This is a genomic window from uncultured Kriegella sp., from assembly GCF_963975415.1.
Lineage (GTDB): Bacteria > Bacteroidota > Bacteroidia > Flavobacteriales > Flavobacteriaceae > Kriegella.
The window spans coordinates 57,672-115,342 of sequence record NZ_CAXBGN010000013.1 but is presented as its reverse complement, the minus strand read 5'-3'; the positions used below and the strand labels follow the sequence as shown (position 1 = coordinate 115,342).

Genomic DNA, 57,671 nt, shown 5'->3' with positions numbered 1-57,671 from the left:
AACGGCGGAGCCGTAGTAAACGTCAATTATTAGAACATACATACAATAGCTTTTGAACATGTCGTTCGGTCCCCCACTTTTTACGAGTGGAACGATAGATTCAATAAACTTTTAAATGGTCGGGTTTAATATTTTACAAATCGAGTGCTTATGGGGATAGGAAATTTAAACATACTAGGGTATCCTGTTTTTAATGGAAACTTGGAAGAAGTAGATTGGTCTACCGATAAATTGATTGTAAATACCATAAATCAATACTCTTACTGTATTGCCCATGAAGATCTCACCTTTGAAAAATCTCTCAAGGCCTCCGATATTTTGCTCCCTGATGGGGTGGCTATCGTATGGGCGGCCAAATGGCTAAAAGGTGATCGCATTCAAAAGATTGCCGGGGCCGACATTCATGAATTTCTTCTCAAGTACTTGGAACGTACCGGGGGGCGCTGTTTTTATATGGGCTCTTCCAATGACGTTTTAGAAAAGATTAAGCATCGCGCCGCGAGAGAATACCCCAATGTGGTTTTAAAAACCTATTCCCCGCCCTATAAAAAGGTATTTACCCCTGAGGACAATACAGCGATCATCAATGCTATAAATGCCTTTGCACCTGATGTGGTGTTTGTGGGGATGACCGCCCCCAAGCAAGAAAAATGGGTATACCAGAACGAGCAATTTTTAGACAAAGGTATCATATGTTCCATTGGGGCCGTATTCGACTTTTATGCCGGTACAGTACAACGACCAAATAAAGTATGGCAAAACTTGGGCTTGGAATGGCTGGGCAGATTGCTAAAAGAACCCAGACGTATGTAGAAACGTTATATCTATTATGGGGGCATTTTCGCCTATCGTTTGGTAGCCCATCGCAGCTCAAAACAAATTAGGGTATCGACCAAAAAGTAAAAAGTGTTCGAAGAAAAGATATTTATAATAATGGGCTTCTCCTATGGGAAATTGAAATGAAAAAAAAGAAATCTATTTATTTTTATTTCAAATGGAACCTGGAACAACTATAAACTATGTCTACAGCCCATAGGGTAATAAAAAATACCGGCTTTCTATATGCCAAGATGGGGATTACCGTGTTTATCTCCCTCTATACCACCCGCTTGGTATTAAATGCTCTGGGAGCCTCTGATTTTGGAATTTTTAACCTAGTGGGCGGGGCCATCGCCATGCTCGGTTTTATGCATGCTGCCATGTCAAGCGCCACCCAACGCTTTATGTCGTATTACGAGGGCAGGGGCGACATGGAAAAGCAGAAGTATATTTTTAATGTCAGTTCGGTATTGCATTTTGGCATTGCCATTGCGCTAATATTGATTTTGTTGCTTGCCGGCTATTTCTTTTTTAACGGTGTTTTAAACATCCCTGCCGATCGGGTATTTGCCGCCAAGGTCATTTACGGTTCTTTGATTTTAAGCACGGCCTTTACCGTAATGAGCGTACCTTATGAGGCAGTGTTAAATGCGCATGAAAATATGCTTTATTATTCCATAGTGGGCATTTTGGAATCGATGTTAAAATTAGCGGTAGCATTGTTTATCGTTTCCTATGCAGGCGACAAACTAGTGCTCTACGGTATTCTCATGGCGGTAATCCCCTTCATAACCCGTACCATAATGCAAGTCTATTGCCACAAAAAATATCCCGAATGCATAATTGCACCCAAGCGTTATTTTGAAAAAGGACTTATGAAGGAAATGACTTCATTTGCCGGGTGGAGTTTTTTGGGTACTGCCGTCGCTATGCTAACAAGTTATGGGCAAGGCATTTTATTAAATATGTTTTTTGGAACAAAAATCAATGCTGCGCATGGCATAGCCGTACAGGCAAATGGGCAAATAAATGTTTTTTCATATAATATGATGAAAGCTTTAACCCCTGTCATCGTAAAGAGTGAGGGTAAGGGTAATCGAAATAAAATGCTGCAAGCCTCCTTTATGGGTAGTAAGCTTGCATACTATTTGTTGGCTTTCTTTGCCATCCCCATTATTATAGAGATGCCCTATATTTTTGAGTTATGGCTAAAAAATGTACCTGAATATGCTATTGTCTTTACCAGATTGATTCTTATGAGTTCTATGATTACTCAATTAATGTCAACAATTGCTGTAAGTATAGATGCTACGGGGAAGATAAAAGAGTTACAAATTGTTAAATCGTTGGTAGAGGCCATGCCGTTGTTTGTGGCTTATATATTATTTAAACTTGGGTACACGCCTACTTACCTGTATATTGTTATGCTTATTATGACTTTTGTTAGATCTTTTGGCGTACTTCTTTACTATGCCAAAAAAGAAGTAGGACTGAATGTTGCAGAATTTCTGAAGCAAGTAATGTTACCCGTTGGTATTGTTACGTTAATCGCTCTTGGTTTTGCCGTGTTGCCACATTTTTATATGAATTATGGAGCATACCGCTTGTTTAGCGTTTTTCTTGTATATTTTCCTGTTTTTTTATTGGCGCTATGGTTTATTGGCTTTAATAAGCATGAGAAAGGTATAGTTGCAGGCCTTCTGAAAAGAATTTTGAAACAAAAATAATTATGAACAATCTCTAAGTTTATTTATGATTTCAGTAGTCATTCCATTGTATAACAAAGCCCATACCATTGTCAATACCTTACAAACGGTTATTGACCAAAGTTTTGTAGATTTTGAAGTCTTGATCATTAATGATGGTTCAACAGATAATGGGGTTAAAGTAATAAATCAATTTACGAATGATTCTCGAATTAAAATAATCAACCAGGAAAATCAGGGGGTGAGTGCTGCTCGAAACAGAGGAGTCGAAGAAAGTAAGTTTGAATACGTTGCCTTCTTAGATGGGGATGACGAATGGCAACCCAATTATCTAGAGAAAGTACGCTTTGCGATTACTCAACAGCCAGAGGCAGGTATGTTCTGCTCGGCAGGAATTGTAAGGAACAACACCCTAATTGAACCAAGATTATCAAAAAAACACAAAGATACCATTCAGTTAATCGATTATTTTGAAAATCCTCATGTGTTTACACACACTAGTGCTGTTGTAGTTAGAAAATCGGAATTTCTTAAATCCGGTGGTTTTCCAGCTGGGATGGTTAGAAGTGAAGATTATGCCTGCTTCTTTTCATTGGCGTTAATTACTCCTGTCGTCTATATTGGCTATACGTTGACCGCCTATGTCGGAATGATTCCCGGGCAAGCTACGCAAACTCCAGCGAATAAAGTCATTCAACATATCATAAACCGTTACAATCATGTACATGCCAACTGGGAAAAGAGTTCGACTGGGAAAAAGACCTATTTGATTTTTCTGTTATACGAATTAAGAAATGAGCTATTAATTCTTATCAAGAAGGAAGAATTTGATATAATCGCCTTGATGATCAAGAACCTAGATAAAGACATTTTGAATAGATTCCATTCTTTTGAACTACAGTGGTATGCAAACAAAAAACTAAAGCCGCTAAGTGTCTTGTACATATACCTCACTAAAGTGCGTTGGCGGTTAAGGGGTTACCCTTACGTAGGGCAATGATTACAAATCGATTGCTATTAGATAGACTATATGCTGCTTAGATTTTTTATTTTTATCAGTTTAGCCATATTCTTGTTCTTTCCCATTATGGGGATATTGACCTTTATAATGGTAAAAATAGTTTATAACAAACGAGAAAAGTTTACAGATAATCTTCTGTTTGGCACGATTACTTTATATGCCTGTTTGGTGCAAGCTACAAGAATTTGGAAACCGGGTCAACCCTCTGATTGGTATAACGAAGGATATTGGGGCCTTTTTCAGGATGCAGGTATCACCCCCTTTTTTACCTATATCTTTGGTTTTAAAGAGCCCGTTTGGAATCTCCTAAATTATTTCGGCTACCATTTGACCTCTGGAAACTATTATATTTTTATCAATGGCATTACGATAATCACCATTTTCATTACTTGTTATTCCATTTTTTTATTTTGGAGAGCTACCAATGCGGATACCCTGACTTTAGTAGCCTCATTAGCATTGATTGTTTTTTTTTCGGAGTATATCAGCAATTTAAACAACATCACGAGACAGTCGTTTGCACTAAGTATAGTAATGTATGTTTTTACCATTCGAATAACCAAACAGAAAACACTCTGGTTCTTGCTTTTAAGTGCTTGTTTTATTCATACGTTTGCTTTTATTTATTTTATCCTTTTTCTTATCAAGCCGTTGCACCAAAAGCTGGATGGCAAAAACCTAAAGCGTTTTATGTATGCTGTGCTTGGATTGGCGGTTTTCTTTATGGTACTGCCTTTTATAGGAAGGCTAGTAAGCGGTATCGGATTTTTAGCGTATGGTTTTAGCAGATTGGAAGAAAATACAACAGGAGCCCTTGATGACACTGTGTTTAACATGACGCCTTTATATGTTACATCTAGCTTAATGATTATCATTTGTATCTATATGATCGGGAAGACCAAAGAAAAGATTTTTAATTTCTATACCAACCTATTATTGGTGCTGATGACAGCATGTTTAATTTTGGCAAACACCTCTGAAGGCCTGGTTTCCCGCTTATACATTTCCAGGATGTATATTCTTCCTTTTGTTTTGCCCTATCTGCTGTTGGATAAGAAAATACTGCATACGTTCTATACCTGGGCCATCGTGCTTTTTTTTGGCAGTCATTTTTTAATGGGTTTTGACTCACTCCGAGGAGGGGGATTTTTCCCAGCCCTCAACAGCCTGTTAAGTTATTCAATTATTGATTTTATCTTATAAAAAAAAGTTATGAAAAAGGAGTTGATTTTTCTTCTTAAAGTCCTTAGGAAAGCCTATATCAAACTATTGGGCACAAAACCTTTGCCCAAACTGGATTGCGAACAAGACCCGGAGAAAGCTTCGCAAATCATTTATAATCAATTGATAGGAGAACAACCCTCCATGATCGCCCGTTTTGGAGCTACAGAGATGAATGTAATGATAAATCACCTAGGTGTAAAAGAATCCAATAAAAATTGGGTGAAATTTATTCAGAACAGAGCCTTGCCTTGGTGGTGGGAAGAAAAGCGTATGGCGCAAATGCAACGTTGGAGTGGATTTTTCCCGCCCACCCAAGAAAAAATTCAACAGTTTTGCGAATTGATGCTGCAAGATATGCAAGAGATCGATGTGGTGGGAAGCTGGCTGTCTGAGGAGGCTTACTATAAAGATAAAATTAGTAAAGCACAAAAAGTAAAACTGGTATTACTTGAACCCTATACTTCCCGCACCCCTTGGAGCAGGGCTTTAAGGGGTAAAAAAGTACTGGTGGTACATCCTTTTGCAGAATTGATCGAGGAACAATATAAAAACCGTGAATTTTTATTTGATGATCCAGAGGTATTGCCCGACTTTGAATTACAGACTATTCAGGCGGTTCAAAGTTTGGGCGGGGAGAGCAATGGCTTTGCAGATTGGTTTGATGCATTAAATTGGATGAAAGACGAAATTGACAAATGTGATTATGACATTTGTTTGATTGGGGCAGGCGCCTATGGTTTCCCCTTGGCCGCCCATGTCAAACGCCAAGGTAAAAAAGCAATGCATTTGGGTGGCGCATTACAACTGTTATTTGGTATCAAGGGCAATCGTTGGGAAGCACCGGATTATGCCACTAAGTGGGGGCTACCTGCCAATTTATATTTGAATTTTTTTAAGAATAAAAATTGGGTCAAACCTACCGATAAGCATAAACCTGCTAATGCCAAGCAGGTTGAAGATGCCTGTTATTGGTAAAAATTAACACAAAATTCATATAACTCTTTATAAGGCGAATGAAGAACTTTAATAGAATTGACTATCTAGATTATGTAAGAGGAGGAGCAACCTTTCTCGTGCTACTTCATCATAGCGGAGTGTTACAAGCTCATATATTGGCATTTCATATGCCTATATTCTTTGTTCTTTCGGGATACCTTCTAAATCTGAAGGAAGGTAAGTTGGAGAAGTTTAGTGTTTATTTTAAAAAACGATTTAATCGATTAATTGTTCCTTATCTTCTTTTTGAGTTTTTAAACCTATTTGTTGCAGTAGTATTTCATAATGTTTTTAAAACGATGGGATTAGAGAATGTATATCATGTCGAAATTGGATATGCCATTCGCGATATTTTATTATGTATTGAATCTTCTCATTATATCGGCGTGACAAATCTATTTTGGTTTTTACCATGTCTATTTGTTGCAGATTTATTTATTTGGTTTATTGATTATTTCTTTTATAAATTATTTCGTGACAGAACCATTTACGGATTGCTTTATTTTATAGTTTTTATACTGTTTGTTACTTTATCTTATTTGGAGAATAAGTATATAGACATTCGGATGCCCTTCACACTAGACACTTCATTGATGGCAACTGCTTTTATAGCTTTAGGGTATTCGAGCAGAAAATTGGTCGATAAGTTTTACTTTCAAAATGCGTATTATCAAATCTGCTATATTGTAGTTGGCTTAGTTGGAGTATTATTTTCTGTAAAAATGAATAGTGGTCTTTTTCTAATGTTCATCAATGAGTATGGAAACTATTTTTATGCGCTATTGGGTGCTACCAGTGGAATTCTATTCTTCATTAATCTTATATTCTTATCTGAAAAAATACTGCCAAAACAGGCCTTAATATTTTTAAGTATTAACTCGCTCATATTTTATCCCATTCATTTGGACATACTGGCATTTATATCTAAAGTTTTTTCATATATAAATTTATCCGGAATAGATTGGAGCTTACCATATTTAAAAGTTGCAATAACTATGTTACTTATTATTCCCTGCATATATATATTCAATATGTATCTACCTGTTTTCTCAGGCAAAAAGAAAGTTTTAAACTATTAAGATAAAGTGAAAACTACAGCAGTACTGCTTACGGTATTTAACCGTAAAGAAAAAACGCTTGAGGCCTTACAAAACTTGTTTGCGCAACAATTACCTAATAAGTGTGCTCTAGAGGTATACTTGGTTGATGATGGCTGTACGGATGGCACATCCGAAGCCGTTACCAAAACTTATCCGCAAGTACATATTATTACGGGTTCAGGAAATCTGTATTGGAACCGCGGTATGCTTCTTGCATGGGAGACAGCAGCTAAAGCTAAGGCCTACGATTATTATTTATGGCTAAATGATGATACCGTTTTACATCCTTTTGCGTTATCCGTTCTATTAATGACCGCCAAGGAGTTCCACAACGAAGTTGTGGTGGTTGGGTCTACCTCGGCCTTAAACGACGAGTATTCGATTACTTACGGTGGCCGTACCCTTGGTGGTCGATTGATACAACCAAATAACTCAGCCCAGCCCTGTGCATTTTTTAACGGGAACATTGTACTAATTCCCAAATATGTATTCGAGAAAGTCGGAACTAATGACCCTGTATTTCGCCATGCCCTAGGTGATTTTGACTATGGTAAAAGAGCAAACAAGTTGGGCATACAGAATATGGTTGCCCCGGGAGTATTGGGCCAATGCGATGTACATGAGGATTTACCCGTATGGTGTAATCCTCGAAAACCTTTTAAAAAGCGTTGGAAAGCCTTTCATTCCCCTTTAGGCAATAATCCCGAAGAATTCTTTGTCTATGAAAAGCGCCATAATGGTTTACCTATGGCATGTTTTCATTATATCACCAACCATATTAGAGTGGTTTGCCCCATACTATGGAAATATAAAATATAATTATGTTAGCACCAATATGTTTATTTACATACAATCGTTTAGCTGAAACAAAGCAAACCGTTGAAGCTTTACAGAAGAATTTTCTGGCAACCCAAAGCCATTTAATAATTTTTTCCGATGGAGCCAAAAATGAACGCTCAAACTCAAAAATTACAGCAGTAAGACAGTATTTAAAAACTATTGATGGGTTTAAGTCTATTAAAATTTATGAATCCCAAAAGAATAAAGGTCTAGCAGGCTCTATTATTGAAGGGGTTACTAAAACTATTGAAGAATATGGAAAAGTGATTGTCTTAGAAGATGATTTAATCACTTCACAAAACTTTCTAAATTTCATGAATAAAGCCTTGGATCATTATGCAACAAAAGAAATTATTAAATCAATAAATGGGTTTTCCCCAGAAATCAAGAAGCTCAAAACAGGTACTCCTGATGTATATTTTCAAACAAGAACGTTCCCTTGGGGATGGGCGACTTGGAAAAATCGCTGGAGTTCAGAAATTTTTTCAAAAGAAAAAATTAAAAAGGAAATAAATGATGATAAAAATATTTTGAGAGTATTTAAAAAAGATTGCGGAAATGACATTGCAAAGATGCTTCTCGACTCTATAAGCGGTAAAAATGACTCGTGGTATGTAAGGTGGGTTTTTGAACATTATAGAACTCAAGCATTAGCATTGTATCCTAAATATACTTTGGTTGGCAACAGTGGATTTAACGAGAATGGGACGCATTGCAAAACAATCAATCCGTACAAGTCTATAATTGACTCCGATTTCAGAGAAAAAACCTGTTTCGATTTTGATACTCAAATTGAGATCGACCCAATAATTAAACGCCAGTTCTTACGGTACTTTTCCATAAAATATAGAATAATACTTCGAGTAAAATTATTATTCGACGAAGGAGGAGTCGGTGTACTTTGGAACGATATAAAATCTAGATTATAGTGAAAAATCAGATACTTCAACTTGAATATTAAAAATTTTAAAAGATGCTAATACGAAATGACAAAAAGAGAATATAGACTTGTTATCAACACTCTATCCTAAAGAAATCAGGCATAGATTTTTAACAAACTCAAAACGAGGAATCCATTGAAGATATTCACATAAACGATAATTATATAGCGAACTTTTAACTGGGAAAAAAGTATGGCTTTTAAGATTTAAAAGAATGTCCTGAAGTAGATTAAACCCAAAAAGAAAAGTAAAAATGAAGTGCCGTTTTATTGACCAATTTTAGAATAAAAAATGCTAAAAATACAATTTAGTAATATGCCTGTAGGAAGTAGCAAATTAATGTTTGTGTTACGTTACCTATTTAATATTATGCGTACTTGGTATTTATTTCAAATTAAATATCCGTGGGTAAAATACAATGGTTTTGTACGAGTGTTGAATGGAGCTTCTTTTGCTCGTTTTCCCATTGAAATTGGCAACAATGTTCAGTTTGGCAGTTACAGCAATGTTGAGTTCCCAGTTATTTTTGGAAATCAAATTTTAATGGCCGGAAGGGTTTCCTTTATAGGTAGAACTGATCACGACTTTTCTGTACCTACCCAATATATGTGGGACGGAAAAAGAGGTGACGATGGAATTTGCGTCGTAGAAGACGATGTTTGGATTGGGTATGGCTCAATCATAATTGGGGGTTTAAAGATTGGAAAAGGATCCATTATAGCCGCAGGTTCTGTCGTTACAAAAGATATTCCGCCTTGTGAAATCTGGGGAGGAATACCTGCAAAAAAGATTAGGAATAGATTTAAACATGAAAAAGATAAAAAACAACACTTATTTTTTTTAGCCCATCAATAGATTCCAAGTTTTGTTAAACGATCTTATGTTCGCCCCAAAAGGAATAGAGAGTCAGATTTAACCCAGAATTGGCACATTAATTTGACTGTACATTTTGAATTATTATTAGGAATGGAAGTTTTTAACGTCACAAAGAATAAGAGGTGTTCAAATTCACTCAAGAGAACATTTATTCTTTCTATAAACAAATTCTAATACTGCAGTTAATTTTGATAGAATTAAAGCGGTCGAAGTTTTAGTATGAAGAATAATTAAAAGAGTATATATTCCTTATACTTTTGCAGTTGATGGGAGAATAAAGAACCCAATTGATTAAATCTTACACCATGTACGATATGGTGAATTACTTTACTCGTTATGAAAAAGAATACCTTACATCATAATATGGCCAGCGAAAATTTTATTCCTGAAAAAAAACCTTTTGAAGTCAAGGAGCTTATAGAAGAATATCTTCGTTTTTGGAAATGGTTTGTATTGGGGGTGGTATTGGCCTTAGTATTAGCCGTTGTCTACCTAAAAGTCACTAAGCCCATATACAAAGCGGTAGCTTCCGTTATTCTTGAAGACGAAAAAAGTCAAGCGTCCAATAGTGACGCTAGAGGTTATATTGATTTGGATATCGTAAGGGGCCTTGCCACCAACAGTATTGAAAATGAATTGGGGCTGATTCGATCTAAACGGTTAATGGCCAATGCCGTTAAGGCCTTGGGTTTAAATCTACAATATTTCAATAACGAAGGACTTACCTTAAAGGAACTGTATACTGAAAGCCCCTATAGGGTGATTATAGTTCGTATGGATGAGCTGGCCTTGCAAGAAGCGATAAAAGACGAACTACATCAATTCAACATCAAAGAGATAGACAAAAATACAGTGACAATTGAACAAGTTGAGGGTGATTATAAGGCTACTCATACCTTGGGCGATATTGTGGAAATGGGCTTTATCGATTTTATTGTGGAACGAAATACCGAGTTTAATCCCCTGGCCGCGACAGATTTTGGTTCTGACGTAAGTGTACAGGTGCACTTTTTGACGGTAGATCAAGTAGCTACTGCGCAGAGATTACAACTGGAGGTGGCCTTGATTGATGAAAATTCGACCTTAATCGAACTAAGTATAGAGGGTACCGTTCGTCAAAAGGCAGAGGATGTTCTAAATCAGTTAATCTTTGAATACAACCAAGAGGCGATTGAAGATAAAAACCTGATTGCACGGAATACGGCATTCTTTATCGATGAACGATTAAGCATTATCAATTCTGAATTGGATTCGGTAGAGACCGGGAAGGAGCGATTCAAGTCAGTGAATAAGTTGACGGACATAGAAACCGAATCATCGGTCATAATTCAAAATGTAAGTGATTACAACAAAAAACAGCAGGAAGTAGCAACGAAGCTAGACGTAATCGAAGCGATGATTGGCCATTTAAGTAAAAACAACTCTAATCTATTACCTACTAATATGGGCATTGATGAATCGGGTACAAATGTATTAATTGAGGAATTCAATAGTATGGTATTGGAACGAAATCGATTGCTCGCAGGGGCTACTGAAATGAATCCTTCCGTAGTGCTTTTGACCAATCAAATACAGCAAATAAAAAATAATATAAGAACAAGTTTTGAGCGTCAGCGTTCGAACTTAAGAATAGAAAGTGACAATTTAGATCGGCAAGCCGGTATTTTAGGGTCTCATATCTCTGACGTCCCCGCCCAAGAACGGCAGTTTCGCGGTATTGAACGCCAACAAAATATCAAGGAAGCCCTCTACCTATTTTTATTGGAAAAAAGGGAGGAAAATGCGTTGTCTTTGGCAGCAAAAGCCCCCAAAGCCAAAATAGTGGATGAAGCCTACAGTTTAAACGCTCCCGTATCACCAAATAAGAAAATGGTATTGGGCCTGGCTTTACTGGCGGGGCTGTTTGTACCCTTTCTGAGTATACACGCACAAAAACTGATCAATACTAAAATAAATACTCGAAACGAGCTTAAGGAACTTACCAAAGGCATTCCGATTGTAGGGGAAATACCCCATGTATTGGCCGGGGAACCTGCCTTAGTCTCCATTGCAGAACGATCTTTGCTCTCCGAATCGTTTAATGTATTAAGTGCTAACCTCCAATATGAGGTTAGAAAAACTAGCCCCATATCTGGTGGAACCTGTATTTTTATCACCTCGTCCATTCAAGGGGAAGGCAAAACATTTTCAGTAGCCAACTTGGGTTTAACCTTGGCGCTCGCGGGCAAAAGTGTGCTCATTTTGGGTGCTGATTTAAGAAACCCACAGCTGCAACGTTATGAGGATGGGGGACTAAGCACAAAGGGGCTAAGCAGTTACTTGGCAGAATCTCATTTAGCCGTTGTTGATTTTATAGAAGACTCTAAACTACATAAAAACCTTAAGGTATTGCCCTCTGGCCCGATACCTGCCAACCCGACCCAATTGCTCCGCAATGATAAAATAGGGCCCATGTTCGAAGAACTTAAAAACAGTTTTGACTACATCATTGTCGATACGGCCCCGGCCCTATTATTGGCCGATACGTTTTTAATCAGCAACTACGCCGACCTAACACTTTATCTGATCCGGGCAGGGCAAACCAAAAAGAAAGTGCTTGAATTTGCCCTAGAAGCCCAAGCCGATGGTAAGTTAAAAAATATGGGCTTTTTGCTTAATGATGTTAAAATGTCAGATACCAGCTATGGATATAATTATGGCTACACTTATGGCAATGGCAACGCTAAGAAATCAGGTAGCCGTTTTTTTTAATATTTTAAAGCAATTGCTACGATTCGAAAAAATACAGCAAAGTATCTTTTTGGGCATCTGTACATACCAAAGGCATTCTTAAGATTTTATTTCCTAAGCCATTTTCAAACTGATCGGCCTTTCATTTTTCACTAATCAAAAATGAAACAAAATATCAAGATGGATAAGGAAATTGCTTGGCAATGTTCGCTTCTGGAACTCTATGCACATTAGGGCGCACTATATTTCAAACACTTCACCTATATCATCACTTTGACTATCCGATCGAAAGCAGCGCCAAACTTTCTGGGGAGGCTTGCACATCGAAAATAAACAGTATTTTTAGCAAACTTCTGTGGGAAAAATTCCCGTTATCGTAACCTGATGAAAAAAGTAGTACTAGCTGCTTACGCCTGTTCCCCACATATGGGATCAGAGGAAAACCTGGGCTGGAATTGGGCAACCGGGCTAGCCCAAAAGGGGTATGAGGTATGGTGTGTGACCAGTACCATGGGGCAACACAATATCGAAGCCCTAGGTTCTAATTTAGATATTGAAAACCTGCATTTTAACTATGTTGCGTTGCCTTTCGGTCTAAATCGACTATTACTTAACCCTAGATCAAAACGAATTTATTTGCATTATTTGATTTGGCGATGGATGGCCGCCAAAGTGGTGCAACGTATGCATAAAAAGCACCTATTCGAAGTGGCACATCATGTTACCTATGGCAGTATGCAACAAGGGAGCTGCCTTTATAAAGTGCAAGATTGTAAGCTTATTTTTGGTCCAGTAGGCGGGGGCCAAATGGCCATGCCTATTTTCAAGGAATATTTTGAAAAAAAATGGATTTGGGAAAGGGTTAGAAAAAAGGTTTCCGATATACTGATGCGGTATAGTAGCAGTCTACAAAAAACGTTAAAACAAGCGACTACTATTTTAACGGCTAACCAAGAAACCAAGGTCTTACTGGGCAATTACTATCCGATGTTTTTACAAAAAACCCATATGGCCACTGACATCGCCTTGCCTAGGGAATACGAAGACAACATAAAACCCAATAAATCAAAAGATGGTGTTCTAAAAATCTTATGGTTGGGAACATTGATTCCCAGAAAGGGTTTAAAACTCAGTCTTGAGGCCTTATCCCAGGTACATACAAAAGTACGGTACGAACTCACCATTGTGGGCGACGGGGAACAGGAACAGAAAATAGACCAATGGGTAAAAGCATTTGGTTTAGACCCAGCATATATCAACAGGGTAGGCACCATACCTTTTGACCAACTAAAAGAATACTACATAGCGGCCGATGTATTGCTATTTTGTTCGCTCAGGGATACCACGGGAAGTCAAATAATCGAAGCGATGGCATTTGGTGTACCGGTAATCGTCTTCAATAGTAGCGGAGCGGCCTATGTTGTGCCCGATGATTGTGGGATTAAAATAAACCCTGTGACCAAGGAACAGTCCATTAATGACATGGCCAGAGCTATTGAAAAAATGGCAAATACGGAACTTCGCTTAAAACTCGGTAACAACGCCTATAAAAATGCCATGAACTATTCGTGGGATAAAAAAATCGACGCGATTACTAAAAAATTCTATTAGGGTTTGGCGTCTGTTTAATCAATTATGATTTGTGCCCTTTTGTAGTTAAAACTAAAATCATTGGCAGTTTATTTTGTTACATAGCGCTCAATAATCGTTATTATCTCCTCTTGTTTTGCTCGCGAAAGACCTCCATACAAGGGCAGGCATAAGATTCTAGTAGCCAAATCCTCAACTACAGGCAAACGCTGTTGTTGCTTTACGAAGGGTAGTGTGTTCAATGCAGGGTAGAAGTACCTTCTCGGGTAAATATTACTTCTATTCATAGCTTCTTCTACATTCTTTAGAACGACCTCACTGGGTAATAGCATCGGAAAATAACTGTAATTGCGATTGCAATCGGCATGTAGCGTCGGAAAGGTAATTCCGGGCAATTGCTGTAATCGGTTTATATAAAAATCATGGACCTTTTTTCGAGGCGGCACAATTGCATCGATTTCTTCCAATATGCAAAGGCCCATTGCGGCATGAAACTCGCTCATTTTCGCATTGGCACCAAGCACTGGAATGGTTTCCTTATCTTTAATACCATTGTCTACCAGCATTTTGGCCCTTTCGTACATTGCCTTGGAGTTCATGATCAAAGCACCTCCCTCTACCGTATTAAATATTTTGGTCGCATGAAAACTGATAACGGAAATAGCACCCTGTTTTAAAATACTCGCTCCTTTATAGGTGATACCAAAACAGTGCGAAGCATCATAAATAACAGGAATACCGTGTTTTTGGGATAAGAACGCTATCGCCTCGATATCGCAGGCATTGCCATAGGTATGCACCGGAACAATCGCATCAGTATTTGAATTAACATTACGGTTGATTTGCTCAGGGTCAATATTTAATGTCGTTCTTTCAATGTCGGCAAAAACGGGAGAAATACCTTTCCAAAGTAAGGAACTTGTAGTGGCCACAAAGGAAAAGGGCGTTGTAATCGCCTCTTTTTTAACATCAAGCAACTCATAAGCAATTTGCAAAGCTATAGTTGCATTAGAGGTCAGTACGAGATGCTCGACCCCTAAATATTGGGCCAATTTTGTTTCAAGCTCTTGGTGCAGCCGACCATTGTTGGTTATCCATCCGGAGTCAAAAATCTGGTTTACATAAGATAAATAGCGCTGCCTGTCCGGCAAATACGTTTTAGAAACGTTTGTATTTTTTTCGTTCATTTACGGTTAGTGGTGTGTAGTCTATAGTGTTTAAGCAAGATAGTGATTTATTTTTCTGGATTTTTGAAGCACCTAAATGTGACTTACAACACTATTTTTAATGCCGTACTATCGTTATCACCTATGAGAAGGTACCGCTTAGCAATTTACTTCGAAGCTCGGAAACAGCAGCTATGATACGCCTGATCAGGTCTCTTCTCATCGTCTCCTATTAGAAAAGGTAATTTTACCCCAAATTCATAAAAAAGAGCTTAAAAACAAAAAAAGTTGCGAATAATTAATTTTTTTGCTTCATTTTTTACATTTATTATAATAAAATAATATGGTACTTGTCATTTTTAGGTCTATGTCATACATTTACCGCTTGTAAAAATGGTGTGGACTCCCCCAAAGCACTATTTACATACCCCTTATTTGATTAACCTATTAGTAGCTCCCCAATACTAAAAAAACATAAGTAATCAATCGTATTTTTTTTGTGCTAGAATTGTTGGTTATGTTAAAGACTATTATCGGAAATTTTAAACTTGTCCCATGAAAAAGTATAAGAAATCCGACCTTATTATTCCTATTTCTATAGGTATTCACTTGGTGCTAATCAATGGTGTGCTTTATTTGCTTACACCCCACACCTATTTAGACCTATCTAATATTGTCTATTACAATATCACCTGGTTGGTTATCACCTATTGTTTTGACTATTACCCCAATGATCGGAAAGAAGGTTTTAAGGAAAAATGGCCCAACATGCTCCAGTCATTGACGACCTATGGCCTGGCCTATTTTGCGCTATTTAGTCTTACAGGAATGTACTTTGGCACGGTAAATTACCAACTATACGTACTCGCCCTGCTCTTTACGGTGCTTATCATATATCGTATTCTCTTCTTTTCGCTACTGCGAAAGTACCGCCGCAAAGGGGGTAATGCACTAAGCTTGGTAGTCATTGGCAAGGATGCCAACCTTAAAAAAATTCGCAAGGAGTTTGACGACCCCGAAATGGGCTATCGGTACAACGGTTTTTTTGACGACGAATATTCCAAAAGCTCCCACTATTTGGGCAAGATCATCGATTGCTTCGGCTATATTCTGCAAAACGAAATCGACGAGATTTATTGCGTCGCCTCAAAATTTAGCCACAAACAATTAAAAAATCTTATCGATTTTGCAGACAACAATTTGATCAAAATCAAAATAATTCTCGACAACAAGGAAATCTATTCCCGGGCCATGTCGATAGAATCGTATAGCAATGTACCGGTACTCAACCTACGTAAAGTACCTTTAGACACCGAATTCGCCCGTATCTTAAAACGTGTTTTTGACATTGCCTTTTCTTCGGTCGTCATCATTGGTGTGCTTTCTTGGCTTACCCCAATACTGTATATTTTAATTAAATGGGAATCCCCTGGCAACTTGTTTTTTAAACAAAGACGGCATGGGTTTAAACGTCGGCCCTTTTGGTGCTATAAATTTCGATCGATGACGGCCAATACCGATGCAAACGTGAAAATGGCGACAAAAGACGATATGCGCCTTACTCGAATCGGAAAATTTTTACGTAAAACAAGTATCGACGAACTGCCCCAATTCTTTAATGTGTTTTTAGGTGATATGAGCGTCGTAGGGCCACGCCCCCATATGGAAGTACATACCACAGATTATGAAACTTCGGTCGACAAATATTTGGTACGCCACTTTGTAAAACCTGGCATAACAGGTTTGGCGCAAGTACGGGGGTATCGAGGAGAGATATTGAAAAAAGCCGATATTCTGAACCGGGTACGGCTCGATATTTTTTATGTCGAAAAATGGACTATGGCGCTTGATTTACGCATTATCACGAAAACGGTTGCCAATGCGATACGCGGAGAAGAAAAGGCCTACTAGTTTCAATATCCATCGTCTAAAACTTGATATTCCCTAAGAATGCAATAAACTTTCTTTTTTAAGAAAAGATACTTCTTCATAAGTTTCCGAAACGGCAAATATGCCATAGCCTTTTTCCTTTAATTTTTTCACCAAATGCTTTGATTTAGACACCCCGTCCAGGATCATCCGATCATGAAATTCGATCAAAATTTGGGTGATGGAGATACCGCTGTCCAAAATACTTTCAACCACCCCATACTCGGCACCTTCAATATCTATTTTTAGTACATCAATATGGCTATGTTGTTTTTCAGATACAATATCTTCCAATGACTTCATGGCTACCCGCACTTTTTCCAAGGCACTCGTATTGTTGTGTACAAATAAACTTCCCGATACGTGTTCGGGGTTTTTGGGCAAGAAAAAATTAGCGAATCCACTTTTTGTACTTAATCCAAATTCATGGAAGTGGAATTTCTCAAAAAGCTTTTGGCCTTTTACCCATCGTATAGATTTGGGTGTAGGGTCAAAACCATATACATGACAACCATATCTTTTGTTAATCTCGTTATCAAAAGATACGTCTTCCCCGATTCCGAAAGAGTAGACAATCGAGTTTTCATTTAACCCTCCAGGCCAGACATAAAAACCCCCATAACGGGTTCCCAGCCAAAGATGTTCACAAATCAAATCTTTTTTAAAATGCCCTGTTTTAAGTGATTTACGTACGTCCCGTACTACTTTCTTTACTAGTTCTAACATACCTCGATTCTTTTAACAATCAATTAATTTTTCGGAGGTATCAAGTGTTTGGTCGAACACAACAGTACTATAAAAAAGTCCATAACGCTGCCGATTGCTAGCGAAATACAGGGGATTGGCTACTACATCATGTTGTTATTATGAACTTCTGCTACTTAAAGATAAGCTATTTATTGGTTAACCCGTAATTACGAAACCAAGCAACCGAAAATACCATAGCCTAAGAATCTAGTGTTCAGACCATCTTAAAAACCTCTATAACAACCGGCTAAATCGAAATTTTAACTTGGCCTCTTGCTTTACGATATCGTATTTAAAAAGCTTATTTTACTACCCGAACCCCTCACTTAAGTTCTTTGGAAATCTTTTCGGTTCACGTTGAAAATTGTACTTTTCACAAATGCTAAAGTGTTTCGTTAATACTGAAATGACCTATAGGGCAATCGTGTATTTTAGCTTAACTTAACACAACTATTTTTATGTTTCTATGAAAGAAAGCCTGTTTGATGATTTTCCACCGGTTTCGGCAAAAGCTTGGAAACAGCAAATTCAGTATGCCCTAAAAGGAGCGGATTATAACAAAAATATGGTCTACGAGACGTTGGAGGGTATATCTATCAAACCCTTTTATCATGCCGATGACCTTCAGCAACATCGTTTGGCACAACCAAACGCACCGGAAACGTGGGCCATCGGGCAAGAACTATTTGTAGCGGATGCCAAAAGGGCAAATACCAAAGCGTTAAAAGCCATACTTGGGGGGGCGGAAAGTTTGGTATGTACCATTCCTTCCGAAAATATTGCGATCCATACCCTTATCGACGGCATTGATTTGTCGGCAACCACACTTCATTTTAAGTGCCAATTTTTATCAAAATCGTACACAACACGGCTTTTAAAGGCAACCGCTATTACAACACCCCTTGTTTTACATATCGATCCGATCGGACATTTGGCGCGATCAGGAAATTGGTATGCCAACCAAGCTACTGACCATACCACGGTAACTGAAATTTTAAAGCTTTTTAAAGCACATAAGAACACCTCGGTGCTATCGGTAGATGGTTCGTTGTATCAAAATGCCGGTGCGCCCATGGTGCAGCAGCTGGCCTATGCCCTCGCCCATGCCCACGAATACTTGGTCGATTATGGCCCTGACCTATTCCAGAAACTTACTTTTAACATCGCGGTGGGCAGTAATTACTTTTTCGAAATTGCCAAAATTCGAGCCTTGCGTCTTTTGTGGCGTACCTTGGCAGAGCGCTATGGAATTGCTACCGATTGCCACATCATGGCCGTACCCAGTCGTCGGAACAAAACCTTATATGCCACGAACACGAACATGCTTCGAACGACCACCGAATGTATGTCAGCCATTATTGGAGGTGCTAATACGGTTTGCAATACCCCTTATGATGCGATTTACCATAAAACCAACGTATTTGGAGAACGATCGGCCCGTAACCAGTTGTTGCTCTTGAAACACGAAAGCCACTTTGACCAGATAGCCCAGGCTGCCGAAGGTGCCTATTACATCGAGACCCTTACCCATCAGCTGGCTCAAAAAGCCTTGGAACTATTTAAATCGATTGAGGCAAGTGGTGGGTTTTTAGAACAGCTGAAAAACGGCATTATTCAGCGAAAAATAAATGAAAGTGCACAAAAAGAACAACAATTGTTCGATACCCGTAATGAAATATTGGTCGGTACCAATGCCTTTCAAAAACCTTCGGAAACGGTAAAACATACGTTGGAATTGTATCCGTTTGTAAAGACAAAACCTCGAAAAACCTTAATCGTTCCTATTATTCCAAAACGTTTGGCGGAGGTTATGGAGCAGGAAAGGTTGAAGGGTGAACAATGAACAGTGAGCAGTGGACAGTGAGCAGTGAGCAGTGAACAATGAACAGTGGGCAGTGGGCAGTGCGTAATTAGGACCATATACGAAGTGTAAGAAACGGGGTTCGCGATAGGAATTCGCGGTTGGAAAGCACAAAAGAAGAAATTGGAATAAGAATAATGAAGCGGAAGAACATACAAGAGCTAACATTGAGCGGAAAAGGTTCGCAGGAAAAGACTTCGCCAGGCGCTACACAGACGCCCGAATTCGAGCACCTTGATTTTGCCGCGGGCATCCCACCTTTTTTACGAGGACCTTATGCCACCATGTATGTACAACAACCGTGGACCATTCGCCAATATGCCGGATTCTCAACAGCCGAAGAGAGTAATGCTTTTTATAGAAGAAACTTGGCCGCAGGGCAAAAGGGACTTTCCATAGCGTTTGATTTACCGACACATCGCGGGTACGATAGTGACCATGAGCGTGTAGCGGGAGATGTAGGCAAAGCAGGAGTAGCTATCGATTCGGTCGAGGACATGAAAATCTTGTTCGATAAAATTCCCCTGGATAAAATGTCCGTTTCCATGACCATGAATGGAGCGGTGCTACCCATCATGGCTTTTTATATCGTGGCCGCCGAAGAGCAAGGTGTGCCACCCGAATTGTTAACGGGAACCATTCAGAATGATATCCTCAAAGAGTTTATGGTGCGCAACACCTATATTTATCCACCAGCACCTTCGATGCACATTGTTAGTGCTATTTTCGAATATTGCAGCGTTCATATGCCCAAATTCAATAGCATCAGTATTTCGGGCTACCACATGCACGAAGCGGGCGCCACTGCCGAAATTGAATTGGCCTACACCCTTGCCGACGGATTGGAATACTTACGTACAGGTCTAAATGCCGGCATCGATATCGACACCCTGGCCCCACGACTTTCTTTTTTTTGGGGTATTGGCATGCACCACTTTATGGAAATTGCCAAAATGCGTGCCGGCCGGGTCCTTTGGGCGAAAATGGTCAAACAGTTCCATCCGAAAGATGCGAAATCTATGGCCCTCCGTACCCACTGTCAGACCAGTGGCTGGAGCCTTACCGAACAAGACCCCTTTAATAATGTGGCCCGTACGACCATTGAAGCTGCCGCTGCCATTTTTGGAGGTACACAAAGCCTACACACCAATGCCTTGGACGAAGCCATTGCATTACCCACCGATTTTTCGGCTCGAATTGCGCGTAACACACAACTATTTCTACGGGAAGAGACCAAAATCACAAAAACGGTAGACCCTTGGGCCGGCAGCCATTATGTGGAAAAATTGACCGATGAACTCATACATAAAGCTTGGGTACTAATTCAGGAAGTCGAAGAACTGGGCGGAATGACCAAAGCGATAGAAGCGGGAATCCCGAAAATGCGTATCGAGGAAGCTGCGGCAAAAAAACAGGCCAACATCGATAACGATCAAGACATTATCATTGGTATGAATAAATACCAACTGGAGACCGAAGACCCATTACAAATCTTGGAGGTGGACAACAAAGCCGTCCGTGACCAACAGCTAAAACGTTTATCGCTCCTTAAAAAGAAACGAAATGACACCACTGTAAAAACTGCTTTGAACAGACTGACCGCAGCGGCCAAAAAAAGGATGACATCAGCGCCCCCTGAAAAAGGTATGGAACGTCTTAAGAATGGCAATAATTTATTAGCTTTAACCGTAGAAGCCGCACGGTCACGTGCAACCCTGGGAGAAATTAGTGCTGCACTTGAAGATGCTTTTGGGCGCCATGTGGCAAAAACACAAACAATATCGGGTGTGTATTCCAAAGAAATAAAGAAAGATGAGCATTTTTTAAAGGCCCGGGAATTAGCGGATAGTTTCGCAAAGGAAGAGGGCCGTCGACCGAGAATCTTGATTGCCAAAATGGGACAAGATGGCCATGATCGGGGTGCCAAAGTGGTGGCCACCAGTTATGCCGACCTCGGTTTTGATGTAGATATCGGTCCGCTTTTTCAAACTCCCGAGGAAGCTGCAAAACAAGCCATAGAAAACGATGTACATATTTTAGGAATCTCTTCATTAGCAGGAGGGCACAAAACCTTAGTACCCCAGGTCATCGACCGCCTTAAAGAATATGGTCGGGAAGATATCATGGTCATCGTCGGCGGTGTCATCCCTAAGCAGGATTATCAATTTTTATTTGATAGGGGTACCACCGCTATTTTTGGGCCCGGTACAAAAATTCCCGAAGCCGCTATTCAGGTGCTGGAATTGCTTTTAGATTAAACTCCCCTTTCTTCCACTTCATTCCCCTCTTTTAAGAAAAGAGGGGAGCTCTTAAATTCAAAGGTGATTAATAAATTAAAAAAAGGAGGTGTCCTGCGTAGCGGGACGGAGGGTTAGCTTCTACAATTGAACTTATAAAGTGTGTGTAAAACAAAACTCTCCTTTCTTCCAATTGCACCGTAAACCCGGCGCAACCGGAATTCATTCCCCTCTTTTAAAAAAGAGGGGAGCTCTTAAATTCAAATGTGATAAATAAATTAAAAAAGGGAGGTGTCCTGCGTAGCGGGACGGAGGGTTTGCTCTTACTCTTAAAATTAATAAATTGTGTTAACCAAACTCCCCTTTCTTCCACTTCAGCCAAAACTTTGGCTGAACAGGAATTCATTCCCCGCTTTTAAAAAAGGAGGGAAGCACGTAAATTGAAGCAATGAAACCAAAGAAAATACATTCGAAAAAAGAACTTCAAGGGCGAAGACGGAAACTAAGAAAAAATATGACCCCGGCAGAGGCATTTTTATGGAGGTATTTAAAAGCAAGACAGCTTGGCGGAAAACGTTTTACCAAACAACATAGCATCGGCTATTATATCGTGGATTTTTATTGTGCTTCACAGAAATTGATTATTGAATTGGACGGGGAAGTCCATAACAATCCGACAGCAGCGGAATATGACCAAAAAAGAACCACCTATTTAAACGACTTGGGTTATAAGGTTCTTAGATTTGAGAATAAGATGGTATTTGATTTTCTGGATTCTGTTTTAGAAGAAATCAAGAGTAATTTTAGGGAAAATGGTTGAGGGTTCTCGTCCCTGTTTCGAACATTTTGAAAGGTGTTCAGAACTCCCCTTTCTTCCACTTCAGCCAAAACTTTGGCTGAACCGGAATTCATTCCCCTCTTTTAAAAAAGAGGGGAGCTGCTAAGTTCAAATGTGGTAAATAAATTAAACAAGGTAACAGCTCCTCCCTTTTTCATAGGGAGGTGGATTCGCTGAAAGCGAAGACGGAGGGTTAGTTTCCCCAATTAAAACTTACAAAGTGGGTGTAAAACAGAACTCCCCTTTCTTCCGTTTGCCCCAAAACCCGGCGCAACCGGAATTCATTCCCCTCTTTTAAGGAAAGAGGGGAGCTCTTAAATTCAAAGGTGATAAATAAATTAAAAAAGGGAGGTGTCCTGCGTAGCGGGACGGAGGGTTAGCTTCTACAATTGAACTTATAAAGTGGATGTGTAAAACAGAACTCCCCTTTCTTCCTAGTGCACCGCAAACCCGGCGCAACAGGAATTCATTCCCCTCTTTTAAGAAAAGAGGGGAGCTCTTAAATTCAAATGTGGTAAATAAATTAAAAAAGGTAACAGCTCCTCCCTTTTTCAAAGGGAGGTGGATTCGCTGAAAGCGAAGACGGAGGGTTAGTTTCCCCAATTAAAACTTACAAAGTGGGTGTAAAACAGAACTCCCCTTTCTTCCGTTTGCCCCAAAACCCGGCGCAACCGGAATTCATTCCCCTCTTTTAAAAAAGAGGGGAGCTGCTTGAATTTGACTTTAGTGGCATTAATTAAGACTTAAATACCAAACGTTCATACTTTCCATCGTATCACCGATCAAGGTATTGTTCAACAACGTGCCCCCATACGAAAAACCATGTTTGCTAAAGGTAATGTTGAGTCCGTAGGAGGTGGCGCGTACCGAAGTGTAAATCGTTTTAAGACCTCTTTCAGCACTTTTTTTCTTGATTTCCTGTACCAAATAATAAGATAGGTTCTGCCCTCGATAATTGGAATTGGTAATAAAATCAACAACTTCCATATTCGATTCCGCTTCATTGGGTCTCAATATACTCGCTACAATCAATTGTCCTTCTTCGAACAAACCATAAAACTCATACCCTTGCTGCAATAGTTCGATAAGAAATGACCTGTCATGAATGGGAAAAGGATACGACCGAAAGGCTCTTTCATTCAACTGTGCCAAGGCTGTCAATTTGTTAAGTTCTTCACCTCCCAGTTTATGGATTTCCAATGTATGTGGCATGGCCATATACGAATCACGGGAAGAATTTGCAGCCGCCAAGGCAATAGTTTTGACCGATTGAATCATCTTTAGCTTCTGTTCAGCGCAGTTGGAGCGTTCTTTATTCAAAAAATCGGCTACAAAATATCCTGTAGTCACCCCATTGTACAAACCTGGAATCTTGGCTTCGACCTGATAGCCCTCCGATTGAAACGAAGCAATGCCCCCTTCAGGAACCCTACTTACGATTTTATCATATTTCTGTTGTTGGGCAAGGTTTCTTATGCTGGAAATCAACAAATTCCAATTGCCGTGATTCGCTTCCTGCAAATACACCCTTTTATTTCCATTGCCATGATGAACCAGGCCTCCTTCTATCCGTTCTATGGTATCAAACATTACTAACTAAGAATTAATCGATTTATAATTCGGTGAAACCTGTGTCAATCGCGCACTTGGCCGTCACCATAAATATAATATTTATTAGTGACCAATTCATTGAGTCCCAAAGGACCGCGATGGTGCAACTTATCGGTACTGATAGCCAGCTCGGCCCCGACCCCCATCTGACCACCATCGGTAAACCGGGTCGAGGCATTTTGGTATACGGCCGCACAATCGACCTGCTCCATAAAGCGTTCGGCAGTTTGGGCATCGGTCGTCATAATCGTGGCAGAATGGCCACCGGAATGGTCATTTATCTTTTGCACCGCATCGGAAAGCGTATCTACCGACCCGATACAACAGCGTAACGCCAGAAATTCTGCCGACCAAACCGATGCTTCGGGAATAAGTGCTTCATCTTCTAAAACCTCCTTGGCCTTTGTATCGACCATGATCGACACCCCGTTATCCTTTAAAATGTTCCGAAGTCCGATCAATTTTTCCTTATAATCGGAAACGTTGGTATTCACCAATATTTTATCCAAGGCATTACAGGCCGAAATCTTATCGGTTTTCGCATTTAGAATAACCTTGAGACTTTTTTCCCAATCGGCATTCTCGTCGACATATAAAAAGTTATTACCGCGGCCACTTACCAAAACGGCACATTTTGCATGTTCTTTGACAAAAGCGATCAGGCGCTCCCCTCCACGGGGCACAATAAGGTCTAACGGTTCAGTAGGTTCTTTTAAAAATTGCTGTGTCTCCGTTCTATTCATGGTCAGTAATTGAATACTATCGGTATTCAGACCATTTTCCTCCAAAGCCTGGTGCCAAAAATCAACAAGCACCGTATTGCTATGCAAGGCTTCCTTTCCCCCTTTTAGCAAAATTTTGTTGTTGGCCTTAAATGCAAGTACTGCCGCTTCTACCGTTACATCGGGGCGGGACTCATAAATGATCATTATCGTTCCGAAAGGGGCCGTTTTATTAATCACCTTTAGTCCATTCTCCATTTCTTTTCGGGAAATCTCCCTATTTACAGGATCTTCTTGTGACCGTACGGACTTGACCGCTTCGATCATTCCATCTATTTTTTTATCGGTAACGATCAACCTGTCGTACATCGCCTGGTCATCTTTCGTGAACAGGGCCAAATCTTTCTTATTAGCTTCGAGCAATAACGCCCGGTTTTTATCCAAAAGGTGCTCCATACTGGCCAACACCTTGTTTTTTATAACTGTTGCTATTAATTGCATTGTTTTTACTTTTTAATTATTAGTCCATGGCCACTTTGGTACCCACGTTTTTACCATCGATAATGTCGATTATGGTATTATCTTTCTTTCCGTTAGCTATAAAAGTGGGAATACTTTTTGCGGCGGCTTGTTGGGCATAATCCAATTTAGAGCCCATTCCACCACGACCTTCCGCTTCTTTTTTGTTGCTATCTTTGATATATTTGTTCAAGTCTTCATTAGGATCTACATTTTGAACAAGATTACTATTTTCCGCATCGGGATGCCCCGTATACAGTCCGTCAATATCCGTTAGAATAATCAATCGATCCGCATTGATCAGTTGTGCGATAAGACTTGCCAATTCATCATTATCGGAAAACATTGACATCGTCACCGAAACAGCATCGTCTTCATTGGCGATAGGAATAACACCTTCTGAAAGTAGCCCCTCACAACAATTGATCATGTTCTTTCGGTGCATCCCCGGACTAAAATCACGTTTTGTAGGAAGCACCTGGGCACATTTCATACCGTAATCTTGAAAAATATTATAGTACAATCGCATCATACGTGGTTGTCCTATGGCAGAATAGACCTGTCGTCGTTGGGTCTTGTCCTCAATACGTGAATCGCCCAAAACTTCTTTTCCGGCGATTACCGAACCTGACGACACCAATATGGTAATGATATCGCGTTCATAAAGTTCTGCAATCTGCTTTACCAACCGTCGTAAGACCGGCCTAACGATTCTATTGTCTTTATTGGTCATAACATTTGTTCCGACCTTAATAACAATTCTCTCTTTATACATCTTATTTTTCTTTTCCTAGTTCTACTGCACGATTAAAGGCGGCAAAAGCGGCATCTTTAATCAGTTCGTTAACATTGTTGTCTTCCATGGAGTCTAAAGCGGCACGGGTCGTACCTCCCTTTGATGCTACTCTTTCCATCCACGAATTCGGCGATAGATCGTTTTGGTTAAAGAGTTCGATCGCCCCAGTGAACGTTTGCCCCACCAAAACTTTGGAATCGTTTTTCGAAAAGCCCATCTGCAATGCAGCTTCCATCATACTCTGCATAAAATAGAACACATAGGCGGGGCCACTACCGGAAATACCCGTTGAGGCATCGATAAATTTCTCGCTGCTGACCAGCATCGATTTTCCTGTAGTATCCAACAGACTTTCAATAGTCAGCAGTTCGATACGTGAAACTTCGGGGGAAGCGACATACGAAGTGAGTCCTTTACCGATTTTTGCCGGCAAATTGGGCATGGCCCTAACGACCTTGTCAAGATTGCTCCACCCCTTTATGGAATCGATGGTAACCCCCGCCATAATCGAAATAATCAATTGTTGGGGTTTGACCATTGGACTGATTTTTTTTAGCAGTGCTTCGGCGTGATATGGTTTCACTGCAAGAAAGATAATATCGGCTTCGGGCACACAGTCTCCCAAATGCTCATGGGCATCGAAATGGGAAATTTGATGCAGTTCTTCCAGTTTTTCTGCGGAAGTGTCCAACACCATAATATTCCTTTTTTTTAGCAGTTTTGATTTTGTCATGCCTTCGGCATAGGTAAGCCCCATATTTCCGGCCCCTATAACAAGTACTTTCATAATGATTCTTTATAAATCAGATGTAATTGGCCACATCCGATATTAATATTTAAGAAAATTCGTGCGTCCTTGATTTTACGAAAGGGTATTTTCATACCACCCTTCCCCCTACCTAAAAACATCTTGAAACCATTTGATGCGGGGTAGGTATTCAACCGACTTTTAAAAAGATTTTTAAGGCTTAACAATCGCTCGGACACGATAAAATTGTGGTTGATAGATTAGATAAAAAGTGCGCAGTCTGCACAATCTTTTACTTCACCGTAATAGGTTTCCCGATATTTATGAAGGGTTCGTATCGGCAAGCCGAAAAGGCATTGTTTTATGTACGTGACTCTTGTGGTTAGATGCCCCATATTTTTGCTATAGCGTTTTTCTGTTTTCGTTTTTCTCTTAATTCGTAAAAATTGCATAAAATTTGTTTGGACAAAACATAAGATATCACGACCCAAAACCAAGAAAATGATGTTAACATTTTGTTATTTTGGGATAGCAGGGCTACTATAACGTTTTAGAGAAGACCTTTTTGGCAGGCAAACGTATTTAGCAAGGGAGAATCCCTTACATTGGCCCGTTCCTTTTTACAAAACCAAGGACGTCTTCACCGGTCAATTGTTCAACCTGGGCCGTAATTTTTTCGATGGGCCAATCCCACCATTTTAACAGCAAGAGTTGCTTGATCTCGACTTCCGAAAAGCGTTTGCGAATCAATGTAGCAGGATTGCCACCCACAATGGTGTAGGGAGCTACATTTTTCGTAACCACGCTATGGCTGGCGATAATAGCTCCATCCCCTATTGTTATACCTGGTATAATGGTAGCCTTATAGCCCACCCAAACATCATTACCAATAATCGTATCGCCTTTTGAAGGATATGATTTGCCACGCATGGCATGCTGCCAATCTTTGCCGAAAATCGCAAATGGGTACGAAGAAACCGAACGGCTTAGGTGATTTGCGCCGTTCATAATAAAAGTTACATCGGAAGCAATCATACAAAACTTGCCAATAACCAGCTTGTCTCCGACAAAATCGAAGTGGTACTTGACATTTCTCTCAAAATTGGCGACATCCTCAAAATCATCGTAATAGGTGTAATCGCCAACCTCGATATTCGGGTTTTTGACAATATGCTTTAAAAAGCAAAGCCGGTTATAATTTTCTAGGGGAAACGGTTCGTTTTTGTCAGGTATGTTCATCTGCACAAGATTCAGTCAAAAAATATTCCCCAACTATAGCATGGGTATTATGTAAGGAGAAAAGATAATTGCCTCAAGATAAATAAATTTCTAGAAGTATATCTCCCGTTCCCAAACGCCTATCGCCTAAGACTTGTAATAAGACCATTTTTGATTACCCCGTCCCTCTTTTCTTTATCACATCCATCTCCTTTTGAAAAAACAACGACAATCGCTGACCGCCACACCGCGGGGCAATGGCATCAGCTGCCATAAAAGTCAAAAAGAATTCGATCGGACCATAGGTTTTGGGGGAGGTAAAGGTACGCACCGCCCATAAAGTCAATTTTCGAATCCAATGGGGCAGATGAACAATGTTTATGGGCTTACCACAGGCCAATAAGGCCATTTGACCCACCTCGTTATGGGTTAAAATATCGGGACCTCCGGCTGCAATTTCCGTTTTTGCACTTTCAATGGCATCAACACAAACGACCGCAAGATCTTTACCGTGAATCGGATTAATTTTCTGGCTTCCATTACCGAATAAATAGACGCTACCCTTCTCCGCCATTTTTAAAAAATCGCGCATATCGGAAAAGAATCCATTGGGTCGTATTACGGTATAATCCAATCCAGAGCACTTCAATGCATCGACAAAGGCTTCCTTTGCTTCCAACATTTTAAGGTCTCGGTGCAAAGGACCATTGATTACCGAGATGTAAATAAACTTCTTGACCCCTGCCTTTTTGGCTTCCTCCAATAAATTTATATTCGCCTGATAATCGACATCCATATAACTCAACCCCTCTTTTTGCCGCGTTATACCCACCGTAGAAATCACGGTTGCCACGTCATCAAATTGTCCGTTTAGCGTTTCGCGTCGGGTAACCTCACCTTGAACGACCTCAACACTATCAGAAGCCAAATCGGCTACCATATCTATATTTCGCACAATCAATTTGACCGAAATACTTCTAGCAATCAATTCTTTGGCAATAAAACCTCCCAAATAGCCCGTTGCGCCCGCCAATAAGACGGTTCCGTTATTCTTCATTGTTTCTACCCTTTGTTTTTGATAGTTTTTTTAGCTGCGAGAGTACTTGAATCATAAATACCACATGCTTTTTTTGGTAGGCGATTTGATTAAAGGTCCCTGTGAGATAAACATCCATTTCGGGACAGTAATACATAAACGCCCCCGATGAGCCCGAATGTCCGATAAGCGTATACCTGTGGAGTAAAGGATATAATTTCTTTAACTCAAATTTGCGCAAACCAAAGCCATACTTTAAGCCAAACGATTCTTTCGTCCATTTTTGCATCTGTCGTAAACTGTTTTTAGAAAGCAAAGCACCTTCGTTTAACCCTTTATGAAATTTTAAAAGGTCTATTGACGTAGTCACCAATCCGCCACCGGCCCAATCGGCACTTAAGCTTTTGAAGTGGCCAACTTCAATATCATCAACATAAAACTCAGCCACCGCACCCGTCGTAGCCGTATCAATAGGTTTCGAATGAAGGTTCATATAGGTATGTTCCATCTTCAAGGGTTCAATGATTTTTTCAAAAAGTACTTCGTGCAAAGGCTTGCCAGTCAATTCCTCGATCAACAGGCCCAGCAACACATATTCAGTATCGGAATAATGATAGCCCGTTCCTGGAGGAAAATGGGGCGATAATTTCGATTTGGCAAAACTGATGGTCTCTTTCGGAGTCCAGATTCTATCGGTATCAGCGAACAGCAATTCCATAAACGTAGGGCCGTTTTTGGGTGCATCCTCAAAATAATCAGGAATGCCCGAGGTATGCTGTAGCAATTGCTTGATACGTACTTCAGTAGAATAATCGACGCCCTTATATACGTGTATTCGATCTATAATATCAAAAGAAAGGTATTCGGCCAATCGGTCGTCTACATCCAACTTACCCGCTTCCTGCAGTTGCATTATCAATGTTGCCGTAAAAGTTTTGGCAATGCTTGTTGAAAGAAACGGATTTTTTACACTTACGGGAGTACCGTCACCAAAGCTTCCGCCAACATGGTGCCATTCGATATTCAGTTTATCGGAATATACGGTCAAAAAAGCATTGTGAACATTTTTGCGTTGTAACTCGTTTTTAAACAAAGAGTCTATTTTGTGCTGGGCCCTTTCTTTTTGTTGGCCATATGATAAACTACCGCTAAATAAGGTAAATAGCATAATAATGACATTTTTAAAGTTCATGATACTGTAATTCTATAAATGGTTTTGTGCTGATTCGACTAAGACGTTATTATTTGTTGCGGCGTCCGAGTTTTTCGACTTTATGTAGCCAATCTTGTCGGAATTTATCGGTAGACAAACGTATGGGTCCGATGGCCGTAATCTTAACTTTTTTGACGCCAACGAACTGCAGTGTCAGTTTCTTCATGGCTTTGTGGCTCGGATTACCATAGACCCACTTATAATACCACGTTGGCTGATCCATGGTACAGATCAATCGTGCCGTTTTTCCCGAAAGGTATTTGTCCCACCAGACAGAACCTTCACGTTTTTTAAAGGCAAATCCGGGGAGAAAGACCCTATCGATAAAGCCTTTCATCAATGCTGGAACCGAGCCCCACCAAACCGGATAAACCCAGACCAAATGCTCTGCCCATTTTATTTTTTCTTGCGCATCGCGCAAGTCAGGTTCGAGCTCCATTCTTTTTCGATACCCAAACTTCAGGTTCGGATCGAAATGTAGATCAGCTATTCTCAGTGCTTTTACTTCAGCTCCAGAGGTAATGGCACCGGCCTTATATACTTCGAAAATGCTGTGATTGAAACTTTCTTTATCAGGATGTCCGTTAATAATCAGAATTTTTTTCATTGTATTCATTATAAGTTCGTAGTAAAGTCGGTGCGTCGCTCTTTGAAACTAAAATACTGCTTAAAATCTTTTTATTCCTAGTAGTTGGATTCTAAAAACTGTGCCACACCGTTGGCTACTTTCTCCTTAACCTTGGCAAAATTTTCATAGTTACCACTAAAGGAAGCGTCCATATTCGATAGAAAAAGAAAACCCGAGTTTCCATCTACTGCAATTTCGAGGTGGGTAGAAATTCCAAAGCTATTTCCCCCGTGCATAACCTTACCGTCTTTAAGATACCAGAACATGGCTTGATTTTCGGCAAAATCTTGGGGCACTTTACCAGCGGCCAGTTTCGCATTGAAAAGTGAGTCATAGCCCGCTTCGGAAAACAATGCGGTAGACGCTCCTTTTAATCCATTAGCCATATCCAACAAGTATTTACCCATATCTTCATTCGTGGTATATATACTTCCTTCGGGATAGGAATCATTGGCGTACATCGGAAGCGGAGTCTGGTCATTGACATACAGGGTTGCCATATTTGCCAGATTCACTTCTGAAATATCATACGTGGATCTATTCATTTGTAAGGGCTGTAATACATTTTCCTTTACATAATCGTCAAATGATTTGCCCGTTGCCACTTCAATGACAAGCCCCATTAATCCCGTGGCTAAATTAGAATAGGCCCAGGTGCTTCCTACAGCCGTATCGGCAAAATTATTTGAATCGTACAAATCGCCGTCTTCCAGAAAATACTCCGCTAAATATTCATCCAAAGCGTAGGCTTCCCGTTGCTCGATACCGAGCTCGTTCATTAAAAGTCGTGCCCCTTCAGTAGCCATATTTTGCCCAGGAAGTATATGATAATTAGTGGCTATATACGTAGTCGGATCATCTAAAAGCCCCGAAGTATGGGTAACCAAGTGTTTTATTTTAATACTGTCTTGAAGTCGTTTCGGATTTACTATGGCAACCGGCAAAATATCATTGATATGGGTTTCCATAGTAAAATACCCTTGCTCAATGGCTTTAACAACCGCAGCCCCCACAAAAGTCTTGCTTATCGAAGCAATGGAACTGACCGTTTGGTTGGTATACGCCACTTTATTTTCAAGGTTGGCATAGCCAAAAGCATCTTGATATACGATACTATTGTCTTTCACTACCGTAATGGCCAAACCGGGCACGTTGTTCGACTTTACGATATCTTCAAAATAATTATTTAGATCGGCCGCCGTCATCAAAGACCTTGGTTCGGGGTCAATCGGGTTATCATCGTCGCTCGAACATGAGGTCAAAGTCAAAAGTAGGGTCAACAGTAGTACTGTGGTAATTCTAGATAAAGTTGTCATTTTTAAATCGTTTTTAAAGTTTGTATTATTTATTTGGCAAAGATGATTTACGCATGCAAGCCAATCGTTCGGAATTATGAAGGCGAACCTCTCTTATGATTTTCAGAACCCTTTCAATCAATTGGAATTTTTGTTCAGGGCCAGTCGGTACCACCGCACCGAAAAAGACAGGGGTAGTTTCAATAAGAAAAGTGTCAATAGCAATCGCAAGGCACTGTTGAACCCGACCGGCAGCGTATGCAGCATGATGATACCGAGAAGGGATAGCGCAACACCAAGCGTCAATTGTTCACGGGATGCCTTAATACTATTCACAACAAAGGAAGACGCTACCGTAAAGCACGAAAAAGCCACTATACCTATCAGCAAATCAGGAAAGAGAATTGCCAAGAAAATTGGATGTAAAAAGTGCATCGAAAGTAGAAAAAATCTTCGTTGCGTATATTGTTCGTAGTACGTCTGGGTCGAATATGTGAAATTGGCCAGTACTCCCCCACCTAAATCATACGCCAGCGCAATAAGCGTCCATTTTTTCAATGATCCGAAGGCCATATCCTGAGACAAGAACAATACGACTCCCACGGTTACAAGTGCCATAAGATGTACACTTACAATGTCGAACCAATTCGATTTTTGGCCATGAATCTCACGTAAAAATTTCGGAATGTGTACTGTATTTTGCATTGTAAATATTTTTAAGGTTAGATTATTTTATCCCTTTAATCAATAAATAGAGACAGAGTGAAAGCTCCCCGAGATCAGCAGGGGCAGTAATAAAGTCGACCAGGATTTCTTGACTTTCCGGAAAAAGAAAATACAGCAGGAAGTCGGTCAAGTACCCAAAACAGCCAACCATTAAAAAAATTCCGATAATTTTAGGAAACAGCCCTGATTTGAACACCAGATACCCCAGGGGCAGCAACCAGAAACCAAAAAACAGTTGGGCTATATGATACCCTTTGGTGTGCATCTCTAAATAGAACAACACCCAATGTTGTAGTTGTGTTTCTGTTAGCACCATGCTGTTTTCGTTCAACAGCAATAATGGCGCATAATGGTTCAACATATTGATGCACATGATAGCCACGGCGATTGCGACACTAAGCACCATAGTTGCGGCTGCAAACCTATTTATACGCTTCAGCAATTGAAAGAGCGCCAATGGCAACAAAAAATAGGTCAGTTGCATTAGCAGATCTGCCATAAATCCCAGTCGAAACAGGAATTCGTTTTTAATAATATTGGTAACGACATGACGCCCATCGGCTCCATCGATTATTATGGTGCGTACATATTTTTCGGCGAAAACGCCACAGATGATAACAAGAAGGTAGAGAACACCCGCTACCCTTGCGATTCTTTTATCGGTAAACATCATGTATTTGCTTTAAGAATTCCGGTAGATTGGGCCGAATAGTCGGCCCTCACCAGTTGTTAAGTAAATTGTATTTTAACAAGGCATGCTGCCCTTATCGCGGGGAATTTTCCAATTTGGCATCATAAGCTTCCCAAAAGGCCATATCGCGTTGTTTTCTTTTGGCCAACGGATTCGTTTTCCATTTTTTAGAAAGCAATAAGTTCATATTAAAATAACGGTTATACATATCGGTACCGTTTCCGATATCGACCATACCGTAGTGGTAGCGCAAGTCTAAAACCAATCGCGATTTTTTAAGCTTAAATTCATATCCTAGACCAAATTGCAGCCCAGCGTCCCAACGGCTATAGTTATTAGGGCCTGATCCGAATTCCATTTTCGTTTTACCGGCCGGCAATAGATCGTTTTCTTTGGTCTTTAAACGTCCTCCTATATTGTAACTCAACACAGGACCCGCATTCAAGTAAAGGTCACAGCGATGTAAACGTGCCAAAACCGGCATGTCTAAAGTATTGAACCGAATACGGGTATCTTGGCCGGTCAAGGGATTTTTGTTTTCCAATCGCCCCCCTTTCATCATGAAATAGAGTTCGGGCACTACCGAGAAATAGTCATTGATGCCTGCCTGAAAAGAGGCCCCCGCCTGCAACCCCCAATACCCTTTTTTAAAATCTTTTAGGGCTTTATTATTATCTCCATAACTGAGGCTGGTCGGTGTATAATTGATGACCACATCAAGATACGTTTCTTGGGCTATCGCTTTTGTTATAAAAAGCCCCATTATCATAAGCACTACTACTTGTTTTCGCATTTTTTAAGTTTTTTGATTGTTGTTGGGGCAAAGATGAAAATGGAGCGCCTATCAAACGCCCGTACTTATGTATCGGGACTTTTTTGATGAGATTTAGAACTAATTCATAAAGTCTGCGGAACAAAAGCTTTCCATAGCGTATCGAGAAGGACTATCCGACAATCTCAAAAGTGACGTATGCACAACTGTAGAATAGATAAGGCCTTCTAGAAAAAGGCCTAGCATGCATGATAATTCACCGATTATGATATGGAAGAGCCGTAAAAAAATTTACGATATACTTTTACGCATATTGGTTTTCACCCACTGTTTGGGTGTCATTCTTGTTTCCCGCTTAAAGAAGGTATTAAAAACGGTCTTTGAATTAAATCCGCTATCGTAGGCCAATCCGAGAAGGGTGATCGCCTTGTTTTCGGGCATTAGCGAAATTTTCTTAAAATGTTCAAGGCGGTAGGCATTCACAAAATCATTGAAGTTTTTTCCAATTTTTTCGTTTAGCAACCATGATAGCTTGTTCGGATGAATATCTACTTCTACCGCAAGATCCCTTAGTGAAATAGTAGGCCTAAGAAAAGGCTCATTCTCTACCATATGGCTTTTAAGAACCGTTAGAAATTGTTTGGATTCATCATCATCGAGAAGACTGGAACAATCTTTCTCCGGTGCTTCGACGGTCTGTAAATCGGAAAAGGCAAAAATTTGTTTTATCGCCTTTTGAAAACGTTCATGGGAATGTAACGGCCGAAGTAAGGGGTCAACCTGCAGTAGCGTCATGAGCGGCTCTCTACGTGCCACCCCTTTGTCAATAAGGTCTAATGCCGCATCAAAGTCCTTTAAATTTGTCTTGATATAAATGAGGAAGAAACATATTCTTTCACGGTGAACACTATCAAGCAAGACGTTCAAACGATCTATTTCCCCATTTTCAATACCTAGACTACTGAAAGCCAAAGCCCGCATGATCAATCGTTCGACATCACCGCCTTCAACATTGGGAATGGTTTCGGCCTTTTGCAAAATATACTCCGCTCTATTTTGTTTGATCAACGACAGGGCATAAATAGAATACCCCACCATAAACGAGGGATCCAGCTCAAAAGTCTTTTCCATAAAGCGGTTCGAAGCCTCGAATTCCTCCAACAAATAATGATAATATCCATAGAAATAATTATTCAAAGGAGCCAAAGGATCAAGTTGATAGGCGGTTTCTATGTGCTTATGGGCCAATTCAAATTTACCTTCTAAAGCGTGGGTTATAAATAATTTGTGGTGGGCATCGGCATACCCCGGCCTAAGCGCAATAGCTTTTCGTAGAAATTTTGCGGCATTTTTAAAGTCCCAATCAAGGTTGAGACTGTGCCAACCAAGAGAATGATAGGCCTCGGGCAAGTTATTATCCAATTCAAGGGCTTTGTCAAGATATGCTTTCCCAAGGGTCAGCGCTTCTTTTACGGGCATAAGACCTCCTGCCGCCATCATATTATACCCATAATGGATGTTGACATGTGCCAATGCGAAATCGGGCTGTTGCTGCACGACACCCTTAAGCATATCAATGGCCAACTTAATATTTTCGGTATTAAATTTATGTAGGTAATGTTTTGCCTTGAGGTAAATCTGATACTGGTCTACACTTATTTCAGGGCCCTGAATCAATTGCTCCCCTACTTCCAAATGGCCAAAATTCTCCCGCAAGTTATCGGCAATCAATAGGCTGATTTCATCCTGTAGCTCAAAAATATCAGCAAGGTTTCTATCAAAATTTTCAGCCCAAATGTGAAAACCATTGTCGGTACGCACCAATTGGGCTGAAATACGAACCCTTTCCTTTACCATGCGAACGCTACCCTCCAACAAAGTTTCAACACCTAGGGCATTGCCAATGATACGGGCATCCAAATGTTTTTTTCTATAAAAAAAGGAAGAGGTACGTGCGGTCACCTTTAATCCCGTAATCTTTGTCAGGGCATTGATAATCTCTTCTGTGATTCCATCAGCGAAATATTCGTTTTCATCGGCCCCGATATTTTCAAAGGGCAGAACGGCTATTGATGTTGCCTGAAATGGAATCACGAGCTACGGGTTGGTTTTGAATGTTAAAAATACTGGAAAAAAGATTCTAGGCAAGAAAAAACAGCAATAGCATTGGAATTCAAGAAGACCTTCATCTGACTGAAAGTGTTTATTTCTAGGGTTCAGAAACTATACCCAAATAACAAATCTTAAGAATGAAGTCTCAAAAGCACCATAAAAAAACAAAATATTCAAAAAAATCAAAAAAAACCAAGGGTATCGCAATTTTGGTTACGTCGTATTCATATAACACGTACTATGATTCCTGAAAAAATTGAAAAGTATATCATAAAATACCTCACAAAAACGGCCACTGCCGAAGAACTTGAGGAATTAGAGGCATGGATAGAAGACCCCTCGAACAAAAAACTTTTCGAGGCCTATGTTCAGCACCATTATGCGGTAAATATGGCCTTAAACAATTCGGACAGCGGCCCGACTAAAGCATATTTGACCCGTAAAATAAGGCAGAATAAACCCGTGTTGCATCGATTCAATCCGCAAATCTTCTTAAAATATGCGGCTGTCGCGATTCTATTCATAGCGCTAGGTTACCTCTTTTTTGAAAATTCGACCAAGCAACAACCTGAAATCTTAATCGACCCAAATCAGATTACCCTCGAATTAGACAACGGGCAAATTGAAGTTATAAGTGAAAATGGCCAGCGGAAAATAATAGATAGTGAAGGAAACGAGGTCGGTTCGCAGCAAGGCAATCAGCTGAGCTACAAAGAAAACGACAATCAGGCAACGCCCCAGTATAACCAACTGAATATTCCGAATGGCAAGCAATTCGAATTGGCCCTGTCCGATGGCACTATGGTTACCCTCAATTCTGGTTCTTCGATAAAATATCCGGTTCAATTCGCTGCTGACCAAAACCGTGAGGTGACCCTAAGCGGCGAAGCCTACTTCAAAGTGGCGAAAGACACCAACAACCCATTTATCGTCAGTGTAAATAATTTAAAAGTACGTGTTTTGGGAACTGAATTCAACCTTTCCGCCTATCCCGAAGATCGTGAAATCACCACTGTTTTAGTCGAGGGGCTGGTTGGTTTGTATAATCACAATACGTATGACCGGCAGACGGCGACGCTAATAGAACCAGGCTTCAAGGGTGTGTATAACGAATCAAATGATGTTTTTTCAGTCAATGAAGTAGATACAAACCTCTATACCAGTTGGAAAAATGGAAGGTTTGTTTTTAGACATGAGCAGTTCAAAAATATCATCAAAAAACTCGAGCGCAACTACAATATTACCATTATAAACAATAACCAAGAACTGGGCGAACAGTATTACAATGCCAGTTTCGATATGGAGGAAGATATGGAGCAAATTTTTACCTCTTTTCAAAAGAGTTACTCCTTTAACTACATTATTGATCAGAATACCGTAACCATAAACTAAACCGAAATAAGCGTATGAAATAAACCAAAAATACCCGTACAAAAACTCACAAAAAAACTGAAAGATGCGCGAACATCTTTCAGCAACTAAGGAGTGAGCAAATTAATACCCACTTAATAATCAATACAAAAATATGAAAATCCATCTCAAAATCGGGAGTAGGCTGACATGCCCTCCAGAATTTAGTTTAAAAATGAAATTAACCACATTCTTGCTGTTTATTGCCTTATTCAATATAAGGGCCAATAATTATGCACAGGGTACACGTATAACATTAGACCTGAACAAGGTTACTGTTGAGACGGTGTTGAATGAAATCGAATCAAATACCGAGTTTAAATTTCTGTACAACATTAAAGATGTTGACATCAACAGAATTGTCACGGTGAAGGTTAAAAATGAAAAAATCAAAAATATACTCCACAGCATTTTTACCAAAGAATCGTATGAGGTATCGGGGAAACATATAATTATCAGGTCTAAAAAGGAAAGGGTGCCCGCGAAGATTCCCGAGAAAGCCCTAGCTCCACAAGAAATTGAAGTTTCGGGGACCGTCAAAGATACCGACGGTGAAATTTTACCCGGAGTAAATATCATTATTAAAGGAACAAACAAAGGTATTGTTTCTGATTTCGATGGTAATTTCAGCATTGAAGTACCGAATACAATGGCGGTTCTTGTTTTCTCTTACATAGGAATGGAGACCAAAGAAATAGTCGTTGGCAACCAGACGGTTTTAAATGTCGCTTTGGTTCCTTCTGCCCAGAAAATGGATGAAGTTGTAGTCACTGCTTTGGGTATGAAAAGAGAAAAAAGAGCCCTGGGCTATTCGGTCGGGGAAGTTGATAGTGAAAAAATAAACTTGGTACCCCAAGAAAATGCTTTGGCAGGTTTGTCGAGTAGGGTTTCGGGGCTGGACATTCGAAGATCAGGTAACGACTTAAATGCCGAAACCCATGTTTATATCAGGGGTAGAACATCCTTGGCCGGAAATGATGAACCCTTGGTTGTCGTTGATGGCTCTCCCGTTGGAAGCACTGCAGTTTTAAATGATATCAGTGCCGTGAACATCCAAAGTGTTTCGATACTAAAAGGGGCAAGTGCCGCGGCACTTTACGGTTCAAGGGCCGGTAACGGCGTAATTCTCGTTACTACTAAATCTGGAGAGGGACTTAAAAAGGGAATTGGCGTTTCTTTTACCACCAGTTCAACACTCAATACTCCCTATAAATATTTTGAAACCCAGAACAGATTTACCAACGGACAAAGAGGTATTTTCGATGAAGCCACTTGGCAGCATTGGTACGGTCCTGAAGAAGGTGGCTCTGCGGTACAGTGGAACAGCAATGGAGAGGCAGTACCTTTAAAATTTTACCAGAACCCACAGAAAGATTATTTTAGAACAGGGTTTACCATAATCAATGATGCCAGTATTAGCGGAAATTATGACAAGGGGAACTTTCGGCTTGCCATATCCCATATGAAGGGAGAGGGCTATTCGCCAGGTACGGAACTTCAAAAGCTTGGTTTCCGTTTGAACACATCTTATAAAATAACGGATAATGTAACCGTTTCTACAAATATTAATTTTTCGAATCCTAACTCGGACCAAAATCCAGTCAGATATCTCAGTGGAGACAATCAATATTTTGATTTATTTAATATCGCTCCCCATATAAATATCAATGACCTAAAGGGAGATTATTGGGAATCACCGAACGTTGCCCAACGAAAAGTAACGGAGGGGTACAATAACCCTTGGTTTTCCGCCAATGAGCGAATAAATAAATTTGACCAGCTTAATGGTTTTGGAAATATTAAACTGGATTGGAAAATCACCTCAAATTTGAATGCTATGGCCCGCGTTGCCTATAGTGGTAATACAAATAAGGAGGAAACTTTAAAACCATGGTCTTTTCAGGGGTTTGGTGGGGGCACCACAAAACCTTTTGGGGCCTATAACCTTGATAATAGCAGTTCTAGGGAGACTAACGTCGATGTTTTATTTTCTTATGATAAGAAAATTGGAGATTTCCGTATTTCTCCTTCTGTAGGTGGAAATATAATGAAGAGCAATATTTCTACATATAATTCCGGAGGAGACAATTTGGTACTGCCAGGGCTGTTTACACTTTCCAATGTTACCAGGGGGGGACTCGATTATAGAAGTGGTTCTTTTAAAAAGGCAGTTTACAGCGTTTATGGAATGGCCACAATGAGCTATAAAAACATGCTTTTTCTAGACTTAACCGCACGTAACGATTGGTCAAGCACCCTTCCTAAAGAGAACAGCTCCTACTTTTACCCTTCCGCTTCCGGAAGTGTTCTAGTTTCCGAAATGTTCCAAATGCCATCTTGGATTTCGTTACTTAAATTACGCTCTGGATGGGCTCAGGTAGGAAAAGACACTGATCCTTATTTGATCCACCCAACTTTATCCCAAGGATTTTGGGGCGATGATTTTACCTATACCCTTCCGAGTAGTATGCCAAACACCAAGCTAAAACCAGAGATAGCTACTTCCTATGAAGTGGGTGCGGATCTAGGATTTTTTCAAGGTAGATTAGGACTGGAGGGCACTTACTACAAGACCCAAAACAAAAACCAGATTTTAAATGTGAATGTCTCTCCACTTACCGGGTATACCAGTACCACCATTAATGCAGGGAATGTAGAAAATTACGGGGTAGAATTCGGGTTGAATATGATTCCTATTAGAACGGAAGATTTTGAATGGAACATGAACTTTAATTTTACCACACAGGAAAGTAAATTGGTGGAATTGGTTGACGGTATTGACCGGGTAAATTTTGGAGGAGGAACCGATGGTGGTGCTTTTACCAAGGTTGGAGGAATCATTGGGGATATGTATTCCCCTTATATAAAAAAGGTAGAGGAAGGTGAGTATGCGGGATGGAATATATTGGATTCCAATGGCAGATGGGAAGTTGACAGAGCTCAGGAAAACCAAATTAAGATGGGAAATTTTAACAATGATTTCGCTGTTGGTTTGAACACCTCTATTCGATATAAAAACTTTACCCTATCCGCAAGTTTCGATTGGAGACAGGGTGGAGATTTCTACTCCGAATCTATGAAACGTATGGCACGTTCAGGAAAAATCGAGGACTGGCAAAATGGAATCAGCTCAAGTACCTATTCCGGTATCCTAGATGCTAATTCATATTCTGATGGCGCAGCGTTGGCCAATGAAATCAAATCAAATCCTATTTACAGAGACAACGATGTTTGGGTTGGAGGAAGAAATGAAGAATTAGGGGGATTTGAATTTAACGGCAATTACAACGGTGCTTTTTTCCCTGGTGTAATAGACAATGGTGATGGTACATATACGGAAAATTTTGGGGATGAAGGCACCATATTATTTGACGCCTATAGAGTAGTAGAGTCTAGCGGTAGTTTTTGGAGAACTGGCTATGCATTCTTGTACGACGCATCTTTTGTTAAGTTAAGGGACATTACCATGACTTACGCATTTCCCGCTGAAGCCGCCAAGTTTATTTCGGCAGATAATGTATCGATATCCGTATTTGCTAAAAACATCATGCTTTGGACCGCAGCCGGGATCGGAATCGACCCTGAGCTTGCTTATGACCAAGGAGCCCAAGGGTTTGAAGAATGGAATGTGGCCCCATGGACCGCTCCTATAGGCCTTCGATTAAATATAAGTTTCTAAAAAAAATAAAGATGACTAAAATAAAGAATAATATAATTGCACTGTTACTGCCCATGGTAGTACTTTTTGCAACATCGTGCTCTGAATCTTTGGAGGAGATAAATGTAAGCCCCAATAGTTTACCAGATACTGAGATAGACATTAAATTTGTGATGACAGGTATTTTCGCCCAATCTGCTACAATTACTTCAGATATTACCATGAGTGGTGGTGAGTTATCTGGAGCAACCCAATACTTGCAACGAGATTTTACAAGTTTTGAAGAGAATAATTATGATTGGGGACCCAAGAGTTTTGCTTCTTTCTATCAGCCTATAAAAGATAGCAGTTATATCTTCGATCGGGCAGGTGAGGAAAAGACGGGAAAGACAAAAGATTACTATCAGGGGGTTGCTTTAATCATGAAATCTTTTTGGTTTGGCTATTTAACCTCTGCTTTCGGGGATCTGCCTTATACGAATGCCCTACAAGCGGAAAAAGGGGGAGATGATTTTTTTAAACCCGTATATGATGATCAACTGACCATTTTTAAGGGAATATTAAACGATCTTGAACAAGCAAATACCCTTTTAAATGGTGCAGGGGTTATACAGGAAGCAGTAGATGCAGACCTTATTTATCATGGTGATGCCTTAAAGTGGCGTAAATTTGCCAATTCGTTGCGCCTTAGATATTACATGCGTTTATCAGAAAAGGAAGGTATCGATATTAATCCGGCCCAAGAGATTGCCGCTATCGTTGGTAATAGTGGGGAATATCCTATTTTAGTAAACAATGACGACAATGCGTCCATTGCATTTGTTGGCACGAATAGTGACAACAGTTGGTACGGAGGCCCCTTAAGAAGTAGTAACCGTTCTGAGTTTTATCGTAGAAAACCCTCAGCTACCATTGTTGATGATCTAACCGCCTTAGGCGACCCTAGACTAACGTCTTGGGTAAGGCCAGTGGATGTGCAACTTATGGAGGGAGCAACCAATGAAATTGTAGAAGAAAATGGGGCATTAATACGCTATACTACAGAAGATATAGATGCGAGGAACAATGATGCAGATAAGGAGAATGATATAAACACAGCTCTTTTTGTTGGTTTGCCAATTGCCTTAACGGATCCGAACCAATTTCCGGTATTGTCAGATGGCATCAATGCCAATGAGGTAATTGCGTCACTAGATGAAAGCGTCTATCTTGCTGCGGCATCTAACCCACATACTTCGTATCTAGCAGATATGTATGCAGAGGATGCCAATCCAATGGTAAAGGCAGTACTAATGAATGCTGCCGAGGTACAATTTATTTTGGCTGAGGCAGGTGTCCGTGGTTGGGTATCCAATAGTGCCTTAGACTATTACAATAATGGTATTCAATTGTCAATGGGGCAGTATGGAATTTCCGACGGAGATCCATCTGCGGTATATGATAAAGAGAACAACACCCTTATACCTTTTGACCAAGGAGTGTATATGGCACAGGCGCAACAGATCTTTAATGATGCCACAGATAAAATGGAGCCTATAATGCACCAAAAATGGATTTCTCAATGGTTTACACCAGAATCTTGGTTCGATTGGCGTAGAACGGGACTCCCAAATTTAAACGTCAACATTATATCTGGGTCCAAAGGGCAAGCAACGCCACTGAGATTTGGGATAGACGACCCTTTTAATGAAGATAATATGTTGCAAGCCATTAGCAAACTACAGCCTGCTGAAAATGATCAGTGGTCTAAAATGTGGCTACTGCAATAAGTTAGTATTCTGAAGTTGATACACTTATCTCCAAGCTTGGGCGCGAAAAATGTCCGGGTTTGGAGATTTTTTTTAACGTTTTGTGGCAGACCAAGCGCTTTTGAAACAATAACAACGTTAAATTAATATGCTATTTTTTTGCTTTAGCTCCGGGTGTTATCGACGGATCAGTGAATGAAACAACAGCAGCAAGTTTGAAGTTTTAACTTTGGCCTGGGTATTCTTCCTAATAATGGTGTAAGCATTTGTAATATGACCTTCTACCGACTTGATAGAAATATTCAAATGTTCAGCAATTTCAGAATTGGTCAGCCCTTCTTGCTTACTCAATAAAAAGACTTGCTTGCACTTGGTAGGCAACCGTTCGACTTCCTTTTTTATCGAAGCAATCTTATGTTCTACTAATTTGGTATTGCCATCATCCATGACAGCAGCGTTTAGGGCATCCCAATACACTTGGTTCAAGGCCGAAGATGACTGGTCTTTTCTAAGACCGTCTACAAACTCATTGTAAACAGACCGGTACAAAAAGCCCTTAAGCGATTTCTTGATCTTTAAATTTTTACGCAGCTCCCATATGCGCAAAAACACATTCTGAACTATGTCTTGAGAAACAGCATAATCGTTTGTCAGACTATAGGCATAAACCAGCAGCTTTCTATAATAGGTATCTACCAACAGCAAATACGCCTCTTCGTCACCCTCAATAAGTTTTTCTAATAAATTGGGGGCTTTAGGGTTGATGTCGGTCATTATAGGAAACTTGTTCTTTCTGGGCATAAAATTACTGCAAGGAACTTAAAACCATCATATTTACTGTTACTTCATTATTACCTCATTGTTACCATTTCAATAGCATATCAACAATCAACTGAGAAACCATGTGTAGCACTTTAAAAGGATAGCCACCGAACAGCATGCTTAAATTTATAAAAATATATTTTAAACAAAGTAAGTGCTCTGTTTTTTTGGATATAATAAATAGTTCCTACAGAATTTACGATATATGCATTGTAGGAATATCATTGTACACATATCACCTATTGAACAAACTGCCTTACGGAAATTCAATTATCGAACAAGAGCTTGCATAATAGTGTATCGAACCTCGGTTTATGGGCCGGCCTTCCCATACTTAAGCCCCCTTCTATTTGTGCTGAATAGTAAATAATTCGAAGTTCGCCAACTTACCCCTTAACTCGGTCTTGCCCAGAGATCGCAGTTGAAACTCTGGTTCAAGTGGCAAATTTTGTACGAGACTGTCAGAAATTAAAAGTTCTACTTGATAGGCGTTGCATAGTTCCTGAATTCTGGCGGTCGTATTCAGAACATCACCGGTAAAAATGATTTCCTTTTTAAGAACACCGATTTCACCAGTTGTTACTTTCCCAAAGTGTAGCCCCGCTTTAAAAGTTGGTGAGACACCAAAAGTCGAGGTATACCATGCCTTCCGTTTACTTAGGCTCTCCTTCATGGCAAAAAAACAGTTAACACAATTGTTGTTCAAAATACCATCCTCATATTTCCATGAAATAACAATTTCATCCCCGACATATTGGTAGACTTCCCCGGAAGATCGAATGATCGCTTCCGAGAAATCGGAATAATATTCCTTTAGCAATTCAAAATATTTGATGTGTCCCAATCGCTCGGCAATGGTCGTCGATGATTTCATGTCCAGGAACATAAATATTCTTTTTTCCTCGGTGGGAGTATGATATTTTCCGGTAAAGAAATTCATCAATACTCCATGGCCCAAATTTTCACTTATTTCTGCATAAAAAAGACTTAAAAACAAACTAAACGCCACGGAAACCAAGGTGCTTAAAAAATCGATACTGATCAAAAAGCTTGAAAGCTTGTTCAGAACACTGGCATCAAAAGGCGATTTATGCAATTCTATACTCGCCGCAAGCGGGTAGATTACAATTATGACCACAACCAGAAAGAGGGTATAAAAGCCTACTTTATATAAAATTTTCTGCGAAAAACTATTCTTACCAAAAAGATTGCCCAACCATAACACCTCGATTGCCCCAACGATCAGCCCAACACAAGTCACAGATATACTGGCAAAAATAAAAACTTCCAAGGTCACGGAAATCGCAGAAGTCGGGTTTAAATTTCGATTTAGGGTGGCGGCCTCTTGCACAAATAAAAGAATCCAACCAACAAAAAGCCAAATCACTCCGAAGGGAATAATACGCGAGATGTTTCTTTTGCCTTTTGGGGTAAGCCTTCCCATTTAACGTTATAATTCTATACCATTAGCCAATTCTAAAATTAAGCTCTTTTTTTAACAAATGCCCAAAAGCGATTCAAACTAATTGTATTTTAGAGCCAGGCAAAGTTGAATTCTTAAACATCCTACCAAACCCAAACTTCGTTGTAGTCGCTCAAAATCAGTTCATGAAAAGTCAAAAAAACCGTCGTATTTCAGCCATCATGTTTACTGATATCGTGGGATATACCGCCTTGATGCAACATGACGAAAATAAGGCCGCCACCACCAGGGCCATACATCGGAAAGCATTTAAAAAGTATCATGAAATTTATCAAGGGGAAATTTTACAATATTTTGGTGATGGTACTTTAAGTATTTTTAAGAGCGGTGTTCAGGCTGTTGAATGTGCCATTGCGTTACAACAATCCCTACGGAAAGAACCTTCGGTACCGTTGCGTATTGGAATTGATATGGGCGACATTGTCTTTGATGGCACCGAAGTTTACGGAGATAGTGTCAACCGGGCATCGCGCATCGAAAACTTAGGTTGTACGGGTGCGATTCTGCTATCTGGAAAATTGAACGACGAGCTCGAAAACCAAGGTCAGCTCAAAACAAAATCCCTAGGAAATTTTAACTTAAAAAATGTAGCCAAGCCCGTTGAAATCTTTGCCGTTGTTCATCACGGCATCAAAACGCCGACGACATTCGAACTTCAGGGAACACCCCGGAAACAAAATAAGTCGATTGCCGTATTGCCATTCGTAAATATGAGTTCTAACGTCGAGAACGAATATTTTAGTGATGGAATGACCGAAGAAATTATCAATGCCTTAGCAAAGATCAAAGGTCTCAAAGTAACCTCGCGTACCTCTTCCTTCCATTTTAAAAATCAGAATCTATCGATTTCTAAAATTGGTCAGGCATTGAATGTTTCTACTATTTTAGAAGGTAGCGTTCGCCTTTCAGGAAATAAAATGCGTATTACGGCACAATTGATCGATGTTCAGGCCGATTTTCATTTTTGGTCCGAAACCTTTGATCGCGCTATCAATGATGTTTTTTCCGTTCAAGACGAAGTGAGTCTGTTAATTGCCGATAAATTACGCGAACATATAGGGCATTTTGACATAGCCGATCAGCTGGTCGATTCTCTAGAAGTTCCCGTCGAAATATATAAGAAGTATTTAAGGGGGCGCTATTATTTGATGAAATTAAACCTTCCCGATACCGAAAAAAGTATTTCCATATTCTCTGAAATTATTCAGGAACAGCCAAACTTTGCGCTGCCTTATTTAGATATTAACCAAGGATATGCATTTTTAGGTACCATGGGACTGTTGCCCGCCCAAGAATCTTTTACCAAGGCAAGGCCTTTTCTTGAGAAGGCACTCGAACTAGATGAAAATTCACCAAAATCACAATTGAATCTCGCTTGGATAAGTTGTTGGCAAAATTGGGATTTAAATGGGGCTTATCGCCATTTGAACAATGCTATGGAAAAAGGTTCTTCCGATGAAATTTACCTGACCATGTCAAACACACTTACGCTTGAAGGAAAGTTGAAGGCAGCCCTGAATTATATCGACAAAGCACTGGAGCTTGATCCTTTTTCGGCAATGAACCTACACTACAAAGGTTTTTTGTACTATTTAATGGAGCAGTATGAAAAAGCCGTTCCCTTTTTTGAAAAAGCACTAAGCCTAAAACCCAATTTACCTTTTCCACCCTTATACCTGGGAACAATTTTAGTTTTGCAGGGAAAGCCTTCGGAAGGATTATCCTACTTCCAGAATCTTCCGAGTCTAGGACATGGAAATTTGACAAAATTGGGAGGAACTACCTTGGCTTACATTGGTCTGAACGAAACGGCAAAAATAGAAGAAGGCATTACGGAACTACGGGCGGCACTGCAAACCGATGCTATGGGAAGCGCACTATTCTTTCTAATTCTATGCCATACCATGAAGGGCAACTATGAAGAGGCCTTTGAATTGATAGCAAAAGGTATAGAATATCGATTACCGAGAATTTTATTGCTGAACACAGAACCCATCTTAAAACCCCTGCGCTCTACCATACGCTTTCAAAAATTGATGCAACGCGTATTAGGAGACACTACGGCAACAAAAGATTCCGATAGGAAATACAAAAAATCGTTGTTGGGCAAGGAAGAACTGAAAAAATACAAGGCCCAATTAAGTAGCCTAATGTCTAAGGAAGCCCCTTTCTTAAACCCTGACCTTACCCTTCGCGATTTGGCCGAACTGCTACAAATTCCACCGAACTACTTATCACAATTGCTCAACGAGGGTTTTGACAAAAACTTTTCCGAATTTGTGAACTCGTACCGTCTTGAAATCTTTAAGAAAAAAGTGGCCACCCCATCTTTAAGGCATTTAACGATTTTGGCCTTGGCCTACGACAGTGGTTTTAACTCAAAGACCGTTTTCAATACTTACTTCAAAAAAGCTATGGGCATTACCCCTAGAACCTATTGGAAAAAAATGGGCAACTAAACCTTTGTACTCCAACCAATTCGTTCCAATTCTCAAACCCGAACGATTGGCGTTCTTCCGACTGCTACTTTTGAAGCAAATAAAAACGCCATAAATTCATGCAAGTATGACATTTCTTTTGTCCACAAGTGTAGTAATCAAATTAATCCTATTTCTGCTGGAACTGTTTTTCACCTTATCAGCATAACAATATCCTTGTCAACAACAATAATTTCAACCCGGAAATCTAAAACTATGGAAATTAAAAGTCCTAACATACGGCCTAATTTGTTGCGAGATCCAAAAAGCATCCGTAAATACGAAGAATTTAAAAATCTAATCTGCGCTTTACAGAAAAAAGGGCTTCCCGCTAGTATTAGCAACAAAATTAACCGTGAAATTGAAAAATTAAACTTGCTTTCAGATGCTGACATTGATCTAAAAAAGCAATTACGAAAAGCAAAAAACACCATATTGAATCTAGTTCGTTCAGAGTTACAAATGGTCACTAAACATCATTTTCAAAACCTTTGGGCAACCTATGGTGCCATGTCGGGTATTATTCACTCTGTTTTTTTCAAAATAATAGCATTGGAAGCCTCTTGGAATTCATTGGGCTTAGCGATATCAATGGGATTACTATTTGGGTGTTTGGCAGGCAATAACCGCGATAGACAAGCAAAAAGAAAAGGATTACAGTTAAACTTCTGAAATTAAAAAAATGAAAGCAATCATCATCACGAGATATGGATCGCCCGATGTTCTTAAACTTACGGAAATAGAAAAACCAACAGCTAAAGACAATGAGGTATTGCTAAAGGTAAAATCAGCAAGTGTCACCGCTGCCGATACCATGATGCGTAAAGGAAAGCCTTTATATGGTAGACTATTTATCGGTTTAAAAAAACCAAAGTATCCCATTATCGGAACCGGTTTTTCAGGAGTTATTGAAAAAATCGGACCTGCTGTCACCTCTTTTAAAGTGGGGGACGAAGTGTATGGGGAATCAATTTTCGGGGCCGGTACAAACGCCGAGTACCTATGTGTGCCCGAAGACGGCATGCTTGCGCCAAAACCAGAATATTTGACCCATGAAGAAGTTGCTTCGGTCTGTGACGGTCCACTCACTTCGTGGAATTTTTTAAAGGAGATAGCAAAAGTAAAAAAGGGTCAAAAAGTATTGGTATACGGGGCTTCCGGAAGTTTAGGAACCGCGGCAGTGCAATTGGCCAACCATTTAGGAGCCGAAGTTACTGGTGTATGCGGCACATCAAATATGGAAATGGTTCAATCGCTTGGTGCAGCATACATCATCGATTATACCCAAACTGACTTTACCAAGACCGAAAAAAGATATGATGTTATTTTTGATACAGTGGGAAAAACTTCTTTTTCAAAGTCTAAAAAAGTATTGGTCAACAAGGGAAGTTATCTTTCCCCTGTACTCGGGACACCCCTTCTCTTTCAGGTACTATGGACCTCCATATTCGGCACAAAAAAGGCGCTATTCTCTGCTACCGGTCTTAAAACTGAAAAAGAGCTTCGCAAGCTGTTTGATGAACTGAATGAACTTCTTGAAAGTCGACAGTTGAAGATGCTTATCGACAAGCGCTTTTCTTTGGAACAAGTGCCCGATGCACATCGGTATGTTGACACGGGGCGTAAAAAAGGAAATGTCGTCGTTCAAATAAGGTAAGATGGTATAAGCACTCTCCAGTTTTTTTACGTTATCTGTACATTGCTTTAACGGGTATTAATCTGAGTAAGGGCCGTACTTGCCAAATCGGTGAATTCCCCAATTTCCTCTCTAGCAAGCCGGCCAAAATAAGCCTCAGAACTGAATAATAAAATCAATCGTTATACAGAAAGATGTGTTAGAATCAACCAAATGATTGCTTTCGCATTTAAACACGGTCTTTCCGTTTATTTGAATTTGTTTCCCGATAAAATGTTATAACATGACGGGCGATAAATTCCTCGTCAAGTAATTGGTTATTCGGCAATATCATATGCAACCTGCCATCTATAGGATTTACAAAAACGGCACAGCCATTTCTGCAATTTCCGAAACGGAAAACAAAAGCCTTTATCCCTGCCAAAAAACCTTTCTGCAACGTTTTCTCAAATACATAAGCGGAGCATGACTTGCGAAAAACACATAACCTCCGTTTTGATTTCGGGCTTATGCTCCAATACATTTTTATTACCATTATGAGAAAAAATCGCATCTATTTTTTGCTAAATATTATAATCTGGCGGGTTGTATAGTACCCAGGCGTCGACCCCATACCAAAACAGCCGTTTGTGGGTTGCACAAAAGACGAAACGTTTTCTAGGCGAACATACTCCCAACCCATACGGGAATGCTCTGCAAGGATTTCGCCCAACTGCTCCGCCACATGATTGGTTGTTCCCTTGTTAGGGTTAATCGAAGTAATGAAAGGTAAAACCTTGTATTCCATTTTAAGAGTATATGTGCTTTGATTCTCTCCAACCTGAAAATTTGTTGCATTTCATATCGAACATGCCAAACCTAAGACCATTAAAACATAACTCCTTACGGAAATCCGTAATTGATCCCATTTTAATAAAACATCCTACATTCAAACACCTTTTTGGTACACGTATAAAATTTCAAAAGGAAGCCCCTACCCTATAAGACAAGGTGCCCCAAAAGAACAAACTCAGACACCCAAATAGCCTCTTATAGTTGAAATAGCACAAACCATATAAAAAGGCAGTATTTTAGACCCCTTGCAACACCCAAATGCAAAATATCGGGGTCCATGAAGTGATTAAAAAAATTAAAATGGCTAAGAATTTTTCAGGTATATTTCTAATAGGAATAATATGTGCTTTTCAAATTTCTTCACAGGCGACGGCCCAGACCAGTGCTAAAATTAAATTGACCGAGGGGAGACCAACATTGATCATCGACGGAGAAGCACATCCACCGTTTGCCTATATGTCGTACTTGGGGGAAGAGAAATATTATAACGAAGTCGCCGATGCCGGCATTCATCTATACAACATTCCAGCATATCTTGCCGACAGGGGAATCAATTCTACTTCGGGCATCGGCCCTTTTCGAAAACCCATTTGGATTGCCGAGAACCAATATGATTTTTCAAGCGTAATCGAAGATTTTGACAAAATCGTAACATCAGATCCCTATGCCAAGGTAATCGTTCGCCTCTATTTAGATCCGCCCTTGTGGTGGGAACGATTGCATCCTGAAGCTTCTGCCCAATTACCGGATGGAAGTACCTACCGACAATGCTTTTCTTCAGAAATATGGAAAGCTCAAACGGGGAAAGTGATAGAAGATTTTCTTGAATGGATTCAAGAATCCCCTTACGCAACTATTCTTGCAGGAATACATGTTGCAAGCGGGTTTACTGAAGAATGGTTCTACCATCCCAAACAATACCACGATCAAAATCCGGTACGTAGGGATGCATTTCGCCAATGGCTCCGCAACAAATACAAAAAGGTAACCGTCTTTCAAAAGACATGGAACGATACTGCCGTTACCTTTGAAACGGCACAATTGGCGAACATTGATGAAGCGGAAAAACGTAAAGAATGGCGAGATCCGAAAACAGAGCAGCACTACATCGACACTTTTCGTTTCCATACCGAAGTAATGACCGACAACATCGCCTATTTTTGCAAGATTGTCAAAGAAAAAAGTAAAGGCAAACTGTTAACAGGTGCCTTTTATGGGTATCACTATTTTGTGACCGACCCCAGAAGGGGCCATGGCGCCTTAGCTAAATTGCTAGACTGTCCCGACCTCGATTACCTATCGAGTCCGAATGCCTATAACCGAGTTCTAGGGGAAGATTGGCCAGCGATGGCAGCTATCAATTCGGTACGTTTACACGGTAAATTATGGCTTACCGAAAACGATACGCGCACTTCAATAACCACGCTTTTAAGAGACCGATCCCATGGTATTGCACCCCCTGGGCAATATGAGGACGGTGTGTGGTTGGGTCCAGAAGATATGGAAACATCGAAGTCATTTTTATGGAAAAACACGGCTCGAATGCTTGCCTTTGGTTACGGTGGTTGGTGGTTCGACATGTGGGGCGGTTGGTTCAGCGACCCTGAATTATTAAGCGTTCTGAAAAATACGCAACGGCTGCATTCCGACTACCTTCCAAAAAATATCGAAAGAATGACATCGGAAGTATTGGTTGTAGTAGATGAGGAACTCTCCTTTTGGGATGCGAGCTACGGTAGCCTTACCGAAAACATCCTTTCGAACCGCTACCCCCTGGCAAAGACCGGAACCTCGTACGATCTTTTTCTCCGCAGCGATTTGGGTGCCATTTCAATGAAAAAGTACAAGGTCGTCTGGCTTATGGGACTATTGCACTTGAATGCTGCAGAAGAAGCGCAGATTGCAGCATGGCAAAACCAGGGCATCACGGTCGTAAAGACCGATGCAAACGGAACAGAAATCTATAGTAATGACAATAAACCAGTGTTTCTTGATGGAAAACTAAAATGGTCAGCTGCCGACCTGCGTGAACTATGGAGAAAATCAGAGGTGCATATTTACAATGATACCAGCGATGTATTTTACATTGGAAACAATTGGCTGGGCATTCATACCATAAAAGGCGGGGAGCGCACCTTACGTTTCCCTTTCAAAGCGCAGATCATCGACCCCTTAAAAAACAAGGTGCTCGCCGACTCAACAAACACATTAAAGCTGAAGTTGCACCCAAAGTCGACTACCCTGTTACGAATACACCCATGATTGCCCACTTATCCCATAATTACAATCATCTCAGGGTTAACGAACAACCAGAACGGTTTAAAACACCACCATACTCTTTAAAAATCATAAATACCAGCGCTCTTACTTTCAGCACCCTTTTGGTTAAAGAAGCAAAAGTAAGTATCAGCCAATAATATTGCCAAACTTGATAGGCAATTACCTTCTGAAACGATAAGTGGGGTAATATTCTTTTAGTTTTTGCCTATATAATGGTGCTTCTAGAGTGAATATTATCGCACCTTTACAAGACTTTTGCTTTCTTTCTAACTGCTTTGGATCAAATTGTAAAGACAAAAACACTGTTGTAATTTATACCTTACGTCTTAGAAAGAAAATACTACGAAATATACGTAAATATCAAAAAAGTGTAGCCAGATGGTATAGAAAATTGTCAGCAAGCAACAAATTGGATAAGGAACTTAAAATAGAAGTACAATACCATGTCAGTTACATTATTTGAATTAGCTATTAAATAATAACCAAACTGAGTCATGTATAAAACCCGGAAATTTCCGGGTTTTATTGTTTCAAAGTCCTAACTCGTGTAAACCTCCTATATGCAATACTAAAATTTCAAAATACACAAAGATTGAGTCCATTGACCTTTTATGCGGTGTTGTCAAGGGTACCATGGCGCTTGACCATCGACCTTTTTCATTTTGGTTCTTTCTTTAATGACCCCACCGATTTTGATACCACAACACCATTTTTGTTTTTCATCCGCTTTATTACTCGCTATTACACACCCACATTTATTTTCTTGGCGGGCACTTCTGCATTCTTATATGGCAAAAAAAACGGGAGTTATTCCGATCGCTATTCTCCCGTGGTATTGATCTTTCTTGAAATTATTACCAACAACTTGATTAAGACCTTCGATTTCACCATTAGTCTTTAAATTTTTCAGGTAATCCGGGCCATTGGCTTCATTATGGTGTGCTTATCTTTTTTTACTTATTTGTCCAAAAAATAAATTCTCGTCGTTGGAATCCTATTGGTCACATTACACAACCTATCGGATGGAATTGTGATTCAGGCCAAAATTTTCAATCTATTCTTTGGTATTTACTGTATCAACTAAAGGTTCTGTTATCGATGTCGATCATATATCCCCTGCTACCTTGGATCGGCCTTATGGCCATGGGATATGTTTTCGGCACTCTTTAGGTGGTTGCGCTAACTGTAAAAAACATGGAACGCTATTGGACAATAGCGATTACGTTAGCCTACTTATCGTATTTTTACTAAGAAACAAAAAATCGCGATTGAAATAGCAGGCGGACATAAAATGGAATAGCCAAAAATTCAAATCTATACTACATGGGTACAACTTCATTCATTTTGCCACGAAACCCAAAATAGTTAGGTAAATATGAACCTTAACGGGCTCCCGATCTTGTCATAAAGTACATCTAAATAATGATATTATAAAGCCAATCGAAGCAAATGTTTTTGCGCCTTTCTGAATGCCTTAGGGGTTTGGCCAACGGCTTTTTTAAAGGTTTTGATAAAATAGGAATTATCATAAAAATTGAAGAAATGAGCTATTTCTTCACTACTCATATCAGTATATACCAGATATCGCTTTATTTCAATGATAAGCCTTTCGTTAATAAGCTCACTAACACTTTTACCAATTGCCTTTTTTGTAATACGGTTTAGGTTTTGTGGTGTCATATATAGCTGTGCTGCATACTCAACAACACTTCTATTATTTTTATACTGTTTATTGATCAGTGCTTCCAAGTTTTGAATATGCTGTGCGTCTACACTAATTTTTTCTTCATTAGATTTTTCGTAAAATCTAGAAAGCTTTACCAACATCAGCGTTAATAATGCCTCTAAGGCATCGTACTTTAAAATAGCATCGCTATAGTACTCTTTCTCCATTTCACGTAATAAAGCATGAAATAGTGGTTTATCCTCTTCTTGCAGTTCAACCACTGGACTACTTAAAAACCTGCTAAAAATAGGTAATGACTGTACCCATTGTTGTGCACCTGGTTTTAACAAAAAATCTTTTTGAAAGATGACTCCAATGCCATTTGTAAAACTACCTTTTGCCGTAACCACTTGCCCGGGACAGCAGAAATGGACTGAGTTTTTACATGGTTTATATGAGTTAAAATCTATATTTATTTCACCGTCGCCTTCTATAAAAAAATTGAGTCCATACATTACATTTCTAAACGGATTCCCACTTATCATGTAATCGGAAACATTTTCTGCTTTAAAAATTAAAAAACCAGGGTGATTCTTATTTTCCTTTATTCCGGTTTCTTTATGAAGTTCCGGCAAACCCATTTGTGGTATATCTTCCATAATTATGGTATAAATCTATCGAAATCTACCATTTTACAACAAAAAAACCATAATTCTATCTCATTATGTTCTAATAATACCATAAATGGGTTTATTATTACCATTTTACAGCGCGCGCTCTCACTTAATTTTGCACACTTAAAATTGAAAATCCCAAAATGACACTTAAATCGAAATTTAACATGAGAGATAAACACCTGTGGTTTGGACTAAAATATGTTTCAAGTGCTTTAATGCTTCTTATTGCTGTTAGTTGTGGTGCTGAAGAAAAGAAGGCAACCAACAAAGTAATCAAGGTAAACGTTGTGAATGTCGGTGTTGATCCAACTTCTACAAAAGCCCATATAGAATACAATGGTACAATAAAATCTAACGTAGCGATAAATTCAAGTTTTCAAGTGTCTGGTACGGTTTTAAGTGTTCCTGTGCGTATTGGTGATTTCGTAAAGAAAAATCAACTTATTGCACAAATAGACCCAACAATCTATACAAGTCAGTATGATCAACAACGAGCTCAAGAGCGATTGGCAAAAGAAAATTATGAGCGTATAAATAGTGTTTTCCAGAAAGGGAGTATTGCAGAAATTCGAATGTTAGAGGCACGTTCGCAATATGAACAAGCGCAAGCAGCGGTAAAAATGACCTATCAGAATGTACGCCATGCTAAATTATATGCACCTATGGACGGCTATGTAAGCGAAAAAATGATGGAAGCGGGTGATTTGGCGCAACCTGGGCAGCCAGTAATTGAATTGGTAAATATTAAGACGGTAAAAGCGGCACTTCCTATTCCCGATAATGAAATCAATAACATAGCTAAAGGAGACACTGCATCGGTCGTAATTCCTGCATTAGACAATATGGATATTTCCGGTACAGTTGATGAGATCTCTATACAATCCGACCTTGGCTCTCCTGTATATACCGCTTTCGTAAAATTGAACAATTCCGATAACAAAATAAAGCCAGGTATGACCTGTACCGTAAGCTTTAAAAATACAAATGACGGTAATACTAACGAAAAACAAACCATTATAATTCCTTCAGAAAGCATTGCGGTTACTGAAGATGATAGACGCTTTGTGTATGTTGTTAACGGTAATAGTGCAGATAGGCGCTATGTAGAAACCGGTAAACTATATGATGAGGGCATAGTTATTAAAAAAGGGTTGAACAAAGGTGACCAACTCATTGTTTCAGGTTACCACAAGCTTACACAGAGTACCCAAGTTGAAATCATTAATGACTCCAAATAAGACAGTTGAAGATGAAGAAAAAAAGCGGAGCCATAGATTGGGCATTTAAACATGCTACATTTCCTTTTGTACTCGTAATGTCTTTTGTACTGATGGGAATTTATGGACTTTTAAATATGCCCAGAAACGAATTTCCTGACTTTACCATACGTCAAGGATTGATTATTGGGTCTTATCCGGGAGCTTCTTCCGATAAGGTTGCAGAAGAACTGACCTCTAAGGTCGAAGAGTTCTTATTCGGCTATAACGAAATTGACAAAACAAAAACGTATTCGTATTCAAAAGATGGACTCATGTACATCTATGCCGAAGTATCGGATAAGATTGACCATAACGCCACAGAGCAATTCTGGAATAAGCTAAAAGCTGAAATTTTAATTTTTCAGCAGTTAGAATTACCTCGTGAGGTACAAGGTGTTATGGTGAACAGTGATTTTGGTAGTACCGCTGCTTTGGTACTAGGCGTAGAGTCGAAGACAAGGCCTTACAAAGACCTTCAGCAGCATGTAGAAAATATAGAAGATGAGTTTAGACAGATTGATAATTTGGCAAAAATTTCGCATTCTGGCGGACTAACGGAGCAAATAGCAGTATACGTCAATCAAGATAAATTGGCGAGTTATGGTATAACGCCACAAACGATTACCTCAAGCCTGCAAAACCAGGGTGCTGTATTAGGTTCCGGAACATTGGAAAGTGATACTAAAGAAAGACCCATATATCTTGAGACTACCATTAAAAACGAATCGGATATTGCACGACAGGTAATTAAAACCGAAGAGAACGGTAATGTTATTAGGGTTCGTGATGTTGCCCGTGTGGTACGCGAATATGATAATGCAGATTCATATTTGACCATGAACGGTACCAAGGGTATGATCATTACCTTAGAAATGGCTAAAAAAGGAAATATTGTTCAGTTTGGTGATGAGATCGATGAACGACTTGACAAGATCATCAGCGAAATGCCAGAGGATATTAAGATTACCAAAATTGCCAATCAGCCTGAAGTGGTAGACCATTCAATCAGTCAC

Annotated in this window: 44 protein-coding genes (1 of these 44 only partly in view); 25 read left to right on the top strand and 19 right to left on the bottom strand. The window is 39.8% G+C overall.

Going from position 1 to position 57,671, the window contains the following annotated elements; all coding sequences use genetic code 11:
- Nucleotides 1-150: 150 nt before the first annotated feature.
- The 11 genes from AACZ88_RS20920 (at nt 151) to AACZ88_RS20870 (ending at nt 13,864) form a co-directional block, all read left to right on the top strand.
- Nucleotides 151-813: a WecB/TagA/CpsF family glycosyltransferase gene (locus AACZ88_RS20920; protein WP_339714825.1), complete on the top strand. Its 663-nt coding sequence runs from the start codon at nt 151-153 to the stop codon at nt 811-813.
- Between the two features lie 206 nt (nt 814-1,019).
- Entirely contained in the window at nt 1,020-2,546 is a 1,527-nt protein-coding gene (locus AACZ88_RS20915) for a hypothetical protein (protein WP_339714822.1), read from the top strand.
- Nucleotides 2,547-2,571: 25 nt separating this feature from the next.
- On the top strand, nt 2,572-3,525 hold the full coding sequence (locus tag AACZ88_RS20910) for a glycosyltransferase (protein WP_339714819.1): 954 nt from the start codon (nt 2,572-2,574) through the stop codon (nt 3,523-3,525).
- Nucleotides 3,526-3,555: 30 nt separating this feature from the next.
- Nucleotides 3,556-4,749: an EpsG family protein gene (locus AACZ88_RS20905; RefSeq protein WP_339714816.1), complete on the top strand. Its 1,194-nt coding sequence runs from the start codon at nt 3,556-3,558 to the stop codon at nt 4,747-4,749.
- A 9-nt stretch (nt 4,750-4,758) separates the two neighbouring features.
- Nucleotides 4,759-5,745 carry a hypothetical protein gene (locus AACZ88_RS20900; RefSeq protein WP_339714813.1) on the top strand — a complete coding sequence of 329 codons (987 nt, stop codon included), beginning with the start codon at nt 4,759-4,761 and terminating at the stop codon, nt 5,743-5,745.
- Nucleotides 5,746-5,783: 38 nt separating this feature from the next.
- Entirely contained in the window at nt 5,784-6,845 is a 1,062-nt protein-coding gene (locus tag AACZ88_RS20895) for an acyltransferase (protein ID WP_339714810.1), read from the top strand.
- Nucleotides 6,846-6,851: 6 nt separating this feature from the next.
- The gene (locus AACZ88_RS20890; protein WP_339714807.1) at nt 6,852-7,685 is read left to right on the top strand and encodes a glycosyltransferase family 2 protein; all 834 of its coding nucleotides are present in this window, start codon (nt 6,852-6,854) and stop codon (nt 7,683-7,685) included.
- Nucleotides 7,686-7,687: 2 nt separating this feature from the next.
- Nucleotides 7,688-8,635 carry a glycosyltransferase gene (locus tag AACZ88_RS20885; RefSeq protein ID WP_339714804.1) on the top strand — a complete coding sequence of 316 codons (948 nt, stop codon included), beginning with the start codon at nt 7,688-7,690 and terminating at the stop codon, nt 8,633-8,635.
- A 303-nt stretch (nt 8,636-8,938) separates the two neighbouring features.
- Complete coding sequence (locus AACZ88_RS20880) at nt 8,939-9,502, top strand: DapH/DapD/GlmU-related protein (RefSeq protein WP_339714801.1); 564 nt, start codon at nt 8,939-8,941, stop codon at nt 9,500-9,502.
- Nucleotides 9,503-9,859: 357 nt separating this feature from the next.
- A complete protein-coding gene (locus tag AACZ88_RS20875) occupies nt 9,860-12,274 on the top strand; it encodes a polysaccharide biosynthesis tyrosine autokinase (RefSeq protein ID WP_339714799.1) in 2,415 nt (804 codons plus the stop codon).
- Nucleotides 12,275-12,637: 363 nt separating this feature from the next.
- On the top strand, nt 12,638-13,864 hold the full coding sequence (locus AACZ88_RS20870) for a glycosyltransferase family 4 protein (protein WP_339714795.1): 1,227 nt from the start codon (nt 12,638-12,640) through the stop codon (nt 13,862-13,864).
- A gap of 68 nt (nt 13,865-13,932) precedes the next feature.
- Here AACZ88_RS20870 and AACZ88_RS20865 read toward each other — a convergent pair whose 3' ends face one another.
- Nucleotides 13,933-15,030 carry a DegT/DnrJ/EryC1/StrS family aminotransferase gene (locus AACZ88_RS20865; RefSeq protein ID WP_339714792.1) on the bottom strand — a complete coding sequence of 366 codons (1,098 nt, stop codon included), beginning with the start codon at nt 15,028-15,030 and terminating at the stop codon, nt 13,933-13,935.
- A gap of 534 nt (nt 15,031-15,564) precedes the next feature.
- On the opposite strand from AACZ88_RS20865, the gene AACZ88_RS20860 reads away from it, so the two are divergent.
- Nucleotides 15,565-16,920, top strand: coding sequence for an exopolysaccharide biosynthesis polyprenyl glycosylphosphotransferase (locus AACZ88_RS20860; protein WP_339714789.1), 1,356 nt, complete (start codon nt 15,565-15,567; stop codon nt 16,918-16,920).
- Nucleotides 16,921-16,953: 33 nt separating this feature from the next.
- Here AACZ88_RS20860 and AACZ88_RS20855 read toward each other — a convergent pair whose 3' ends face one another.
- Entirely contained in the window at nt 16,954-17,664 is a 711-nt protein-coding gene (locus tag AACZ88_RS20855; protein WP_339714787.1) for an FkbM family methyltransferase, read from the bottom strand.
- A 487-nt stretch (nt 17,665-18,151) separates the two neighbouring features.
- Between AACZ88_RS20855 and AACZ88_RS20850 the strand changes: the two genes are divergently transcribed.
- The 3 genes from AACZ88_RS20850 to AACZ88_RS20840 all read left to right on the top strand — a co-directional run bounded on the left by AACZ88_RS20850 (nt 18,152) and on the right by AACZ88_RS20840 (nt 22,603).
- Nucleotides 18,152-19,528 (top strand): methylmalonyl-CoA mutase subunit beta, encoded by a 1,377-nt coding sequence (locus AACZ88_RS20850; protein WP_339714785.1) that lies wholly within the window; start codon nt 18,152-18,154, stop codon nt 19,526-19,528.
- 155 nt (nt 19,529-19,683) lie between these two features.
- Nucleotides 19,684-21,804 carry a methylmalonyl-CoA mutase gene (gene scpA / locus AACZ88_RS20845; protein ID WP_339714783.1) on the top strand — a complete coding sequence of 707 codons (2,121 nt, stop codon included), beginning with the start codon at nt 19,684-19,686 and terminating at the stop codon, nt 21,802-21,804.
- Nucleotides 21,805-22,231: 427 nt separating this feature from the next.
- A complete protein-coding gene (locus AACZ88_RS20840; protein WP_339714781.1) occupies nt 22,232-22,603 on the top strand; it encodes an endonuclease domain-containing protein in 372 nt (123 codons plus the stop codon).
- A 750-nt stretch (nt 22,604-23,353) separates the two neighbouring features.
- On the opposite strand, the gene ablB is transcribed toward AACZ88_RS20840, so the two are convergent.
- The 13 genes from ablB to AACZ88_RS20775 form a co-directional block, all read right to left on the bottom strand.
- The gene (gene ablB, locus AACZ88_RS20835; RefSeq protein WP_339714779.1) at nt 23,354-24,211 is read right to left on the bottom strand and encodes a putative beta-lysine N-acetyltransferase; all 858 of its coding nucleotides are present in this window, start codon (nt 24,209-24,211) and stop codon (nt 23,354-23,356) included.
- A gap of 44 nt (nt 24,212-24,255) precedes the next feature.
- The gene (locus tag AACZ88_RS20830; RefSeq protein ID WP_339714777.1) at nt 24,256-25,455 is read right to left on the bottom strand and encodes a glutamate-5-semialdehyde dehydrogenase; all 1,200 of its coding nucleotides are present in this window, start codon (nt 25,453-25,455) and stop codon (nt 24,256-24,258) included.
- Between the two features lie 19 nt (nt 25,456-25,474).
- Entirely contained in the window at nt 25,475-26,248 is a 774-nt protein-coding gene (gene proB / locus AACZ88_RS20825; protein ID WP_339714774.1) for a glutamate 5-kinase, read from the bottom strand.
- Nucleotide 26,249: 1 nt separating this feature from the next.
- Entirely contained in the window at nt 26,250-27,056 is an 807-nt protein-coding gene (proC, locus tag AACZ88_RS20820; protein WP_339714772.1) for a pyrroline-5-carboxylate reductase, read from the bottom strand.
- A 561-nt stretch (nt 27,057-27,617) separates the two neighbouring features.
- Nucleotides 27,618-28,256, bottom strand: a complete 639-nt coding sequence (locus tag AACZ88_RS20815; protein ID WP_339714770.1) for a CatB-related O-acetyltransferase — start codon at nt 28,254-28,256, stop codon at nt 27,618-27,620.
- A 154-nt stretch (nt 28,257-28,410) separates the two neighbouring features.
- Nucleotides 28,411-29,292: an SDR family oxidoreductase gene (locus tag AACZ88_RS20810; RefSeq protein WP_339714768.1), complete on the bottom strand. Its 882-nt coding sequence runs from the start codon at nt 29,290-29,292 to the stop codon at nt 28,411-28,413.
- Complete coding sequence (locus tag AACZ88_RS20805) at nt 29,282-30,439, bottom strand: serine hydrolase domain-containing protein (protein WP_339714766.1); 1,158 nt, start codon at nt 30,437-30,439, stop codon at nt 29,282-29,284. The genes AACZ88_RS20810 and AACZ88_RS20805 overlap by 11 nt, the downstream gene beginning before the upstream one ends.
- 73 nt (nt 30,440-30,512) lie before the next feature.
- Entirely contained in the window at nt 30,513-31,091 is a 579-nt protein-coding gene (locus tag AACZ88_RS20800) for an NAD(P)H-dependent oxidoreductase (RefSeq protein ID WP_339714763.1), read from the bottom strand.
- 77 nt (nt 31,092-31,168) lie between these two features.
- Nucleotides 31,169-32,428 (bottom strand): serine hydrolase domain-containing protein, encoded by a 1,260-nt coding sequence (locus tag AACZ88_RS20795; RefSeq protein ID WP_339714760.1) that lies wholly within the window; start codon nt 32,426-32,428, stop codon nt 31,169-31,171.
- 117 nt (nt 32,429-32,545) lie between these two features.
- Nucleotides 32,546-33,112 carry a hypothetical protein gene (locus tag AACZ88_RS20790; RefSeq protein WP_339714757.1) on the bottom strand — a complete coding sequence of 189 codons (567 nt, stop codon included), beginning with the start codon at nt 33,110-33,112 and terminating at the stop codon, nt 32,546-32,548.
- 22 nt (nt 33,113-33,134) lie between these two features.
- A complete protein-coding gene (locus AACZ88_RS20785; protein ID WP_339714754.1) occupies nt 33,135-33,806 on the bottom strand; it encodes a DUF4386 domain-containing protein in 672 nt (223 codons plus the stop codon).
- Between the two features lie 91 nt (nt 33,807-33,897).
- Nucleotides 33,898-34,617 carry a porin family protein gene (locus tag AACZ88_RS20780; RefSeq protein ID WP_339714752.1) on the bottom strand — a complete coding sequence of 240 codons (720 nt, stop codon included), beginning with the start codon at nt 34,615-34,617 and terminating at the stop codon, nt 33,898-33,900.
- 270 nt (nt 34,618-34,887) lie between these two features.
- A complete protein-coding gene (locus AACZ88_RS20775; protein ID WP_339714749.1) occupies nt 34,888-36,690 on the bottom strand; it encodes a helix-turn-helix domain-containing protein in 1,803 nt (600 codons plus the stop codon).
- Between the two features lie 258 nt (nt 36,691-36,948).
- Here AACZ88_RS20775 and AACZ88_RS20770 point away from each other — a divergent pair, with 258 nt between their 5' ends.
- From AACZ88_RS20770 to AACZ88_RS20760, 3 genes are all read left to right on the top strand, one after another.
- On the top strand, nt 36,949-38,100 hold the full coding sequence (locus tag AACZ88_RS20770) for a FecR family protein (RefSeq protein ID WP_339714746.1): 1,152 nt from the start codon (nt 36,949-36,951) through the stop codon (nt 38,098-38,100).
- A 193-nt stretch (nt 38,101-38,293) separates the two neighbouring features.
- A complete protein-coding gene (locus tag AACZ88_RS20765; protein ID WP_339714744.1) occupies nt 38,294-41,797 on the top strand; it encodes a SusC/RagA family TonB-linked outer membrane protein in 3,504 nt (1,167 codons plus the stop codon).
- A gap of 11 nt (nt 41,798-41,808) precedes the next feature.
- Nucleotides 41,809-43,545 (top strand): SusD/RagB family nutrient-binding outer membrane lipoprotein, encoded by a 1,737-nt coding sequence (locus AACZ88_RS20760; RefSeq protein WP_339714742.1) that lies wholly within the window; start codon nt 41,809-41,811, stop codon nt 43,543-43,545.
- Between the two features lie 156 nt (nt 43,546-43,701).
- Here the strand turns inward: AACZ88_RS20760 and AACZ88_RS20755 are convergent, their stop codons facing one another.
- Nucleotides 43,702-44,325 (bottom strand): RNA polymerase sigma-70 factor, encoded by a 624-nt coding sequence (locus AACZ88_RS20755; RefSeq protein ID WP_339714739.1) that lies wholly within the window; start codon nt 44,323-44,325, stop codon nt 43,702-43,704.
- A 367-nt stretch (nt 44,326-44,692) separates the two neighbouring features.
- Entirely contained in the window at nt 44,693-45,790 is a 1,098-nt protein-coding gene (locus AACZ88_RS20750; protein WP_339714736.1) for an adenylate/guanylate cyclase domain-containing protein, read from the bottom strand.
- 164 nt (nt 45,791-45,954) lie between these two features.
- Between AACZ88_RS20750 and AACZ88_RS20745 the strand changes: the two genes are divergently transcribed.
- From AACZ88_RS20745 to AACZ88_RS20735, 3 genes are all read left to right on the top strand, one after another.
- Complete coding sequence (locus AACZ88_RS20745) at nt 45,955-48,288, top strand: tetratricopeptide repeat protein (protein ID WP_339714733.1); 2,334 nt, start codon at nt 45,955-45,957, stop codon at nt 48,286-48,288.
- A 234-nt stretch (nt 48,289-48,522) separates the two neighbouring features.
- On the top strand, nt 48,523-48,978 hold the full coding sequence (locus AACZ88_RS20740) for a hypothetical protein (protein WP_339714728.1): 456 nt from the start codon (nt 48,523-48,525) through the stop codon (nt 48,976-48,978).
- Between the two features lie 10 nt (nt 48,979-48,988).
- Nucleotides 48,989-49,963 (top strand): NAD(P)-dependent alcohol dehydrogenase, encoded by a 975-nt coding sequence (locus tag AACZ88_RS20735; RefSeq protein WP_339714725.1) that lies wholly within the window; start codon nt 48,989-48,991, stop codon nt 49,961-49,963.
- A 532-nt stretch (nt 49,964-50,495) separates the two neighbouring features.
- Here AACZ88_RS20735 and AACZ88_RS20730 read toward each other — a convergent pair.
- On the bottom strand, nt 50,496-50,729 hold the full coding sequence (locus tag AACZ88_RS20730; protein ID WP_339714722.1) for a hypothetical protein: 234 nt from the start codon (nt 50,727-50,729) through the stop codon (nt 50,496-50,498).
- 347 nt (nt 50,730-51,076) lie between these two features.
- Here AACZ88_RS20730 and AACZ88_RS20725 point away from each other — a divergent pair, with 347 nt between their 5' ends.
- Nucleotides 51,077-53,038: a beta-galactosidase gene (locus tag AACZ88_RS20725; protein ID WP_339714719.1), complete on the top strand. Its 1,962-nt coding sequence runs from the start codon at nt 51,077-51,079 to the stop codon at nt 53,036-53,038.
- 610 nt (nt 53,039-53,648) lie between these two features.
- Nucleotides 53,649-53,957 carry a hypothetical protein gene (locus AACZ88_RS20720; protein WP_339714717.1) on the top strand — a complete coding sequence of 103 codons (309 nt, stop codon included), beginning with the start codon at nt 53,649-53,651 and terminating at the stop codon, nt 53,955-53,957.
- 527 nt (nt 53,958-54,484) lie between these two features.
- Here the strand turns inward: AACZ88_RS20720 and AACZ88_RS20715 are convergent.
- On the bottom strand, nt 54,485-55,381 hold the full coding sequence (locus tag AACZ88_RS20715; RefSeq protein ID WP_339714713.1) for an AraC family transcriptional regulator: 897 nt from the start codon (nt 55,379-55,381) through the stop codon (nt 54,485-54,487).
- Between the two features lie 182 nt (nt 55,382-55,563).
- On the opposite strand from AACZ88_RS20715, the gene AACZ88_RS20710 reads away from it, so the two are divergent.
- A complete protein-coding gene (locus tag AACZ88_RS20710; RefSeq protein WP_339714711.1) occupies nt 55,564-56,637 on the top strand; it encodes an efflux RND transporter periplasmic adaptor subunit in 1,074 nt (357 codons plus the stop codon).
- An 11-nt stretch (nt 56,638-56,648) separates the two neighbouring features.
- A protein-coding gene (locus AACZ88_RS20705) for an efflux RND transporter permease subunit (protein ID WP_339714708.1) crosses the window boundary here: on the top strand, nt 56,649-57,671 show its 5' portion. The gene runs 2,097 nt beyond the window's last position; only the first 1,023 of its 3,120 coding nucleotides appear in the window; the start codon lies at nt 56,649-56,651; the stop codon falls past the right edge of the window.

Bases quoted from the DNA above. Each gene is read 5' to 3' on its own strand.
- AACZ88_RS20920 (WP_339714825.1), top strand. From the start codon at position 151: ATGGGGATAGGAAATTTAAACATACTAGGGTATCCTGTTTTTAATGGA.
- AACZ88_RS20915 (WP_339714822.1), top strand. From the start codon at position 1,020: ATGTCTACAGCCCATAGGGTAATAAAAAATACCGGCTTTCTATATGCC.
- AACZ88_RS20910 (WP_339714819.1), top strand. From the start codon at position 2,572: ATGATTTCAGTAGTCATTCCATTGTATAACAAAGCCCATACCATTGTC.
- AACZ88_RS20905 (WP_339714816.1), top strand. From the start codon at position 3,556: ATGCTGCTTAGATTTTTTATTTTTATCAGTTTAGCCATATTCTTGTTC.
- AACZ88_RS20900 (WP_339714813.1), top strand. From the start codon at position 4,759: ATGAAAAAGGAGTTGATTTTTCTTCTTAAAGTCCTTAGGAAAGCCTAT.
- AACZ88_RS20895 (WP_339714810.1), top strand. From the start codon at position 5,784: ATGAAGAACTTTAATAGAATTGACTATCTAGATTATGTAAGAGGAGGA.
- AACZ88_RS20885 (WP_339714804.1), top strand. From the start codon at position 7,688: ATGTTAGCACCAATATGTTTATTTACATACAATCGTTTAGCTGAAACA.
- AACZ88_RS20880 (WP_339714801.1), top strand. From the start codon at position 8,939: ATGCTAAAAATACAATTTAGTAATATGCCTGTAGGAAGTAGCAAATTA.
- AACZ88_RS20875 (WP_339714799.1), top strand. From the start codon at position 9,860: ATGAAAAAGAATACCTTACATCATAATATGGCCAGCGAAAATTTTATT.
- AACZ88_RS20870 (WP_339714795.1), top strand. From the start codon at position 12,638: ATGAAAAAAGTAGTACTAGCTGCTTACGCCTGTTCCCCACATATGGGA.
- AACZ88_RS20865 (WP_339714792.1), bottom strand. From the start codon at position 15,030: ATGAACGAAAAAAATACAAACGTTTCTAAAACGTATTTGCCGGACAGG.
- AACZ88_RS20860 (WP_339714789.1), top strand. From the start codon at position 15,565: ATGAAAAAGTATAAGAAATCCGACCTTATTATTCCTATTTCTATAGGT.
- AACZ88_RS20855 (WP_339714787.1), bottom strand. From the start codon at position 17,664: ATGTTAGAACTAGTAAAGAAAGTAGTACGGGACGTACGTAAATCACTT.
- AACZ88_RS20850 (WP_339714785.1), top strand. From the start codon at position 18,152: ATGAAAGAAAGCCTGTTTGATGATTTTCCACCGGTTTCGGCAAAAGCT.
- scpA (WP_339714783.1), top strand. From the start codon at position 19,684: ATGAAGCGGAAGAACATACAAGAGCTAACATTGAGCGGAAAAGGTTCG.
- AACZ88_RS20840 (WP_339714781.1), top strand. From the start codon at position 22,232: ATGAAACCAAAGAAAATACATTCGAAAAAAGAACTTCAAGGGCGAAGA.
- ablB (WP_339714779.1), bottom strand. From the start codon at position 24,211: ATGTTTGATACCATAGAACGGATAGAAGGAGGCCTGGTTCATCATGGC.
- AACZ88_RS20830 (WP_339714777.1), bottom strand. From the start codon at position 25,455: ATGCAATTAATAGCAACAGTTATAAAAAACAAGGTGTTGGCCAGTATG.
- proB (WP_339714774.1), bottom strand. From the start codon at position 26,248: ATGTATAAAGAGAGAATTGTTATTAAGGTCGGAACAAATGTTATGACC.
- proC (WP_339714772.1), bottom strand. From the start codon at position 27,056: ATGAAAGTACTTGTTATAGGGGCCGGAAATATGGGGCTTACCTATGCC.
- AACZ88_RS20815 (WP_339714770.1), bottom strand. From the start codon at position 28,256: ATGAACATACCTGACAAAAACGAACCGTTTCCCCTAGAAAATTATAAC.
- AACZ88_RS20810 (WP_339714768.1), bottom strand. From the start codon at position 29,292: ATGAAGAATAACGGAACCGTCTTATTGGCGGGCGCAACGGGCTATTTG.
- AACZ88_RS20805 (WP_339714766.1), bottom strand. From the start codon at position 30,439: ATGCTATTTACCTTATTTAGCGGTAGTTTATCATATGGCCAACAAAAA.
- AACZ88_RS20800 (WP_339714763.1), bottom strand. From the start codon at position 31,091: ATGAAAAAAATTCTGATTATTAACGGACATCCTGATAAAGAAAGTTTC.
- AACZ88_RS20795 (WP_339714760.1), bottom strand. From the start codon at position 32,428: ATGACAACTTTATCTAGAATTACCACAGTACTACTGTTGACCCTACTT.
- AACZ88_RS20790 (WP_339714757.1), bottom strand. From the start codon at position 33,112: ATGCAAAATACAGTACACATTCCGAAATTTTTACGTGAGATTCATGGC.
- AACZ88_RS20785 (WP_339714754.1), bottom strand. From the start codon at position 33,806: ATGATGTTTACCGATAAAAGAATCGCAAGGGTAGCGGGTGTTCTCTAC.
- AACZ88_RS20780 (WP_339714752.1), bottom strand. From the start codon at position 34,617: ATGCGAAAACAAGTAGTAGTGCTTATGATAATGGGGCTTTTTATAACA.
- AACZ88_RS20770 (WP_339714746.1), top strand. From the start codon at position 36,949: ATGATTCCTGAAAAAATTGAAAAGTATATCATAAAATACCTCACAAAA.
- AACZ88_RS20765 (WP_339714744.1), top strand. From the start codon at position 38,294: ATGAAATTAACCACATTCTTGCTGTTTATTGCCTTATTCAATATAAGG.
- AACZ88_RS20760 (WP_339714742.1), top strand. From the start codon at position 41,809: ATGACTAAAATAAAGAATAATATAATTGCACTGTTACTGCCCATGGTA.
- AACZ88_RS20755 (WP_339714739.1), bottom strand. From the start codon at position 44,325: ATGCCCAGAAAGAACAAGTTTCCTATAATGACCGACATCAACCCTAAA.
- AACZ88_RS20750 (WP_339714736.1), bottom strand. From the start codon at position 45,790: ATGGGAAGGCTTACCCCAAAAGGCAAAAGAAACATCTCGCGTATTATT.
- AACZ88_RS20745 (WP_339714733.1), top strand. From the start codon at position 45,955: ATGAAAAGTCAAAAAAACCGTCGTATTTCAGCCATCATGTTTACTGAT.
- AACZ88_RS20740 (WP_339714728.1), top strand. From the start codon at position 48,523: ATGGAAATTAAAAGTCCTAACATACGGCCTAATTTGTTGCGAGATCCA.
- AACZ88_RS20735 (WP_339714725.1), top strand. From the start codon at position 48,989: ATGAAAGCAATCATCATCACGAGATATGGATCGCCCGATGTTCTTAAA.
- AACZ88_RS20730 (WP_339714722.1), bottom strand. From the start codon at position 50,729: ATGGAATACAAGGTTTTACCTTTCATTACTTCGATTAACCCTAACAAG.
- AACZ88_RS20725 (WP_339714719.1), top strand. From the start codon at position 51,077: ATGGCTAAGAATTTTTCAGGTATATTTCTAATAGGAATAATATGTGCT.
- AACZ88_RS20715 (WP_339714713.1), bottom strand. From the start codon at position 55,381: ATGGAAGATATACCACAAATGGGTTTGCCGGAACTTCATAAAGAAACC.
- AACZ88_RS20710 (WP_339714711.1), top strand. From the start codon at position 55,564: ATGAGAGATAAACACCTGTGGTTTGGACTAAAATATGTTTCAAGTGCT.